Origin of the sequence: Rothia nasimurium (assembly GCF_928381415.1) — a bacterium.
In the GTDB taxonomy this organism is placed as follows: Bacteria; Actinomycetota; Actinomycetes; order Actinomycetales; family Micrococcaceae; genus Rothia; species Rothia nasimurium_H.
The window spans coordinates 229,758-277,901 of the sequence record NZ_CAKMSF010000005.1 but is presented as its reverse complement, the minus strand read 5'-3'; the positions used below and the strand labels follow the sequence as shown (position 1 = coordinate 277,901).

Here is a 48,144-nt window from a genome sequence, read left to right as displayed (position 1 = left end):
TTCGCCACTAATCCACCCAGCAAGCTGGGCTTCATCGTTCGACTTGCATGTGTTAAGCACGCCGCCAGCGTTCGTCCTGAGCCAGAATCAAACTCTCCGTTGAAAAAATGAAGTAGTTGATGATCCTAGTCTCTGATTGTTAGCGAACCATTCACCACGGGGTGGTGTGGTTCGAGCTGACGAATCTGAAACCATATGATTATCAAATTCTGTAAGAAACCGTTGGTTTCTCACATGTTGTATAAATATTTGGTATCAGTTCAATTTCCGCACTACCTGGTGTTCCTTGTGAACACTAGTGTGTAGTGTGGATGATAAGAATGTTATTTATAACATTGGTACGCTATTGAGTTTTCAAGCAACAAACCGCATTCTCAACCCTAGCCAGATGCTGGCCGGTGTTTCGTATCGGTCATTCTCAAGTTTTTGTGTTACCCGTTTGGGCAACTCGTCTAGTCTATCGCGTTTCTTTTCTGTGTGTCAACTCGGTGTTCCGTGTTGTGTCTCACAGTGGCTTGTGGCTGGTTTGTTACTTCACAACCTGACTCGTATGAGTCCTGGTGATCAGCTGCCTGCTTGGGCCTGAATTCGCTATGTGACTAGGTGTTTTGTCGCTTGGTGGGTTTCCCCTGTGCCGTGGCGACTCGTAATACTTTACGCAGGTTTTCCAGAGCGCGCAACCCAAAAGTGCCACCACAGGAGCCTTTTTGCCTAAGAACCCCCACCCGCAACAGGTAAAACACCTAGTCAAAGCTAAACTAAGCACCGTAAAAATATTTTTAAAGTTTTTTTGAAGGTCTTCAGAAGGCTTGATTTTAGGGATTTTTTGTGAGCCAGACCCTTATTCCAGCTCACATAAGTTTCTTATCTTTGTGCGGGGGGCGGCCGGCTCACGCTTGCTGCCGACCCTCTCGCTGGTTCGCTGACGCTCACAAGCGATTCACGCCAGCCCCGGTGCCAGCAGCTTCGCTGTGAGCCTGCCGCCAGCCCCCCCCTAAGACTAGATAAACAAAAAGTGCTCCCCCGCTATCGCGGGAGAGCACTTCGTTCTTATAAGAGCTTAGGCAGCTCGACGGCGGGATACCTCGTAGAGGGAGATTCCTACTGCCATGGAGGCGTTGAGTGATTCCATAGCTGAGCTAATGGGAATCGAAACGATTTGGTCGCAGTTCTCGGTGACCAGTCGTGACAATCCCTTACCTTCTGAACCAACAACAATCATGAGCGGTTCAGAGGCCAGTTCGAGGTTGGGCAGGTCTACGTCGCCGCCGCCGTCCAAACCGACAACGAAGATGCCGGCGTCCTTGGCCTGCTGGATTACGCGGGTGAGGTTGGTTGCCTTAGCAACGGGGATGCGGGCAGCTGCACCGGATGAGGTTTTCCAGGCTGAGGCGGTCATGGCTGCCGAGCGGCGCTCGGGGATGATGACGCCGTTACCCGAGAAGGCTGAGACGGAGCGGATGATGGCGCCCAGGTTGCGGGGGTCGGTGATGCCGTCCAGGGCAACGAAGAGGGGCGGGGTGTCCATCTGCTTGTCGTACCAGAGATCCATGGTGTCGAGCACCAGGTTGCCGGCGTCCGGGTACTTATAGGGCGGAATCTGCAGGGCAACACCCTGGTGGACAGCGTGGTCGGTGAGACGGTCCAGCTCGTTACGGCCAATTTCGAGCATGGGCAGGCCCTGCTTGTTGGCCTCGGTCATGATGTCGCGGACGCGGTCGTCAACCTCGATGCGGGACATGATGAAGAGGGTCTTGGCAGGAATCTCGGTCTGCAGTGCCTCAAGTACGGAGTTACGACCGGTGACCAGCTCATCGGAGGCACGCTTGCCGCCCAGGCGGGGCTGACGGGACCGCAGGGTGTTCGTTGCCTTACGGTTTTCGGCGGCCTTCTTCATCTTGTAGGCCTTGTGGTAGACGCGGTCTTCGGCCTTAGGGGTGTTGCCGCGGCCTTCGAGGGCCTTACGGCCGTGGCCACCGGTGCCCTTGGTGGGGCCCTTCTTCTTATTGGTTGCGCCGGGGCGTGAGCCTGCCTTCGCCATAAATCTCGTCCTTTGATAGATGTCTATGAATTGTTTTCTAGCTTACCGACCCCCTGCCCCCTATGGGGCGAGAGATGGAGCACGGTAGCGGGAGGGCTATGAGGCCTAGAGGGACCAGGTGGAGCCGGATGCGCCGTCTTTGACGGTGATACCGGCGGCGGCCAGGGCGTCACGGATTTGGTCGGCGCGGGCCCAGTCTTTAGCCTCACGGGCTTCGGCACGCTGGGTCAGCATGGTCTGAATCAGAGAGTCGAGCGCTGCATGTTCGCCGGGTTCGTTGGCGGCAGCCCCTGCCTGGCTGAAGGACATGAGCTCAACTAGCCCCAGCACCTTGGCCATAGCGTAGACCTGCTCGGCGGCGTCCTGGGCGGATTCACCGGCAGCCAGGGCTGCGTTACCGGCACGGACGCCCGCGTGCAGGGCGGCCAGGGCCTTGGGGATGTTGAGGTCATCGTCCATGGCCTCGGCGAAAGCCTCGGGTACCACGGCGTCTTCACGATGATAGTCGCGGGTTGCGGCCAAGAAGGCTTCAACGCGTTCAACGGCCACACGAGCCTCTTCGAGGGAGGTGGGGTGGTAGTCGAGTACGGAGCGGTAGTGGGCCTGACCCAGGTAGTAGCGGACGACCAGGGGGCGGGCGGCTTCGAGCATCTGGGCGGGGGTGATGATGTTGCCAATGGATTTGGACATCTTCTCGCCCTCGTAGTTAACCAGGCCGTTGTGCATCCAGAAGTTAGCGAAGCCGTAGCCTGCTGCCTGGGACTGGGCCATCTCGTTTTCGTGGTGGGGGAAGCGCAGATCGAGGCCGCCACCGTGAATATCGAAGGTCTCGCCCAGGTACTTGCCGGCCATGGCCGAGCATTCCAGGTGCCAGCCGGGGCGGCCCTTACCCCAGGGGGAATCCCAGGAGGCGGTAACGGGCTCACCCTCCTTGTAGGCCTTCCACAGGGCAAAGTCGCGGGGGTCGCGCTTGCCGCGGGGGTCGGCGTCCGGAGCGTCCTGCATATCGTCAATCTTCTGGCGGGTCAGGGCACCGTAGTTCTCCCAGGAGCGCACGTCGAAGTAGACGTCGCCGCAGCCGTCGGTCGCCGGGTAGGCGTGACCGCGGTCGATGAGGCGCTGGATGAGGGCGAACATCTCAGGAATGTGCCCGGTTGCGCGCGGCTCGTAGGTGGGCGGTGCGATGTTGAGGGAGGCGTAAGCGGCCCCGAAGACCCGCTCGAAGCGGTAGGCCAGGGCCCACCATTCCTCGGCCGGGTGCTCACCGGTGAAATCGGGCTCGAAAGAGGCAGCCGAGTTCACCAGAATCTTGTCGTCGATGTCGGTGACGTTACGAACCGTGGTGACCTTGTAGCCGCGGTAGGTCAGCCAGCGGGAGAGCTGGTCAAAGACCAGGCCCGAGCGCACGTGCCCGATGTGGGGAGCCCCCTGCACGGTGGCACCACAGTAGTAGATACGGGCCTCGCCGGGGTGAACCGGGGTGAAGTCACGGACGCTTGCTGTTGCTGAATCATAAAAACGTAGAGTCACGCCTAACAGTTTACCGTGCGCTGTAGAACCGGTGCGAGGACGCTAGCTGCGTGGTTAATGAGCAGGGAGAAATGGCCGTCGCGCGGTAGTTCGTGAATTTGGGCTCCCAGGCGGAGCCCTAAGTTGCGGGCACGGGCGGGTTTGACGGCCATGTCGCGCCCGGCGACCCAGAGGTGCACCGGGGTTTTGACGGTGGTTTCTGAGAAGCCCCAGTCGTCCTGAATCGCGTATTCGTCTTGCACCCCGCCTTTGATGGAGAACTGCAGGGCGTAATCGTGGGAGACCGCCATGCGGTAGGCAGCGGTGTGGCCCTGCACGTCTCGGCCCAGGGCTGAAGCTAGGGTCGAGGCGGACGCCAGCGGGCGACTGACGGCGCGGGCGGTCAGGTCAATCAGGGGTTTGGGGAACCAGGAGAGGGTCAGGTGTGACATGTGGACGCGCAGCGGAGTGAGGTTAAGGCCCAGTCGGCTTTCCCAGAGGGGGTGGTGGGTGAAGGGGGCCAGTAAGATGAGCTGGTCTATCTTCTCGGGGTGCAGGGCAGCTAGGCTCATAGCGTGGGGCCCGCCGCCGGAAAAGCCCATCACGCTGAAACGGTCAAGCTCTAGATGGTCGATGATGGCTGCGACGTCCCGCTCTACCCAGGTGCCCACCAGCCGGTGGGGTACGGCGTCCGATGCTCCCAGCCCCGGGCGGTCCGGGGCGATAATGCGGATACCCAGCTCTCTGGCTGCCTCATCGAGGAAGAGGGCCTCATAGCCGGTACCGGGAGTGCCGTGGCAGTAGATGACGGTAGCTGTGGGTGCTTCTGTCTGCCCAAATTCGTGCCAGGCGATGACGCGTCCCCCGTCCTGGCTTAGCAGGTGAGGGCGGGGTTCAAGGGGGTCGGCGTTCACAGGTACTTCTTTACAGCTTGGGGTGGTGTTAACAGGGACAGGCTTATTGTAGCGCTGACTGCCCCCGCCTCTGAGCGCGCCCGACGCTGGGCCTTGGCTCAAGCGTCCTTACGGTATACCAGGGCAACAGCGCTAGCTGCCACGCCCTCGCCGCGGCCGGTCAGGCCCAGCCCGTCGGTGGTCGTGGCGGTGACCGTCACCGGGGCACCGGCGGCCTCAGACAGGACGCGGTTGGCCTCGTCCCGGCGCGGGGAGAACTTGGGCTTGTTGCCGATCAGCTGCACCGCAATGTTGCCAATCTCAAACCCGGCAGCGCGCACAATGGCAGCAGCTTCAGAGAGGATCCGCACACCGGAAGCACCTGCCATATCGGGCCGATCCACCCCAAAATTGGAGCCTAGATCGCCGGTGCCGCTGGCCGAGAAGAGGGCGTCGGCAGCAGCGTGGGCGACCACGTCGCCGTCCGAGTGGCCTGAGAGCCCGCGCTGGCCCGGCCAGTGCAAACCTGCCACCCACAGTTCGGTGCCTTCTTCACCAAAAGCGTGCACATCAGTGCCGGTACCGATACGGGGGATCATGATTCTCTCTTTTCGTCGTAGAGGGCTGTAGCTAGGGTCAGGTCAAGGGGGGTTGTAATCTTGAAGGCTTCGGCGGCTCCCTCGACTGTCGCAACCGGTAGCCCCAGGGTTTCAGCCAGCATGGCATCGTCAGTGATGCTTTCGGCAACCTCGGGGGCCAGGGAGGCTACATCGCGGTGGGCCTGCACAAGGGTAGCCAGGTCAAAGCCCTGGGGGGTCTGCACAGCCCGCAGCTGCGCCCGGGCCGGGGTGCCGCTCACGTACCCGGCAGCATCCACCGTCTTAATGGTGTCAACCACGGGCAGCGCCGGAATTACAGCCTTCTCCCCCGCCTCAAGGGCGGCCGCCACCCGGTGATAGACGCTAGCGGGGGTGAAACAGCGGGCGGCATCGTGCACAAGGACGCCGGTGGGCAGCTGCTCGGGAGCACCCGGCAGGGGGGCTGCGTCCGCAATCGCGGCCAGGGCGGCCGTCACCGATTCGGCGCGCGTTGCGCCGCCGGGCACCGCCAGGGCACCGTACCGGGCACAGACTTGCCGTAGCTCAACGTCCTGTGGGGGCACCGTCACCACCAGCCGAGCTACCACGCCCGACGCTAGGGCACCGGTCAGTGCCCATTCCAGCAGGGTGCGCCCAGCAACCTGCACCGCAGCTTTGGGCACACCTGCGCCCAGGCGCGAACCGGAACCGGCGGCCACAATAACGACAGCGAGCACCGAACCACCAGAAGTGGTTGCGGTGCCCGCTGTATCAGAAAAATCTAGAGTGCTCACAGCTAGTGAGCATACCCGAAAGTTTAGACGCCCTCGAGAATCTTATCGAGTTCAACCTCGGCAGCTTCTTCGTCGATGTCCTTAGCCAGGGCAACCTCAGACGACAGAATCTGACGGGCCTTAGCCAGCATACGCTTCTCACCGGCAGACAGGCCACGGTCGTTCTCGCGGCGCCACAGGTCACGGACGACCTCGGCAACCTTCAGCACATCGCCAGATGCCAGCTTCTCAACGTTAGCCTTGTAGCGGCGGGACCAGTTTGCTGCTTCTTCGGTATCGGTAGCCTGAAGTACGTCAATGACTTCCTGCAGACCGCGCTCGTCAACGACGTCGCGCACGCCCACCATATCGACGTTCTCAGCGGGAACCTCAATAACCAGGTCACCGTTAGCGACCTTGAGTTTCAGGTACATCTTCTCTTCGCCACGAATCTTGCGCATCTTGATTTCTTCAATCGTTGCGGCACCGTGGTGAGGGTAAACGACTGTTTCGCCAACCTCAAAAACCATATGGATAAACCCCTTTCAGCCTACCTATTCTACCATGCAACGAAAGACAGCACCCTTAAAGTCTCAAAATAGGCCCGGCGCTCTCAGCGAACCTGTGCACTTCATTTACGCCCTTTTGCCTCGTTGATACAGACGTATCGTCGTTAAACCAGATAGAATGTGACCTGAACAGACCAAAAATTCCGTACCTCGGCGCGGAGCACACACACTTTCTCTGCCCCTCGGCAGACCACGACCCTACACAAGGAGCTAGAGCTGTGAAGAACACCGCTTCTTTGACCGTCAAGCGCGCCAGCGCCCTCGTCGCCATCGCTGGTGCCCTGCTGGCCACCACCGGTTGCACCTACACCAACCAGCCCGCCACCACCATCGTCTACTCCGCCTCCGACGGCCAGATGGCTAACCTGCTAGGCGAGAACAACCAGCAGGACATCCAGCTCCGCAACATCATGGTCATCGCAGCCGATGAGGCCTCACAGGGCCGCGTGCTGGGCACCATTCTGAACCAGACCGAGGAAGACGCCACCGTTACCCTGGCCTTCCCCACCGAAACTCTCACCGTTGAGGTTCCCGCTGGCCAGGAAGTCCGCCTGGAAAACGACGAGAACGAACTTCTTCTGGCTGAGGCCGGCGCTAACCCCGGTCTGCTGCTGAAGGACGTCGAAGTCTCCTCCAACGTCACCTCCAGCACCACTACCTTCAACGTTCCGGTTCTTGACGCCGCCCTGGAAGAGTACGCCCCCTACCTGCCCACCGCAGCGGCTACTCCCAGCGCTACCGAAACCGCTAGCAGCAACGGCTAATACCTTCTAGCCCAAAGCAGTGGGGCCGGGACTCAGCTACTTGAGTCCCGGCCCCACCTTTTTACTCTCTAGAGCGCCTGTTTAGCTGATGGGTGGTGAGAAACCCACGTCCGTCAGGGCGTGGATGAATCACCACAAAGGGTTCCCCGGCCCACGAGGCACCTGCCCCTGCTGCTGCACATAGACCCTCACCTTCTCCAAAGGCGCCCCGCCCGTTGAAGCTACAAAATACGACGGTGACCAAAAATGTTCACCCCATAAAGCCCGCTGCACTTCCTCAAACCCAGCAGCTCGCACCCGCTTAGCAGTGTTGGTCTTAATAGCCCCAATCAGGGTAGATAGAGAAACCTTGGGTGGGTATGTAATCAGCAGATGGGCGTGGTCTTGATCTGTATTGAACTCATCTACCACAACATCGAAGCGGTGGCAGACTTCCTTGGTGGTCTCTTCAATCAGAGCATGGACACGCTCGGTCATCACTTTTCTGCGGTATTTGGGGGTCAGGACAATATGAGCATGCAAATCATAGACCACATGCCTACCGCGCCTGTAATCATCTTTATTCACAGTGGTTTTCCTTATTGTAGAGTATATAATTCTAGATAGTATTTTACGGTAGGTTGGAGGTGAACAATGAGTAAGCGAGGATATAAAACGAGGATTTACCCAACCAGCGGGCAAGAACAAGACTTGGCGCGTGTCTTCGGCTGCGTCCGGTTCATCTTCAACCAGTACACCGCCTACCGAGACTACGAGTACGAGAACCAGGTGCTGCAGCGTAAGACCCACTCACAATTACGCTCTATCCTGACCGTCAGTAACAAAAAGACAGCTTTCCCCTGGCTTACACAGGCCCCGGCAGCTGCCTTGCAAGAGTCCTGCGCTCAGGCAAAAGATGCCTACGCTGCAGTGGTGAAAAAACGTGCCGCAGGCAAGAAAGCAAGAACCCCCAGACGCACTCGTAAAGGGGTGCAGTCGTTTCGCCTACCTGGGGCCAACTCCTTCAAAGTCAAGGTTTATGACGCCAAGCATGGGAAGTTCAAGCTCTATATCCCCAAGGTTGGCTGGGTCAAAGGCAAAGCAGGGCGCAATGTAGAGAACGCCACCAGCCTTACCATCAGCAAAGATAGCACCGGCAAATACTGGGCCTCTTTTATCCTCGAAGCCCAGCACCACACTGTCACCCCCGCCCAGGCTGCCAGTATTGACCTGGGGCTTACCCACCTTGCCACTATTACCACTACTAGCGGGCAGCGATACAAGATTGACACCCCACAGTTTTACCAGAAAAACCAGCGCAAACTTACCCGTGCTCAACGCAAGTTTGCTCGCACCAAGAAAGGCTCAAACAACCGTACAAAAGCTGCCATTGCTGTAGCTAAAATCCACCAAAAAATCCGCAACCAGCGCAATGACTACCTGCATCAACTCACCTCTACTATCACCCGTGAAAACCAAACAGTGGCAGTAGAAACACTGAACATTACAGGGCTGTCGCGCACCCGGTTAGGGAAATCAATCAATAACGCTGCCTGGGCAATGCTGGTAAGCATGTTGGAATACAAACTAGCTACCGCCGGTGGAAGGCTTATCAAGATTGATAGGTTCGCCCCTACCACCCAGACCTGCTCTGTTTGCGGGGCCCCAGGTGGGAAGAAAGCCCTGAACATCAGGGCCTGGCAATGTCAGGAATGTGAAACCTGGCTTGACCGTGATTACAATGCGGCGGTTAATATCATGCTCGCGGCAGGGCTTGCCGAGAGCCTAAACGCTTGTGGAGAGGATGTAAGACGTCAGCTTGCTGGCGCTGTCCTTGTGTGAAGCAAGAACCCATCGAGAACTAGCCTGTGGTGGTGATGGCCGGTGATGAACTCGCCTGGTCGGAATCGCGGGTTAGTTGGTAGGAAGCCCCTCCCGTGAGGGAGGGGAGGAAGTCACGGTTCAAACTTGTAGCCCAGGCCGCGCACGGTTACCACATAGCGCGGGGAGGAGGGGTCAGGCTCAACCTTGGAGCGCAGGCGTTTAATGTGCACGTCCAGGGTCTTGGTATCGCCCACATAGTCAGCGCCCCAGACCCGGTCAATCAGCTGGGAGCGCGTCATCACACGCCCGGCGTTACGCAGAAGTATCTCAAGGAGCTCAAACTCCTTGAGGGGCATAGCTACGGTTTCGCCGGATACGGTCACCACGTGGCGCTCAACGTCCATGCGCACCGGGCCGCCCTCAATCGCCCCGGCGTCGTGCTCTTCGGGTTCGCCCTGGCGGCGCAGGACGGCGCGGATGCGGGCGATGAGCTCGCGGGAGGAATAGGGCTTGGTGACGTAGTCGTCAGCACCCAGTTCAAGGCCGAGCACCTTATCGATTTCTGAGTCTTTAGCGGTCAGCATGATGATGGGAACCGCGCTGGTGGCGCGAATCTGCTTACAGACCTCGGTGCCGGACTGGCCGGGGAGCATGATGTCGAGGAGCACCAGGTCTGCACCATTCCGCTCGAACTCAACCACGGCGTCCAGGCCGTTATCGACCACCTGCACCTCAAAGCCCTCACGACCCAGCAAAAAGGCCAGGGGCTCGCTCAGCGACTCTTCGTCCTCAACCACTAAAATACGGGTCACTTACTTTGCTTCCTTCGCAGTTTGAGCCGACCCCGCGGGGCGCGGAGCAGCGTTGGTGTTGTGGTCTGTTATCTGGGTGAGGGATCCCGTCGGCGGGTGCTCCCCCAGCAGGTCTTGTTCGGTTTCTTCATCGACAGTGGGCAGGGCAATCGTGAAGGTCGAGCCGGAGCCGGGCTGGGACCAGAGGGTCACCTCGCCGCCGTGCTGGCCCACAATGTGCTTCACGATGCTCAAGCCCAGGCCGGTTCCCCCGGTTTGGCGGGAACGCGCCGGGTCAACCCGGTAGAACCGCTCAAAGATGCGGTCCTGTTCGTCCTCGGGAATGCCCGGGCCCTGGTCTTTCACAGAAATTCTAACAGTGTCACCCTTCACAGCCATACCGATGCCCACCTTGGTGTTCTCGGGCGAGTAACGAATGGCGTTCTCAATCAGGTTGCGCAGGGCGGTACCCAGCAGCTCGGGGTCACCGTGGACCGGGCGGGGGGCCTTTCCGCCTACCAGAAGTTCAATGTTTTTACCCTCGGCTGTGAGGCGGTTACGGTCAACCGATTCAGCGACCACCTGCTCAACATCGACCAGGGTAGAGTTGAGCACCATATCGGTTGATTGCAGGCGGGAGAGTTCAATGACGTCCTGCACCAGTGCCGCTAACCGCCGGGACTCTTTCTTGAGCTTGCCCGAAAAGTAGAGCACCGACTCGGGATCGTCCGCCGATGACTCGATGGCCTCAGCCATAAGTCCAACCGCCCCCACCGGCGTCTTGAGCTCGTGCGATACGTTGGCAACGAAGTCGGTACGGACGGTCTGCGCGCGGGCGATCTCGGTACGGTCGTCAGCCAGCACCAAGATGTACTCGTCGCCCACCGGGGCCACGCGCAGGTCAATTACCAGGCGGCTCTGGTCGTAAAAGCCACGGGTTAAGATAATTTCTTTTTCGACGATAATGCCCTTGGAGCGCACCGCGTCGATCATCTCTAGCAGCTCGTCAGAGACCACTGTATGCCCGCGCACCAGCCCTAAGGCGTAGGCGCCCGGAGAAGCCTGCACCACCCCGTCCACGGCGTCCACCACCATGTAGGCGCGACCAATGACCGCCAGCACCTCGGCGGCGCCGTCGCTAATGGTCGGCTCTTCAACGTCGGCCCAGCGAGCGCGCTGACGCTCACTCCGTTGTACGGCGAGCATGCTCACCACGCCGATGAGGAGCCCCAGCACAGCGGCAGACAAAGCAATCACAGTAGGGTTCACATCTACCAGCTTAGAGCCTACCGGCCCTACCCCGTGCCCCGCAGACCCCCAAATATCCCGGGGTTCAACTAACGTTTACCCAACCATGTGCTTGTGTTCATGTGACCTTGGCACTCTAAAGGGGTAGCCATGGGCAGGAGTCTGCCCGGCACCCCACACTTCCCCAGATGGAAAGGACGCGCACGTGCGCAAAGTCTTCCAAGCCGAACTACAGCACGTCGGCGAAGAGCTGATTCATATCGCTACCCTGGTCCAGGAGGCTCTCGGCCGCGCTTCGGACGCCTTCTTGCAGGCCGATATTCAAGAAGCCGAAGAGGTTATCACCAACGATGCCCGCATCGACTTCATGCAAAACGAGCTCGATGAGCGCGCTATCGACATTCTGGCTCTGCAGGGCCCGGTAGCCTCCGACCTGCGCATGATTGTTGGCGCCCTACGCATGAGCTCCTCCCTGGAACGCATGGGCGACCTTGCCCGCCACGTCGCCCAGGTTGCCCGCATGCGCTACCCCGAGCACGTCCTGCCCGAGTCCATCGTGCCGGTCTTCCGCGAAATCATTGAGCTTGACCAGAAGATTATCGCCAGCGTCATCAGTCTGCTTGAGACCCGCGAGCTCTCCCATACCCAGGACATCATCAAGAACAAGATGCGCATCAACGAACTCCACGTTGAGGTCTTCAACCGCATGGCAGCCCCCGACTGGGGTCAGAACGCCCAGGTCACTGTCGATGTCACTCTGGCCTCCCGCTACCTGGAGCGCTTTGGCGATCACGGCGTCTCGGTGGCCCGCAAGGTTACCTACTTGGTCACCGGCGATTGGAACGCTGTACCCAGCATCTAGGCTGGTAGGTACCATCTCCGTCAGAAGGTACCACCTAAATCAGAAAAACCCACCTAGTTGGTGGGTTTTTCTGATTTAGGTGGTACCTACCGGGGATTTACTTCTTACCCTGGTTAGCAACAGCCTTGATGGCGTCCTTAGCTGCCTCGGGGTCCAGGTACTCGCCGGGGCCGACGGGCTTGAAGTTTTCGTCCAGCTCGTAGTAGAGGGGGATGCCGGTAGGGATGTTCAGACCGGCGATGTCCTCATCTGAGATACCTTCAAGGTTCTTGACCAGGGCGCGCAGGGAGTTACCGTGGGCAGCAACCAGAACGGTCTTGCCAGCCTTCAGGTCTTCCTTGATGTCTGATTCCCAGTAGGGCAGCATGCGCTCGAGGACGTCCTTGAGGCACTCGGTGCGGGGAGCGTTCTCGATGTCTGCGTAGCGGGGGTCGTTAGCCTGTGAGAACTCGTCGTTGTCGTCGAGGGCCGGAGGCGGAACGTCGTAGGAGCGACGCCAGGTCATGAACTGCTCTTCACCGTAGGTTTCGAGGGTCTGAGTCTTGTCCTTGCCCTGGAGCGCACCGTAGTGACGCTCGTTCAGGCGCCAGTTGCGCTTGACGGGGATCCAGTGGCGGTCAGCGGCATCGAGAGCCAGGTTGGCGGTGTTGATGGCGCGGCGCTGCAGGGAGGTGTGGACGACATCGGGGAGGATGCCGCGTTCCTTCAGCAGTTCGCCACCGCGGGTGGCTTCGGCGCGACCCTTCTCGGTCAGGGCAACGTCTACCCAGCCGGTGAAGAGGTTCTTTTCATTCCATTCTGATTGCCCGTGACGGAGCAGTACCAATTTGTAAGTCATACTCCCTATTATCCCACTCCCAACCCCCAAAGCAAAGATAAACCCACACATATTCACGGAAAACCCGGTCTTTTCCGGGGGTTTCTTCGTGAATATGTGTGGGTTTTTCAGACCTTAACGCAAGCTACGGCTAGCGGCGGCGCACCGCGACAGCGGGGCGGACGTCCGCGAGGAAGACGCCCACGGCGGTGGCGGCAATGAGCTGCATGAAGACAGACCCGCCACCGACGGCCAGAGACTGCCAGACCATCAGTACAGAGAAAGCAGCCGAGGCAGCAGTTACGCCAACCCAGAAGCCCTTGGTGCGTTTGAAGGCGCTCTGGTAGGCGTAGCTTGAAGCGCGGGCGGCCTCAACCAGGGCGAAGATCGACAGGGCGGCAACTACCAGGGCCAGGGCAAGGCCCACGTAGTAGGTGACCAGCATAATCAGGGCAATGGGGGTCATGGCGTCCGTTCGTTACTTGAGGTTTTCTAGGGCCGCAGCCAGGTCGTTGTAGAGGTCATCGACGTTCTCGATGCCTACCGACAGGCGCAGCAGCGACTCGGGGATTGAGTGGGGCTCCGAACCGTGGCGGCGGCGGCGTTCAATCAGTGATTCTACGCCACCGAGACTGGTAGCGGGCGTCCAGATGTTCAGGGCCTGCACTACGCGGTCGGTTTCTTCGGCGGTGGCGTCCAGGGTGATGGAGAGGATTGAGCCGAAGGTGCGCATCTGTGCGGACGCCCGTTCGAAGCCGGGGTCGGTGGGTAGGCCGGGGTAGCGCACGGCCTTGACCGCGGGGTGGGTCTGCAGGCGCTGGGCCAGTTCGAGGGCGTTAGCGGCGGCGCGTTCAAGGCGGACGCCCAGGGTGCGGACGCCGCGCAGGCCCAGCCAGGCCTCGAAGGGCCCGGCGATAGCGCCGTTGGTGGTGCGGTGGGCCTGCATGGCTTCGCGCAGGGTCGGGTTAGAGGTGACGGTGATGCCCAGCAGCACATCGGAGTGACCGGCGATGGACTTGGTGGCGGAGTGGACGACCACGTCGGCCCCCAGGGCCAGGGGGTTCTGGCCCAGCGGGGTGGCGAAGGTGTTGTCAACAGCAGAGACGATACCCAGGCGCTGAGTTGCCGCGAGGATAGCGGGCAGGTCGGCGACCTCCATCATGGGGTTGGTGGGGGACTCCATCCACAGCAGTACCTTGGGGGCAGCGTAGTTGATGTTCTCGGGGGTGGTACCGGCAGTAGCGGCGGCCTTTTCGAGTTCGGCAATGACGGACTCGGTGTTTTCAATGTCGAGACGGACCACGGTGGTGATACCGCGAGCTTCGAGGCGCTTAGCCATAGACACAGATGCCATGTAGGTGTGCTCGGGCAGCAGAATGATAGAACCTACGGGCACCAGATCCTGCACCGCGGCAACGGCTGCCATGCCGGAGGCAAAGACCAGGCCGGGCAGCTCTGCCCCTTCAAGGTCAGCGACGACCTCTTCGATGCCGTCCCAGCTCTGGTTGGAGAAACGGGCGTAGGTGTTGAGGTCTGAGGGGCCTGTCTGGCGGAAGGTGGACGACATGGCAATCGGCGGGTTCACGGGAGCCAGGTCGTCGTGGGCGGGGCGGCCGCCGGCCACCAGGCGGGTTTCGGGTGAGAGGTTCTGTTCAGTCATAGATTCAACGATACGCGCTTGTGCTGGGAGGGGGCTAGGATTTGGACGCCTTGGTAGGCTTATACCCGTGACCCACGCACTTATCTACACCCCAGAAGCCGACCCGGGCGTCCGAACCCTCCCGGCGGACGCGAGCAGCGCGGCCCGCCCCTACCTCGGCACCTTCATCGCCTTCGAAGGCGGGGACGGCTCGGGCAAAACCACCCAGATTAAACTCCTGGCCGAAGCCCTCACCCAGCGAGGCTACTCGGTGCTGGTCACCCGCGAACCCGGCGGAACCGACATCGGGGAGAAACTCCGCGCGCTAGTTCTTGAGCACGGCAACGGCGAGATTGACCCCCACACCGAGGCCCTGATTTTTGCTGCCTCCCGCGCAGCCCACGCCCACCAGAAGATTCGCCCCGCCCTTGAAGCCGGGCAGGTGGTACTCTGCGACCGCTACATCGACTCATCAGCCGCCTATCAAGGGGCCGGGCGGGGTCTGGGCATCGACACCGTGGTCGATCTCAGCCGCTGGGCAACCTCTAACCTGCTGCCCGACACCACCATTCTGCTCGATGTGCCCCTGGCCGAAGGACGCTCCCGCGCAGGTGCCCGGGGAGCTGCCGACCGCATGGAATCAGCGGACGACACCTTCCATCGCACCTTGCACGCCACCTTCCAGCAGCTAGCCGAGGCCAGCCCCGAGCGGTACGCCCGCATCGACGGAGCCCGCCCCATTGAGGACGTCCACGCTGACGTGCTGGCAGCGGCCCTGAGGAGTATCGCATGAGCGTCTTTGATGCCCTCACCGGCCAGCTCGACGTGCGCGCCCAGCTCACCCGCGCCGCTGCCGAAGAGAAACCAACCCACGCCTGGCTCTTCACCGGCCCGCCCGGGGCAGGGCGCTCCGACGCGGCCCTAGCCTTCGCCGCTGCCCTGCTCTGCGACCAGCCCGACCCGGCCGCCCGGGGCTGCGGGCACTGCCGCTCCTGCTCCACGGTGCTCAATGGCTCCCACGCAGACTTCCTGCACTTCGCCACCGAAAAAACCACCATCACCATCGACGAAGCCCGTGACTTCGTGGTCAAGGCCCAGGACCGCCCAGTGGTCGGGCGCTGGCGCGTCATGCTCATTGAGGACGCCGACCGCATGCCCGAGCGCACCTCCAACGTGCTGCTCAAAGCCATCGAGGAGCCCCCGACCTACACTATCTGGCTGCTCACTGCCCCCTCGCCCGCCGACGTCCTGGTTACCATTCGCTCCCGCTGCCGCCCGGTCAAGCTACGCCTGCCCTCGGTGGCGGACGTCGCCGCCCGGCTTCTTGCCGACGCGCAGGCCCGCGGGGAGAACCTAGAACCCCAGCAGGCAGATTTCGTCGCCCGCCTAGCCCAGGGCAACCTGGAGGTCGCCCACAAGCTAGCTACCGACCCCGAAGCCCGCAAACGCCGCAGCACCGTGGTGCAGATGCCCATTACCCTGCGCTCCATCGCCGCCGCCATGGAAGCGGCCGACGACCTCATCACCATCGCCGAGGCAGAAGCCGAAGCCGATGCTGAGGTCCGCAATGAGGCGGAACGCTCCGCCCTGCTCACCGCCCTGGGCTACGAGGACGGCGAAAAGCTCTCCCCCACCCACCGCGCCCAAGTACGCCAGCTTGAAGAAGATCAGAAACGCCGCGCCAAGCGCATTCAGACCGACACCCTCGACCGTTTTCTAGCCGACATTCAAACTGTCTTCCGCGATGTGCTGACCGTGCAGCTCTCCACCGGGGCAGAGATTATCAACGCCCACCTGGCCGACGATATCTACGCCTATGCCGAGCGCACCGCTCCAGAGCACACCCTGGCTCATCTGGACACGGTAGCCACCACCCGCCGCCGCATCCGCACCAACGCCGGGGCACGTCTGGCTTTTGAGGCCATGATGACCAGCTTCATCGCCTAGCCCCCCTGCCCTTCCTCTGTCAGAAAGCACCCCTATGGCCCAGTCCGCTCCCCGCCCGCTCGCCCATCTAGGGCCCCTCCAGCAGCTACGCGCAGGCAAGCTTGCCCTGCGCCTGCCCCTGCTTGTGGTCGGGCTGGTGGGGTTCGGGGCCTCCTGTGCCCTGCTCATCAAGGCAGGATTAGGCGCCCTGGGCTGGGACGTGCTCACCCTGGGCCTGATGGAAATCACCGGGCTCAGCTACGGGGTGCTGACCATTGCTACCTCTTTTGTGGTGCTGCTCTTCTGGCTGCCCCTCAAGGAAATGCCGGGCCTCGGCACCCTGGCTAACGCTGTTTTGGTGGGACTCTCAGCTGATATAGCTATGGATCTGATTCCCGATCCCACCGGGGTTCTCGCTCAGTGGGTCTATCTGGCGGTTGGCATTCTGGCCTTTTCCTTTTTTGACGCCCTCTACCTGGGGGCCCAATTCGGCTCCGGCCCGCGCGACGGTCTGATGACCGGGCTGGTGAGGGTTACCGGCCGGCCCGTCTGGCTAGTGCGCACCGTGCTTGAGGTGACCGTGGTGGCAGCCGGTATCGCCATGGGCGGCCACTTCGGTGTGGGTACCCTGCTCATCGCCTTTACCGTGGGGCCCCTCATCGGCTGGTTCCTGCCCTACGTGACGGTGCCGCTCACCCCTGGTAAGTAGCCAATCAGCAGAGAATCTACTGCTGCCTCAACGCCAAAATTATAGAAAAATGGGCTGCATCCGCAAGTAGGTTACGGTGCGGGTTCTGGCTACTCGGTGAATGTTATCTTTGAATAAACTGAAGCTGATTAAAGCAACTAGGAGATTTTGCAGTGTCAACTCTGGGTAATTTTTCGCAGGCCACTAATTCACCTACCGCTTTTTCTGTGGGAGTTTACCCGAGTGATTGGTCACTTTTTGATACCGGCGATCCAGCCCCGGGACACCCATTTGAGTGGCATTGTATTTCTGCAATGTGGCGCGATAAGGCGCAGGCACTTGACACAGCTGTTGTCTCTTTCAACACTACGGCATCTATAGCTGGCAAGGGCTACCAGATGCGCTATGTGAACGAGTCCTTGAATGCGGGTGCGCTTTTCACCGGCCATGCTAAAGCCGAACTACTGCGCATGAGCGAGGTCGCGCAGAGGTGGGCTGGCATTATGGCGCGCTTACAGTCACGCGCCCATACAGCCCACCGTATAGCCACGCAAGCCCAGGAGCAGATTGATGAGCTATCAGCCAAAGTTTCTTTTCTCTCTGCCGATATTGATTTTTTGGAGGCAGGCTCTGAAAGGGCGGAGGCTCAGCAGCAGTTACGAAGGGTTAGCGGACAACTGGAGGATGCCCAGGATGTCTTGGAGCAACAGCGTCAGGTGATACGGGAACTAGCCAGTGAGTATAGTGCAGCGGCTGCTACAGCACAGGGTTCCTACCTGCTAACACCTACAGGTGACCTTGTGGCCCGAGTGAGGGGCGCGCGTGGGGCCTTCACCCCTTCCCTCGCGCGGGCCTCTGGTGAAGTTAGCCTATTTGATTTGTCTGCAGAAACCATGCGAAGCAGACCACCGGTTTCAGCCAAAACATTAGCTAATCTAGCTAAAAAGGCTTATGAAAGCCCGGATGCTCTCAAAGAGTACCTGGCTTCTTTGGCTCAGCTTAGTCCTGCTGAGATTGCAGATTACGCGGCAGCTTACCCGGAATTAGCACGTTTACCGGTGGCGGTTTCACACCAGGGCAAGGATAACGCCCTGGTGGTGCGAGACTGGTGGAATGCTGATGGGTTCCAGGAGTTTGGCCTGACGGCTACTCAGCGTGCTGCCCTGGTAACGCATATGCCGGGGTTTGTTGGCAACCTTGAGGGGGTGCGCTACAGCGATAGGGACGCAGCCAACCGGCTGCTACTCGACTTCTATTTGGCTCACCCGGAGCTGACCTCAGAGCACGCTCAGAAGGCTCTGAACAGGGTGCAATGGGCGCTTGAGTACGAGCAAAACGGTGTTCGGCGTAGCCTCATCAATCTTGATCTGAGCCTGATGAATACGGAAACCTACGTGGATCCACGCGGTCAAACCAAGAAGCTCGACCTTGAGGCTACCGATGATGTGCTCATAAGCCTTGCCTACGGTGATTTGGATGAGGCTGATGCGGTGACGATTCTGAACCCGGGCATGCTCAATCACACCTACGCCAGCTTGGATCCCGATGGTGGTGATATGGCGCGTATGGGCCAGAGCATCTACCAGGATCAAAAAATAGCCTATAAACGCCATCCATCGCAGGTTGAACATGCGATTATCCTCAATCTCAACTATGTGACCCCTCAGGGGTTGGATGTGCTGAGCATGGGAGACGCCCGCCGGGCTGCTGAACGTAACGCCAATTCTGTGGATGCTCTCAACGTTCTGGGCAACTCTTTCTCCCTTGAGGAGCAGAACCGCAAGGTGTACTTGTGGAATCATTCCTACGGTTCCACCACCGCCGGGGAGACAATCCACAAGGTGCAGACTCCTGTTCAGGCTTACTATAATGTGGGTTCAGCGGGGTGGGTTAGATACTATGATGCTGCTCTGTTTGAGCACCTGGCTAAAGACGATCAGGGCCGGCCGCAGATGTACAGTGCCCTAGCCGATGCTGATTGGGTTGCCCAGCTTGGTATCAACTCCAGCTTACGTTTGGATCCCCGCACTTTCGAAAATAGTTTTGAGGTCTCAGCTGAGGTTTCTGCTGATGGTGAGGGCATGGCGGTGCAGGGCCACGATGTTCATCCCAAGGGTGGCGTGGGCTATAACACCCCTGGTTCTACCACCTATAGGGCTGGGATTTATATTACTACCGGGCAGGTTGACGAGATTCCTGCCGGGGATATCCGGTTCACCCCTGATGAACAGCCTTCTGCTCCTCAGCCCCTAGATGTTGATCCAAAAAGGAACGACTAGTGAAAAACCAACTAAGAGCAGCAGCCTCGTTGCTAGTTCTTCTTACCGTATCAGCCTGTTCCACCCATCAAGGAGGCCCCGTGGAAGACTCAGAACGCTACATCCAAGCACCCGTCCAAGACATCATCGACGAATGGATGACCTACCGCAACGGCAGCATCACCGCCAGCGGCAACGCCCCCTACTACTATGACGGGGCAGAAACCTCAGCCGTTGACCCAACCAGCACCGATATGCGCTACGATCTTCCCGGCACTCATTGCTACCTGACCGAAGACGACAACGAATCTGCGTACGCCACCCTCCATGTCTCAACAGCCCTCCAAGAAACTGATCCTGTCAATATTGACCAGGAGCTAGAGAAAGTCGCCAACTACTGGCGTAGCCAAGGCACCACTGACATCGCCTACACCGTCGTGGGAAAACATGAAAAGCAGATCAGCGCTATTACGCCCCTGAGTACCCGTCTGATTTACTCCGTCTACTACAAAGAAGGCCGTCTCATGCAGATGCTGCGGATGGACTCCCTCTGCGCTAAAGAATTCGGAGGCAACAGCCCCAGCTACCTAGGAGACTTCAACGAACGCTTCAACACCACGCCCACACCCACGCCCAGCCAGGAGTAGTTATGTCTTTAGAAATACATTTTGATCAGCTTCAAGAAGCTATTAGTTCATTTGAGGCTGGTAACAGAGCCTTTGCAGAGTCCGCATCGCTACCAGCGGCACAGACCACCCATGGTAAAGATGCCCTAGTAGAGGCACATAGTCTCGCGATGAGCGAGCTTGATACTTTACTCAGCACCGGTACCAACAATTTTGATCAAATACGCTCAGCTACCCAAGCGATTTTTGATGGCTTCAAAGCGGCAGACCAGGCTGGAGCCTAGAAGCACATCCAAGTATTAAGTGGGTCCGCAAGCACTCGTTGGGCTTTCAAAGCCAGCGAAACACAACAGGGGTGCTTTCTAGCCTGGGAGAGATTCGCCCGGCTAGAAAGCACCCCTGTTGGTCTACCTCAACTAACCACAGTCGCTAGTTGCGGAAGCCGTGCACCGGAGAAGGAATACGCCCGCCACGGGCAACAAAGACCTCAGCCGACTCGGGGTGGGCAGGCATGACGGGGGCGCGGCCCAGCAGACCACCAAACTCCACCATCTCGCCAACCTCCAGGCCAATCGCCGGGATAACGCGCACCGCGGTGGTCTTGTGGTTCATGACGCCGATGGCTGCTTCATCGGCAATCATGGCCGAAATCGTGGCGGCAGAAGTATCGCCGGGAATGGCCACCATGTCCAGGCCCACGGAACAAATCGCGGTCATGGCTTCGAGCTTATCCAGGGTAATCTTGCCGGCAGCAGCGGCCTCAATCATGCCGATATCCTCAGAAATCGGAATGAAGGAGCCTGACAGGCCACCCACGTGCGAGCAGGCCATGAGCCCACCCTTCTTCACCGCGTCATTGAGCAGAGCCAGGGCAGCAACAGTGCCGTGGGTACCCACCGATTCCAGGCCCATCTCTTCGAGCACGTGGGCTACCGAGTCGCCCACCTCGGCGGTGGGGGCCAGGGAAAGATCGACGATGCCGAACTCCACGCCCAGGCGCTCAGCGGCCAGGGTGCCCACCAGCTGGCCCATGCGGGTAATCTTGAAGGCCGCCTTCTTAATGGCCTCAGCACAGTCGTCGAAGGACGCCCCGCGCACCTTCTCCAGAGCCCGCTTGACCACACCGGGGCCAGAGACGCCCACCGAGATAACGGTATCGGCCTCCTGCACCCCGTGGAAGGCACCTGCCATGAAGGGGTTGTCAGAGACAGCGTTGGCAAAGACCACCAGCTTGGAGCAGCCAAAGCCGTGGGCCTCAGCAGAGCCCTCAGCGGTCTCGCGAATAACCTCACCCATGGTGCGCACGGCGGTCATATTGATACCGGCACGGGAAGAGCCGATGTTCACTGAAGCACAGACCACGTCGGTTTCGTTGAGGGCACGCGGGATAGAGCGCATGAGCTTCTCATCGGCCGGGGTAGCGCCCTTATCAACCAGGGCGGTGAAGCCACCGATGAAGTTAACGCCCACGGCCTTGGCAGCAGCGTCCAGGGTCTTGGCGAACTCAACGTAGTCCTCGTCGTTTGAGGCACCCGCTACCAGGGCAATCGGGGTCACCGAGATGCGCTTATTGATGATGGGGATACCGAGCTCAGCCTCAATGCCCTCAGCCACCTCAACCAGGCGGGCTGCCCGGGAGGTAATTTTGTCGTAAATCTTCTGGCGGGCCACCGCGCCGTCAGAGTCGGCACAGTCCAGCAGAGAGATGCCCATGGTAACCGTGCGGATATCAAGTTTGTCTTCCTCGATCATCTGCAGGGTCTCAAGAATGTTACCGGAACGGTCGCTAAACATAGTCGGTAACTCCTAGAGGGTGTGCATGGCCTGGAAGATGGCGTCAGACTGAATACGAATCTGCACGCGCTGCTCTTCTTCAACCGGCTTCATAGCCTCTTGCAGGTCGGTAATCGACTGGGCAGAATCGTCAAAGCTCCCCTGCAAAATCATGGTGAAGTAGCCCTGCATGAGGGTCTGGGAGACGTTTTCGATGTTGACCTTGCGCTCGGCGAGCTTGGTGGTCACACCAGCGATGATGCCTTCATGGTCAAGACCGGTGACGGTCAGAATAATTTTCACGAGGTTTCCTTGTGGGGACTTGTAGCCCCGCTCCCCAGGGGTGTGGAGCGGGGCGGGCTTTTTCGTCCCTTCTACTTTACCCAGTTCTTACCCCGACCGTGGCCTAGGCAACAGATAAAGCCGCGCGGCGGCGTCCTTCCGCCTTAGCGCTGGGCTGCGATGTAGAGTTCGCCGGCGCCGGTGACGGTCACCTCGGTGGGCTCGCCCACGTACATAACCGACTGGGTGCCGGTCAGGGTGAAGGTCTTAACCTCGTCGCTGACCACAACGGTGCCGCCCGCGCACAGGGCGGTGGCTACACCGGCCAGGGGAAGGGTGATGGTTTCGCCCTCTTCAACGACCAGGTGGGTGACAGAGAGGCGTTCGTCCCACATGGAGTACTCGGCGGCCTTCTCGCTGGTAGGGGTAGGACGCTGGATAGTAGGTGCGCCCTGGCCCTCACCGAGGATCTTAATGAGTTCTTCCTCATCAATGTGCTTGGGGGTAAGGCCGGCACGCATGACGTTATCTGAGGGGTTCATCAGCTCAATAGCAGTACCCGAGACGTAGGCGTGCACCTGGCCGTCGGGGGTGTAGGCAGAGTCGCCGGGGGCAAGGTAGACCAGGTTCATGACCAGAGCGACCAGCAGGCCGCGGTCGCCGGGGTACTTGCTATCAATCAGGGTTACTAGCTCGGCAACACCGGCGGCGGTTGATTCGCTACCGGGAACTTCACCGTTCTTGGCTACCCAGGTACGCGCGGACGCAACGGTCTGCTCGACAGCTGCCGCGGCGGCGTCCTGCGGCATGCGGATAATGACGGTGAGCAGCTCCTTGGCGGTCTTAGCCGCGCCCAGGGCCCCGGTGAGCCAGGGCAGGGAGAAGTGCTCGGCAATAGCGCGCAGCTCTGCGAACTCGCGCACGCCGGTCAGGATGCGCATGGGCGACAGGGCGATGACGGTTTCGGGCTTAGAGAAGCGATCCTTGTAGTTACGGGCCGGGTCGTCAAGGGCGATGCCGCGGGCGTTCTCGTCCGCAAACCCAGCCTGGGCCTGCTCATCGGTGGGGTGCACCTGAATCGACAGGGGGGATTCAATGGCAAGAATCTTGAAGAGGAAGGGGAAGGTATCGCTGGTGCGCTGCGGGTTGAGGAAGCGGGCAGGCTGCTCGCCCACCAGGGCATCGAGCGGGAAGGCGCCGCCGTCCACGTGAGCTACGGAGGGGGCGGACGCGTGCGCGCCCACCCACAGCTCAGCCTCCGGCTGATCGGTGGGGGCGGGGACGCCGCGCATAAGGGCCAGTGTCTCGTAGGAGCCCCAGGCGTAGTTCTGAATCGGATTATCTAAAGAAAAAAGTTCACCCATAGGCACCATCAAACCATGCTCCAGCCCCGCCCAGAGGCAGTTTATGGTCTAGAAAGCTGGTGTTTATCGCCATAAATCACACAGGAAACCCACCCGAGTACTGTCTAAACAGGTCACAGGGCAATTAGACTTACTCTCGTGAATACTATTGATTTAACCGCATCTTTTAAGGCTTACGATGTTCGCGGCATCGTGGGCGAAACCATCACCGCCGAGACCGTTCGCGCAACCGGCGCAGCTTTCGTAGACGTTCTCGGTCTGGCAGGTCAGGACGTCCTGGTCGGCGCTGACATGCGCCCCTCCGGCCCCGAGTTCATGGCTGCTTTCGCTGAGGGCGCTACCGCCCGCGGCGCTAACGTCATCAACATCGGCCTGATCTCTACCGACGAGCTCTACTTCGCCTGCGGCGTTGAGAACGCTGCCGGTGTCACCTTTACTGCCTCCCACAACCCTGCCGAGTACAACGGCATGAAGATGTCTAAGGCAGGTGCTGTTCCCCTCTCATCAGAGTCCGGTCTCTTCGATATTCGTGACCTGGCCCAGAAGTACCTGAACGAGGGTGAAATTCCCGCCGTTGAGGCTCCCGGTTCTGTTTCTGAAAAGGACGTTCTCAAGGCCTACGCCGAGTACCTGCGTAACCTGGTCGACCTCTCGGGCATCCGCCCCCTCAAGGTTGTTGTGGACGCCGGTAACGGCATGGGCGGTCTGACCACTCCCGCAGTTCTGGGCGACGCTATTCTGCCCGGCCTGCCCCTGGAGATTGTGCCCCTCTACTTCGAGCTGGACGGCACCTTCCCCAACCACCCCGCCAACCCCCTGGAGCCCGCTAACCTGGTTGATCTGCAGAAGGCTGTCGTTGAGCACGGTGCAGATATCGGTCTGGCTTTCGATGGCGACGCCGACCGCTGCTTCGTCATCGATGAGAAGGGCGAGCCCGTCACCCCGTCCGCTATCACCGCCCTGGTGGCTGAGCGCGAGATTGCCCGCGCCAAGGCTGAGGGCAACAACGAGCCCGTCATTATCTACAACCTGATTACCTCCAAGGCTGTACCCGAGCTGGTTGAGAAGCTGGGCGGCCGCGCTATTAAGACCCGCGTGGGCCACTCCTTCATCAAGGCTGTGATGGCCGAAGAGTCCGGCGTCTTTGGTGGCGAGCACTCCGCTCACTACTACTTTAAGGACTTCTTCAACGCCGACACCGGTATGCTGGCCGCCATGCACGTACTGGCTGCCCTGGGCGAGAGCGAGCAGCCCCTCTCTGAGCTGGGTGCTGTCTACTCCCCCTACGTTCCTTCCGGCGAGATCAACTCTGAACTGGAAGACAAGGCCGGTGCTATCGCCCGCGTTGCCGACTTCTTCGGCGACACCGTTGAGGTCTCCGACATGGACGGCACCACCTTCGAGCACAAGACCGAGGGCTGGTGGGCCAATCTGCGCCCCTCCAACACCGAGCCCTTCCTGCGTCTGAACCTTGAGGCCCCTGACGCGGCAACCATGGAGCGCGTGCGCGATACCATCTTGAAGATCGTACGCGAGGGCTAAGCACCCCAAGCACCTCCACTTTGTACCAGCTCCTGCCCACTTTTCAGGCTTAAAGTGAGCAGAGTGCGGTACAAAAGGTAAAAATAAGGACGCCCGCCCCACCTTCTTTGCCACATGGCAAGGAAAGCGGGGCGGGCGTCCTTTGCTAACACAAACAGACGCAGCTAGACCGGGTTAAGGGCTATAGGGGTCATAAAATAAAGAAAGCCCTCACAGGACTCAACCTGCAAGGGACATTTCTCAATAAATATACCGGAGTCTCTTAGATACCAGCAGAACACTGGTGGCTCGGTCTCTGTAGCCCAGACTATCAGAAACTAGACTAAACTGCTATATACCACTAGCTGTACAGATATTGTCGAGAAGATCCTAATCTAATGACTTTTAACTTCGAGGACTACATAGCTTCAGAGCGGTTTGCTCCCTACAGATCTTTTTCTTCATCTCTAGAATCCCAGCGGGCACTTTACTTATGGAACTGTGAGTTATCCCTAGAGATGAGTAAAGCCATAGGGCATGCTGAAATATTCCTAAGAGAGTCTATCGATCAACAGCTCAGACGATGGAACCGTCTCCAGCCTGCAATAAACGGATCTACTCATAATCAAGCAGGTCAGCCCTTACATCATAGTGACCCTCGACGCCGGGCAGCAGGTGGTTCAGAAGAATGGCTAAAACACCCCTCACAGAAGCTGGCCAACCTGCTCCTATCAAAACGAGGGAACAGAATCGTCTCCGAATATGACAGCGCTTATACAAGAGCTCAAAAAGATCTTAATGCTCGGGTCCTTTCTCACCCACGCCACGGTGCACCTATCACTCATGATGATGTTCTTGCGCATATAACGTTAGGCACCTGGAAGCGTCTTTTACCAGATGGGCGCCTTAACACCAGCGCTCCGTTGAAAAGTCATCAGGTTCGCACCAAGCGCTCCCAGCTGGATTTATGGGAACAGGCCCTCTGCAAGGCTTTCCCCTACGAGCCAAACCCCTACGTCGTCTCATATCGGCTAACCCAGATACATATTGCCCGCAACCGAGTTGCCCACCACGAGAGCCTACTCAATACCAACGTACGCGAGATTCATCGCGCAACGGTGAGACTTGTTGCTTCAATCCACCCCGATTTGGGTAGCTGGTTAGCTAACGAATCCCAAGTTATCGAGTGCTGGAAGAACCATCCTTAAATTGATAAGCCCCCTAGACAAGAACTACTGCAACTCATTCTTTACTCTTGAATATATGCGCTACCCTTGAGAGTGATAATCATAGTTATGTGATGTATCACCAATAGGTTAAAGGATTTGGTATGCCTACACGCCCGCATAGTTTCAACACAGCTGTTGAAACCTACATTGAAAAGATCAGTCGTCTAAAGCATGAAATTGAGTTAGACAACCGTGTGAGTCCCGAAGATCAGCTGAAACTCCCTGTTGCGAACTTTCTAGAAAATGCTGGCGAGCTTTTGGGGCAGACGGTCCACACTTCGACAGAGCATCGACAGGTTTCTGGCGATATTGTAGAGGGGGTCAGGCTAGATATAGCCGTTAAGAAAAACAATGGGCCGCTAATAGGGCATGTAGAGCTCAAATCTCCTTCAAAAAGTGCTAACCCACAGAAAAAGATTGGCTGGAGCGCCCACGACAAAACACAGTGGAAAAAGCTGGCCAATCATCCTAACCTGCTCTACTGTAACGGTTTCGAATGGTCACTAATGAGGCAAGGCTCCAATACGCCCTTGGCCCATGTAGATCTAGACCCTTCGAAAACCGGCAATGACGCGCAAGAACAAGCTAATGCTCTCGAAAGTCTACTAAAGCAGTTCCTTCGCTGGACTCCCATCGTGCCCTCAAAGCCGAAAGACCTCGCACAACAGCTAGCTCCTCTTACCGCTTTTCTCAGAGATTCTGTTCTCGATACTCTCGCAGTTGCGACGGAAGGCCGTGGATTACCTGTTCTCTACAAAAACTGGAGCACTAATCTCATGCCAGGAGCTACTCACAAAGAGTTCTCTGATAGCTTCGCTCAAACATTTACCTACGCACTTTTGTTGGCGCGTATTGAGTCAGAGCTGAATAGTGAAGATTTCAGTGTTAATGCTATTAGCGACTCGCTCAGAAAGAATGGCCATAAGCTCATTGCATCAGTTCTCCAGCTGATGAGTCAGGAGTCCTACCGAAAAGATGTTGAGGGGCCTATCACCCTGCTTGAAACCACCATCGGTGTAATCGATAAAAACCAGTTTTCCCGTTCGATAGATCCCTGGCTTTACTTCTACGAAGACTTTCTTGCAGCTTACGACCCTAAAATGCGCAAAGATGCAGGCGTATATTACACCCCTATCGAAGTTGTAAATCTGCAGGTACGCCTTTTAGACGATATTCTGAAAACACGCTTTGGGCGTCATGAAGGTCTAGGGTCAGAAGACGTCAGCATCCTTGACCCTGCTGTTGGCACAGGTGCCTACCCACTTGCGGTTGCAAATCATGTGCTAGCTCATTCAGAAACACCTCAGATTGATGCACGAAGCTTGGGGAGCAGGCTCTACGGGTTTGAGTTACTAATGGGTTCTTATTCAGTTGCTCATTTGCGCCTAACGCAGGCTCTTGAGCAGTACGGAGCTAACCTCGATGAAGGCGCCAATATATACCTAACCAATACGCTCACAGATCCAGGTACCATCTCGGCAGATAACGAGCAGATAGAAATTTGGGAAGTTCTAAACCAGATTAATGAGGAAACCCGAAAAGCCGGAATAGTTAAGAGCGACCGAACCAAGATTCGAGTTATTCTCGGCAACCCTCCCTATGACCGTGGTTCTCGAGAAAAAACTCTCGGTACCGGGTCCGACAATTTTCCTAACATTGTTCTCCAAGAGGTCCGAGGGCGCCAGCCATTATTAGAAGATTTTATTAGTCCTCTTAAAAAAATTGGTGCCGGAGGGCAAGCAAAGAATCTCTATAACAGTTATGTGTATTTTTTCCGGTGGGCTATCTGGAAAGCCTGTGAGCAGCATAGAGATAATGCTGGCGTAGTCTCTTTTATTACTTCTTCCTCTTACCTACGTGGTCCAGGTTTGGCTGGGATGCGTGAATATATGCGTAAAGTGTTCGATGAAATCTGGGTAGTGGATCTTGGAGGTGAGGGACGTGGTGCGCGCCGAGAAGAGAATGTTTTCAGTATTCAAACCCCGGTAGCTATTTTCTTCGGTATTCAGCATGAGAAAACTTCAACCGGCTCAGTAAAAAGGCACTCAGATAGACTCGCGCAAAAAGCGAAAATCCATTATCTAAAAATTAATGGCACTCGTCAGCAGAAACTCAAGCAACTAGCAGAAATCAACGTGCCAGAACATGACACCAAATGGTCTAGCGTGGTTGCAGCTGATTGGAATGCCCGATTTGTTGCAGATAGTACGGAGTCCCTTGAAAAATTTGTCCCCCTAGACTGGGTATTCCCCTGGTCTCATTCTGGAAATAAGGCAGGGCGGCGCTGGGTCATTGCACCAGCTAAATCCGCTCTACAGAATAGATTATCTCTGTTACAAAGATCAGGCACCCAAGGCCAAGAACTATTTGATGAATCTCCATCCGGGAGAAAGTATAAAACTACTTCAAAGTCTGATTTAATACCAGGATCAGTTTCAACTACTCCTATTTATCTTGATGATGCTTTACCTGATATGCAAATCCAGAGATATGGATATAGATCTTTTGACAGACAATATCTAATAGCAGACCACAGGGTAATAGATAGGCCAGGGCCAAGTTGGAACAACTACAGTGGAAGCCAGGTATATTTCTCTACCCTCTCGACGACCCCTTTGAGTCAGGGCCCTGCACTGACCGTATCGCCGTATGTCCCTGACCTACATTACTTCCGAGGATCTTTTGGAGCAAAAGATATCTATCCTCTCTACCGGTCCAGCACCCAGGACAATCCCAATATCTCAGCTTCTCTCCTTAAGGTACTAAAGGAAAAATATAAACAAGATGTTACTGCTGAAGAAATCGCCCATTATGCCTTCGGAATCATGGGTACAGGTGCTTTTGTAGAGAAGTATTTAGAAGAGCTTACCGAGTCCGCACTCAGAGTTCCTTTCACAGCAAGTTATGAACTCTTCCGTGAGGTAGCTCAGTTTGGTGAACTCCTTATCTTTGAGCAAACGTGGGGCGAACGTTGCGCAGGAGAACTCAACCAATTTGGCCAGCAGGTGCGGCGTCGTTTTACCGGTCAGGCAAAGCTCAAGCATGCAGTAACGCCTTCAAAGTACCCCGAAAACTGGCAGTATGATGCTGAAACCAAAGAACTTGTTGTAGGAGACGGGGTATTTGCTGCCGTACCTGAGAGCGTAATGAAATATAGCGTCTCTGGCATGCCTGTTGTCAGCTCGTGGTTAGGCTACCGTATGAAAAATCCCTCGGGGAAGTCATCCTCCCCGCTAGACAGGGTTCAAGCGACGCAGTGGTCTTTCGATCGCGAACTTTTGGAGCTCCTATGGCAAGTGGAGTTCTTTACCGCCGCAGAAGAAGCTGGTCATTCACTCCTCGATAGAGTTGTCAGTAGCAAGATTATCCCCGTGACTAGCTTTGTAGAACCCACTGCCGATGAGAGAAAAGTACCTTCTCAGAAGAAAATTATTTCTGAGGATACTATTTTTTAGGTGAAGAGCGTTACAAATCGAATAGATTTTTAGGAAAGGACGCCCGCCCCGCTTTCCTGCCATACGGCAAGGAAGGTGGGGCGGGCGTCCTTTTCTATCTACCTTTAGGTCAGCTTAAGCGGCACGGGCCTGGTCGTGCAGCATCCACTGGTCGGGGCCGAAGATTTCGTACTGGATCTGAGTGCCGGGCACACCAGCTTCTACCAGCTGGGAGCGGACGCCCTGCATGAAGCCCAGGGGGCCGCACAGGTAGGCAGAAGCGTTAGCGGACACGTTGAGCTCAGCCACATTGACGCGGCCCTCGAAGTCGCCCTCACCGTCCGCCTCGATGAAGGAGACCAGGCGGCCGTTCTCGAGCATCTCAACGTAGGCGGTCATCTCATCGCGCAGGGGCCAGGTGGTGAAGGAGCGGTCGGCGTGTACAACTACGACCTCGCGCTTGGAGCCGGTTGCTGCCAGCTCGGAGAGGAAGGCAATCATGGGGGTGACGCCGATACCGGCTGAGAAGAGGTAAAGGGGCTGGGACTCGTCGTCGCCGAACCCACCCAGGGTGACGTCACCGTAGGGGTTGGAGACCTCAACGATAGCGCCAACCTGCAGCTCGTGAAGGATGGGGGTCATTTCGCCGGCGGTATCGAGCTTGATGGCGACGCGGCGCTGGTTCTTCTCGGCGGGCAGCAGGGTGAACTGGCGGGCCTGGCGCAGGCCGTCCTTAGCCTTGGTGACGATAGAAACGTACTGGCCGGCAACGGCGTCGGTCATGGCGACGGCGTTGGCGGGCTCGAAGGTAAGGTCGAGCACGTTCTCGCCGGTTTCCTTGCGCTCTACCAGGCGGAAGGGGGCGAACATAACGTCGTTGGCCTGGGAGGCGTAGAGGCCCTTTTCGAGCTTAATGAGGGCGTCGGCCATGAGCCAGTAGACCTCGGTCCAGGCTTCTGCGATTTCGGGGGTCAGAATGTCGCCCAGGTTAGCGGCAATAGCCTCGAAGAGGTACTTGTAGACGGTGGGGTATTCTTCTTCGCGCAGGCCCAGGGAAGCGTGCTTGTGGGCAACGCGGGAGAGTACCTCGTCGGGGTACTTGTCGGGGTTGGCCAGGATGTAGGAGGCAAAGACCGCGATGGAGCCAGCCAGAGCCTTGGGCTGGGTGCCTTCGAGCTGGGATGAGCGGGAGAACATGCCATCGAGCAGGTCGGGGCGGGCAGCGAACATGCGCTGGTAGAAGTCGGGGGTGATGTCGTTGATACGCTCGGCGATCACGGGCAGGGTTGCCTCGATGACGGGGCGGGACTTGGCTGAGAGCACAGCTCCTCCTTGGTGACAGAGTGTTGTTAAACTACCATCAATTTAGCATACTAAATGCTAGTTTTGGGAGAAAAAAGAACCGCCCCCGCGCTCGAAGCACGGAAGCGGCGATGAAATGGCTTATGAGGCAAAGGACGCCTGGGGCAACTTTTTCGTCTGGGCCAGGGGGCCCAGACCCAGCTCCACAAAGACCGGGCCCATCTGCTGTTCGTTGGGCAGTTCAGAAATAACAACGGGGTCAAGCATTTTAAAGAACTCTTCGCGGGCGTTAGCCAGAATTTTTTTCAGGGAACAGGCATGACGCATGGGGCATTCATTCGCGCCGCCCTCGCACTCCACCATGGGAATATCGCCCTCGGAGGCACGAAGTACCTGTCCTACCGTGGCACGGGCACCGGCCTCTGACAGGCGAATACCACCGGTGCGTCCGCGGGTGGACTCTACCAGGCCCATGTTGGCTAAAAAGGCTACTGACTTCGCCACATGGTTGTAAGGAGTACCCACCCCCTCAGCGATTTTCTGGGTAGAGATCTGCTCCCCCTCTAGGCCCGAAAGCAGCATCAGGACGCGCAGTGACACGTCAGAAAATGCGGTAAGACGCACGGGCCTACTCCTTGATTCATCGGCGGGCAGATATATCTTTCTTTCACGGTACCGCTAAAAAGGTTCACGATTCAACCTTCGGTCTCACCACCACTGTCACACCATTACTCCAGCGTCAGCAGATACCGATTGCAAGTGCACTTAGCTGCAAGGAGCTTCACACGGCACACCTGTCCAGTCATTTGTAGCAGTTCGAGCCCCTGTGAGAGTAGTATTGATACTGTAAACACTCGCGGGCACACACCCAGTCATCACACACCAGCTGAAGACAAGGGCCAGGCTGACCGCATCCACCGTCTCTTCACCTGTCGCTCCCCCGTAGCGGGCCGGTGCAGAACTAGACATAAGGAATTATCTTGTCACAGCTTGATACCTCCATCCAGGAACTCCTGTCCATTGAAGGCGCAACCGGTGCAGCTCTCGTTGATATCTCCTCCGGTATGGCTCTGGCCTCCGGCGGTTCACCCGGTTTCGACCTGACTGTTGCTGCTGCTGGTAACTCCAACGTAGTACGTGCCAAGCTCAAGACCATGAACGACCTGGGTCTGAACGGCAACATCGAAGACATCATGATTACCCTGTCTTCTCAGTACCACCTGATCAACGTTCTGAACGCTTCAGAAACCTCAGGCCTCTTCGTCTACCTGGTACTTGATCGCAACACCGCTAACCTGGCTCTGGCTCGTCACAAGCTGAACGCTATCTCAGGTCGCATCTCCCTGTAAGTCACAGGTAGAGGCAGTCTCTCAAGCCTTATAGCTCAAGAACCCCGGCAGGTAGCCTGCCGGGGTTCTTTGTAGCGTTAGGACGCCGGTGGGCGGCTAGACCAGGTCTTCGCCCAGGGCCTCGCCCATGAGGGTGTCTTCGGTCGCTGCCTTGTTCTGCTGGATTGAGACCAGCTCGCCCGAACGCATCACGGCGATGCGGTTGCAGAGGCCAATGAGCTCAGACATGTCTGAACCGATCAGGATGATAGAGGTACCCTTCTCGGTCAGCTCGGTCAGCATCTTGTAAATCTCGCTCTTGGCGCTTACGTCGATGCCGCGGGTGGGGTGGTTGAGAATCAGAATCTCGCAGTCGGTGGTCATCCAGCGTGCCAGGGCGACCTTCTGCTGGTCACCGCCCGAGAGCTTGCCAACTTCGCCCTGAATGTTAGTGGTCTTGATGCGCAGCTTCTGGATCTGCTCAGCTACCTCGCGCAGGGCGGAAACCTCGTGCAGGAAGCCTTCGGGGCTTTCCTTGAGGCCGGCGTTTTCCATCAGGGTCTTAGCGATGGAGCGTTCGTTGGCCAGGCCCAGCTCGTCGTCATTATCTGACAGGTAGCCGATGCCGTGGGCAACCGAGTCCTCGGGGGAGCTGATGGTGGCGTCCTCGCCGTTAATCTTGAGGGTGCCAAACTTGGCGGTCTCGTCCACGCCCACCAGAGCCGCTGCGACCTCGTTGATACCTGAGCGTCGCAGGCCGGTCAGGCCGAAGATTTCACCGCGGTCTACCGAGAAGGTGACGTTGTTGAGAGAGCCCTTGGCGCTGGTCAGGTTCTCAATCACCAGTTTGGCGTCCTCACCAGCGAACTCGTCGGGGCGTCCACCCATCTCGATTTCGCGGTTGAACATCTTAAAGGCGATTTCTTCTGCGGTCATCGTACCGGGGTTAATTTCGGTGTTGATGGTGCCCTCAGACAGGATGACGGCGCGGTTGGCCAGGGAGCGGATTTCGTCGATGCGGTGGGTGATGTAAATGACCGCGCGGCCTTCGGCGGCCAACTTACGGGTCACCTCGTGCAGCTGGTAAATCTCGTAGTCGTTGAAGGTGGCGGCGACTTCGTCCATGAGCACCAGGCGGGTGTTCTCGGCTTCCATGCGCACGACCTCAACCAGGGCCTGCTCAGCGCGGACCAGGTCGCCCATCTTAGCGCGGGGGTCTACCGCCAGGCCGATTTCTGAAATGAGTTCCTGGGCGCGAGCAACCTGGGCTTCTTCCTCTTCATCAGCGTGCTCGGTGGAGCGAAAGATCGCCTGAGCGACGGTGAGTTCGGGGTCTACCTTGAACTTCTGACGAATAGAGCCAACGCCGGCTTCAAGAGCTTCTTCAGGGGTGTGGGGAGCGTACTTTTCGCCGCCCAGGGTGATGGTGCCACCGCCGGGACGGTCCCAGCCGCCCAGAATCGACAGGAAGGTTGACTTTCCTGCACCGTTTTCGCCGAGAAGACCTACGATCTCACCGGCAGCTACCTCCAGATTCACACCCTTGAGGGCGCGAAGGTGCTCGTGGTTCTTGGTGAGGTTCTTGACACTCAGCAGATTTCCCACTCTTGTTTTTTCCTTCCGACAGATGCGAGGAGTAGGCCCTAAGCCGCACAAAAGCTCTGTGGTAAGTCGGTGGCTAGTCGATGAGCTTTCTGGGGGAGGCGCAGCGGGGCTACACAGTATTCAGCCATTCTTAAGCATTCTACAGAATATTAAGCCCGCTTTACGTCCACTCTTTGGGGTCATTCCGCTGTCCCCACCATAGGTTAAGGAGGCGACCTGTATAAAAGATTTTATACAGGTCACCTCCTTAACCGTGTCGCTCTATTTACTTTCGCTTGCAAGGACGCTGACAACAGCGCACTACATCAGTGAAAGGACGGCATACCTTAGTTCAGCTCAGCAGCTAAAGCATCTCGCTGGGCGTGAATTTCAGCGGGCACCTTATCGCCAAGGAAAGCTAGCCACTCGTCAATACCGGGCAGCTCTTCTGCCCACTCGTCTTTGTTGACGGCCAGGGCGGCAGTAAGTTCTGCATCGCTAATATCAAGACCGGTTAGATCGAGGTCATTCTTACCGGGCACGACGCCAAGGAAGGTCTCTTCACCGGCAGCTTTGCCATCCAGTCGATCGAAAATCCACTTGACCACGCGAGAGTTTTCACCGAAACCGGGCCAGGCGAAGCCCCCATCGGGGGTACGGCGGAACCAGTTGACGTAGTAAATCTTGGGCATATTCTCTTCACCGTGCTTCTTGCCCAGGTCAATCCAGTGCTGGATGTAGTCACCGGCGTTGTAGCCGATGAAGGGCAGCATGGCCATGGGGTCGCGGCGAACCACACCAACAGCACCCTTGGCGGCAGCGGTGGTCTCGGATGAGAGGGTCACGCCTCGGAAGACACCCTGCTCCCAGCTGGAGGCTTCAGCCACCAGGGGCACGGTGGTCTTGCGGCGGCCACCGAAGATGATGGCTGAGAGGGGCACACCGTCCGGTGCGTAGTACTCTTCAGCCAGCATGTCCGCCTGGGAGATGGGGGTGCAGAAGCGGGAGTTGGGGTGGGCAGCAGGACGGCCAGATTCGGGGGTCCAATCATTGCCCTGCCAGTCGATGAGGTGCTCCGGTACCTCATCGGTCTTACCCTCCCACCAGACGGAGTTATCGTCAGTGAGGGCCACGTTCGTGAAGATGGTGTTGCCCTTAGCAATAGCGCGCATGGCATTGGGGTTGGTGGACCAGCCGGTACCCGGGGCTACACCGAAGAGGCCTGCCTCGGGGTTGACCACGAAGGGCTTGCCGTCGCGGAATTCAATCCAGGCGATGTCGTCGCCGACCATTTCGGCCTTCCAGCCGTCAATAGTGGGGTCCATCATGGCAAAGTTGGTCTTGCCACAGGCTGAGGGGAAAGCTGCCGAGATGTACTTGCTCTCTCCCTCGGGGTTGGTCATCTTGAGGACCAGCATGTGCTCGGCCATCCAGCCCTCGTCGTGACCGATGGCTGAGGCGATACGCAGGGCGTAGCACTTCTTGCCCAGCAGGGCGTTGCCGCCGTAACCGGAACCGAAAGACCAGATTTCGCGGTCCTCGGGGAACTGAACAATGTACTTTTCAGGGTTGCAGGGCCAGGGGACGTCCGCCTGCCCGGCGGCAAGGGGGGCACCCACGGAGTGCAGGGCCTTGACGAAGAAGGCCTCGGTCTCGGTCATCTTCTTCAGCACATCAGCACCAATGGTTGCCATGATGCGCATGGAGGTCACCACGTAGGCTGAGTCGGTGATTTCAACACCGAACTTGGGGTTGGTGGCATCGAGTGAGCCCATGACGAAAGGAATGACGTACATGGTGCGGCCGCGCATAGACCCGGTAAAGAGCTCGGTCAGGGTAGCCTTCATCTCGGCGGGGTCACGCCAGTTGTTGGTGGGGCCAGCCCCCTCTTCGGTGGCTGAGCAGATAAAGGTGCGCTCTTCTACACGAGCTACGTCGTCGGGGTCTGAGAAGGCAACGTAGGAGTTCGGGAACTCATGGTCGCTGAGCTTGCGGAAGGTACCGGCTTCTACCAATTCGCCTGCCAGGCGGTCGTATTCTTCCTGGGAGCCGTCGGCCCAGTAGATACGATCAGGCTGGGTCATCTGGGCAATATCAGCAACCCACTGCAGCAGCTCTGCGTGAGTGGTGGGTGCCTGTGCGGTTACGTTGTCGATTGAAATGTCAGTCATCTGACGCTTCCCCTTATAAATCGTTGACCTGAAACACTCCACTGTGCCTCAGGTAAATATGCGCCGCTCCCCTAACTACCTGCCTACAGGCCGATAGAAACAGAAAAACGCGCCACCCATATCAATGAATAAACGCGTCGCGCGGTGCACTTTCACTTCATCGTGTGTTTCCAGGGTACATAGCTCGCCCCGGTTTGTCCTCATTGGTATGTAAATATTTCGTTACAGTCCTCTTGACCTGTGGTCTGGCCAACAGAATGCGGGCCCGGGTAAACTTTTTCAACTTTCTTCACCCCCTCTTTTTCCGCGTATTTACGCGGTTTTCACCCCAGATTCACCCCTTTTGAGAGCAGGGTCACGCATTTTCGATTTGCACAGCAACGCAAACCTGCGTAATGTATTACCTGTTGCCGCGACGGGCCGAGAAAGCCGGTCAACGCATGATGCGCCTGTAGCTCAACGGATAGAGCATCTGACTACGGATCAGAAGGTTGGGGGTTCGAATCCCTTCGGGCGCACCACCGATAAAAACCGGCCTCCTTCGGGAGGCCGGTTTTTTGTTACCCATACCAACCCTTCTCTCAGCTTCACACCCGGTACCCAGCAAACAGCAGGCGTCCGCCCACCGTAGTTTTAACCACAAAAAGCGGGGATAGGCGCACCTGCCCCCATAAAATAGGGACAGACCCTAGACCCGCAGCCTCACAGCTGCCCAGCACACGGAGAACACATTGAGCGTAAACATCACGGTCACTGACGAAAACGGCACCACCAAGGACGTCACCTGGGAACCCCACCAGACCATGCTTGAGGCCGTCCTCGCAGCAGGCTTCCCCGTGCTGGCAACCTGCGGTGGCAACGCCTCCTGCGCCACCTGCCACGCCTTCATCGACCCCGAGCACATCGAAGCAACCCTGCCCCGCGAAGAGGCAGAAGAAGACCTGCTCGACATGATTGACGACATCGCCAACGAGTGCTCCCGCCTGAGCTGCCAGACCGAATACACCGAGGGAATGGACGGGGCAAGCGTCACCCTACAGCCCGGAATGTAGGCTGCATGAAAGCACGTATCCCCCTTCTCCCCCTCGCAGCACTTGGCCTGCTCACGGTACTCACCGCCTGCGGTAGCGCCACTACCGGCACCACCACCGCAGAAAGCACCGTGAGCAGCCCGGCTGCTACGACCTCGTCCGCGCAGGCGTCCCCCTCGCCCACCGGATCGGCTACCAGCGCCGAGCCTTCTGCAGCGGCAACCACCCGCCAGCCCACCGTGCAAGAGGTCACCCCGGCCCCCAGTACCTCCGCTGACCCGGAACCGGTGCCCACCGGCACCGTTATCACCGTAGAGCCCACCGCGAGCGCCCAGAACCCTGCCGCGAGCGGTAGCCAGTTCGCCAGCTCGGCAGCTGGTGTTGCTGTTTGTGATTACGACCAGCTCTATATTGAGGCCGCGGTGGCTCAGGGCGGTGGTGCAGCGGGTTCGCGCTATATCACCCTGACCTTTACCAATACCGGGGATGCCAACTGCACCATGAGCGGCTACCCCGCTGTGCACTACGTTAATGCGGCCGGCCAGCAGGTGGGGGCGGCAGCTGCGAATGCTACCGAGTGGTCGTCTTCGGGTGGCGTGATTGCTCCCGGCGATTCTCTGACCGCTACCCTGCGTGAGACCCGGGCCCAGCTCTACGGGGATGCCTGCCAGAGCGTTTCTGCTGCGGGCTACTCGGTGCAGGCTCCTGGCTCCTCCCAGGCCCTGGTGCTGAACTTTGCGGCGGAAGCCTGCTCTAACACCTCTGTCGCCCAGCTTTCGGTGGGCGCGGTGGGGGCTACCCCCTAGCCAAGCGGCGGGCATCTGTGCTCTCAAGGCCGGGTGCACCGGGCTACCTTCCAGGTTGCCCGGTGTGCCCGGCCCGTTTGTTTTTAAGGGGATAATGGGGGCTATGGCAGAACCCGTTACCTCCCGTGCCCTGAGTTTTTTCTCGGCCCCCACCCGTCGCTGGTTTGAGGGGGCTTTTTCTGCTCCCACGGCTGCCCAGGCGGGGGCCTGGGAGGCGATTTCGGCGGGTCACCATGCCCTGATTGTGGCACCGACGGGGTCGGGTAAAACCCTCTCGGCCTTTCTGTGGGCGCTTGACCGCCTTCACTTTGAGAATCACGAGGGCGGGGGCACCCGCGTCCTCTATATTTCCCCTCTCAAGGCCCTGGGTGTGGATGTTGAGCGCAACCTGCGCGCTCCCCTGATTGGTATTGCCCAGACCGCCCGGCAGCTGGGGGTAGAGCCGCCGCAGGTGCGGGTGGGTGTGCGCAGCGGTGATACCCCGGCTAAGGAACGCCGCCAGCTGATTTCTAACCCGCCGGATATTCTGATTACCACCCCCGAGTCCCTCTTTTTGATGCTGACCTCTAAGGCCCGCTCGACCCTGACCAAGGTGCATACGGTCATTATCGATGAGGTGCACGCGGTTGCCGGTACCAAGCGTGGTGCTCACCTGGCGGTGACCCTTGAACGCCTGGACCAGATTCTTGAGACCCCGGCCCAGCGCGTGGGGCTGTCGGCTACCGTGGAGCCAGTTGAAACCGTCGCCCGCTTTTTGGGTGGTAGTGTGCCGGTGCAGATTGTGCGCCCGCCCTCGGCCAAGGAGTGGGAGCTGACCCTTTCGGTGCCGGTGCCCGATATGACGGCCCTGGGCGGCCCCAACGCCTACGGCGAGGGGGATAACTCCTTCAAGCAGGACAGTAGCCCCCGGCCAACCCCAGCGCCCGCCGGGTCAGGTGCCTACCTGGATAAGCTCACCGAGCGTACCCGCTCCCAGGTTCGCTCCCTGGACGCCACCGAGTTCGAGGGCCGAGCTTTCGACGACGGGGCCGTGCAGGCCGATACCCTGGCGGACGCCGGTACCCGGCCGGAAGTCTCTGTGCGGCTGGCGGAGTCCCTGCCTCAGGGGGTAACGGTGGCTGAGGCCCTGGGTATCCGCCCGGTAGCGGGACCGGCTCTGGGCTCCCAGCCTGATGAGCCTTCCTCTGACTACTTTGACCAGCCCCTGCCTGCACGGGCAAGTGCCGAGCAGGCCCTGTGGGATGCTGTGGGTGTTTTCCCCGGTGAGGAAACAGAATCTGCTCCCCATGCACAGAACCGAACCCAGCCTGACCTCACCATCGAGGAGGTGCAGGTGGCGGCGTCCGCCCCGGGCTCCGGCGCCGGGGGCGAAACCCCGAACCTCAACGGCTACCAGGCCTCCATCTGGCCGCACGTGGAAGAGCGCATTGTGGACCTGGTGGAGGCCAATCGCTCCACCATTGTCTTTGCCAACTCGCGCGGGCTAGCGGAGAAGCTGACGGCCCGGCTGAATGAGATTTACCTGGGTCGTCTTGAGGCCCGCGGGGAGCTGGGTGAGGTGACTGCGAGCGCAGCCACCGGAGCCCGCACCTACGCGACTACCGGCGGGGAGCCGAAGGCCCTGGCCGATGTGCTGGCTGAGGCCCTGGCCAAGGACGCCCCTACCCGGCTGGAAGCTGACGATGAGCGCCTGCCGGGGGCGGGTGCGTCCTTCCCCCTTTCAACCCAGCCCCCTGCCCAGGTGATGGGGGGCTCGGCGACGGCTGCCGGGGCTCCGCCGGTGCTGGCACGGGCCCACCACGGGTCGGTCTCCAAGGACCAGCGCACCCTGATTGAGGAGGCCCTAAAGTCGGGGCAGCTGCGGTGCGTGGTGGCCACAAGCTCCCTGGAACTGGGTATTGATATGGGCCATGTGGACCTGGTGATTCAGGTGGAGGCCCCGCACTCGGTGGCCTCTGGCCTGCAGCGGGTGGGCCGTGCTGGCCACCAGGTGGGAGAGGTGTCACGCGGCTACCTCTACCCCAAGCACCGGGGCGACCTGCTGAACGCCACAGTGACCGTGCAGCGCATGCTGGCCGGGCAGATTGAGCCCCTGGCTATTCCCGCTAACCCCCTGGATATTTTGGCCCAGCAAACCGTAGCCGCCTGTGCCCTGGGGCCGATTAGCGTGGAGGCCTGGTTTGAGGCCCTGCGGGCAACGGCCCCCTTTGCCACCCTGCCACGGGCGGCCTTTGAGGCAACCCTGGATCTGCTGGCCGGTAAGTACCCCTCGGACGAGTTTGCCGAACTGCGCCCCCGCATTGTCTGGGACCGGGACGCCGGGACGATTGAGGGCCGGCCCGGTTCCCAGCGCCTGGCGGTGACCTCCGGCGGTACGATCCCTGACCGCGGCCTCTTCCCGGTCTTCATTGCAGGGGCTGAGGATTCCAAGGCTCCCAAGAGGGTGGGTGAGCTGGATGAGGAGATGGTCTATGAGTCCCGGGCCGGGGACGTCATTGCCTTAGGGGCCTCGTCCTGGCGGATTGAGGATATCTCCCACGACCGGGTGACAGTGACCCCTGCACCGGGTATCCCCGGGCGCCTGCCCTTCTGGCATGGGGATTCGCCGGGCCGTCCCGTCGATTTGGGGCGGGCTCTGGGGGCCTTTACCCGGGAGCTGGCCCTTGAGAACAGTAAGGACGCCGGTGCCGCCCACGCCCGCCTGCGCGGCCTTGGCCTGGATCAGTGGGCCGCCGATAACCTGCTGGCCTACGTGGCGGAGCAGGCAGAGGCGACCGGTCAGGTGCCCAGCGAGAAGCACCTGCTGGTTGAGCGCTTCCGTGATGAGCTGGGGGATTGGCGTCTGATTCTGCATTCGCCCTTAGGTATGCCCGTTCACTCCCCCTGGGCCCTGGCCGTCGGCGCCCGGGCCGAGGAACGCTACGGGGTCAATGCCTCAGCTATGGCCGCTGACGACGGCATCGTGCTGCGCATCCCCGCCATGGAGGCCGAGCCGCCCGGGGCTGACCTCTTCATCTTTGACCCGGCCGAGCTCGAAGACATCGTGACCGAGCGGGTGGGTAACTCTGCCCTCTTTGCTTCCCGCTTCCGCGAGAACGCCGCCCGCGCCCTGCTGCTACCCCGCAAGGACCCGGGCCGCCGCACTCCCCTGTGGCAGCAGCGCCAGCGCTCCGCCCAGCTCCTGGATGTGGCCCGCAAGTACCCCACCTTCCCCCTGCTGCTGGAAACCGCCCGCGAGTGCCTGCAGGACGTCTACGACCTACCGGCCCTCACCGCCCTGCACAAGGATCTTGAGGCCAAAAAGGTACGCATCAGCGAGGTGGAGACCGAAACCCCCTCCCCCTTCGCCCGCACCCTGCTCTTTGGCTACGTGGCCCAGTTCCTCTACGACGGGGATTCCCCTCTGGCCGAGCGCCGCGCCGCTGCCCTGGCCCTGGACCCTGCCCTGCTAGCCGAGCTGCTCGGCAAGGACGAGCTGCGCGAACTGCTCGATGTTGAGGTCATCCGCTCCACCGAGGCCCGACTCCAGCGCACCGCTGCGGGCTACCGCCTGCGCGGGGTCGAGGGAGCCGCCGACCTGCTGCGCCTGCTCGGCCCCCTGACCGCCGCCGAGGCAGCCCAGCGCCTGCGGGTGCTCCTGGACCAGGGAACCGGTGAGGACGCCAGCGCCCCGACTGCCGAGGCCGAGACAGGTAAGCCGGGTGAGCGCGTCCTGACCGAAGCCGAAGCCACCGATCACCTTGAGGCCCTGGTGAAAGCCGGTCGGGCCCTGCGCTTCCGCCTGCATGGGCGGGAACTCTACGCCGCCATTGAGGACGCCGCCCGCCTGCGAGACGCCCTGGGCGTACCCCTGCCGATTGGGGTTCCCCTGGCCTTCTTGGAGCCGGTCGACTCTCCCCTGCTTGACCTAGTGGCCCGCTACGCCCGCACCCACGCCCCCTTCACCGCAGCCCAGGCCGCTGCAGCCCTTTCCTTGGGCGTCTCGGTGGTCGATACCGCCCTGCGCACCCTGGCAGCAGACCGGCGGGTTATCTCCGGTGAGTTCCTGCCCGAAGAGCTCCGCGCTGAGCTGGCCGCCGCCCGTACCGGCTCTACCGACCCCGCCTACCTAGCCGGAACTGAGTGGGTGGACGCCTCCGTCCTGCGCACCCTGCGCTCCCGCTCCCTGGCAGCCCTGCGCGCCGACGTCGAACCCGTTACCCCCGGCACCTATGCCCGCTTCCTGCCGCCCTGGCAGCATGTGGGCTCCTGGCAGGTCACCGAAACCACCGCCGCACCCGGCACCTTCGGGGCACCGGCCCAGCCCATCAGCGTCCGCCGGGACGAAAGCGCCATGCTCAGCGGCTACGACGGCCTACTCACCGTGATCGACCAGATCGCCGGGGTGCGGGTGCCCGCCTCAGCCCTCGAACCGCTCATTCTTAGGGCCCGTATCAGCGACTACACCCCCGCCCTGCTCGACTCCGCTATGAGCGCCGGGGACGTCCTCTGGACGGGCGCCGGCCAGCTCGCCGGGGACGACGGCTGGGTCGCTCTACACCTGGGTGAGAGCGCAGCCCTGACCCTGCCCGATGAGGTAGAACGCACCGAGGCGCTCGCCGCCCTGGGAGCCCTCGAAAACACCCTCTATGAGCTACTGACCGGCGGGCTCTTCTTCAGCCAGATTCAGACCCAGCTCGCCGCCCTGGCCACCTCGCTGGGCAATACGCCCCCGAGTGCCCAGGAGATTTCAACCGCCCTCTGGAACCTGGTCTGGGCCGGGCTGGTCACCGGCGATACCTTCGCCCCGGTTCGGGCCCTGATCTCGGGCGGGGCTTCGGCCCACAAGGTGGCTGCCCCCGTCCCCCGGGCCCGCTCCGTGGGAATGCGACGCGGGGCCTCCCGCCTCTCGGCTTCCCGTCTGGGGGTGGGCGTAGGCCGGGTCCCTGCGGTATCAGCCCAGGTCGCCCCCATCGATGGCGGACGCTGGGCCCGTATCGAGGCCGAACCGCTCGACGCCACCGTGGCAGCTGCCGCCCGCGCCGAACTGCTCATGGACCGCTACGGGGTGCTCACCCGCGGGGCCGTGGCCGTTGAGGACACCCCCGGCGGCTTCGCCGGGGTCTACCGGGTGCTGTCTGCCGCCGAAGAAAAGGGGCTGGCCCGCCGCGGCTACTTCATAGAGGGCCTGGGCGCCGCCCAGTTCTCGACCTCCTCCACCGTCGATAGGCTCCGAGCGGCGGACGACACCACCGCCGCAGACGAGGAGGGACAGGACGCCGCACCCGGCGCGTCCGCCTACACCCCGGTGCGCCGCACCCGCCACTCGGTCACCCTGCTCGCTGCCACCGACCCGGCTAACCCCTACGGGGCCGCCCTACCCTGGCCCACCCCCGTGGCCTGGGACAGCAACCGCACCCCCATCAAGCACAAGCCAGGGCGCAAGGCCGGGGCTGTCGTCATCCTGGTCGACGGGGAGCTCACCCTCTACCTGGAACGCGGAGGCAAAACCCTGCTGCCCTTTACCGACCGAGCCGACCGGGTGGAGGCGTCCGCGCCCCTGATTGGCCAGCTGGTGCGCGCCGGGGTTGCCGACAAAATCGTCATCGAAACCGCGGGCGGGGTGGATGTGCTCAGCTCCCCTGAGCCGCTACTACCTACCCCCGACCAACCGGACGCAGCAGCAGAGGGCGGCGAGCACCCCGTCCTCACCCTGCGCCGGGCCCTGCTGGCCGCAGGTTTCTACGCCACCCCACGCGGCCTGCGTATGCGGAAGGACTATTCCTAAAAACAGCAGAACCTCCCTTGCGTGGGGCAAGGGAGGTTCTGAGTGGCTAGCGGTCTCTCATTGATTAGGCGGTGAGGTTGTACTCCACGCCCTCGTAGCCAGCGCGGAAGGCGCGGACGCTGCGGGTAAGGTGCACGTAGAAAGCACCGAGAGACATCACAAGCATCATGACCATAACAACCATGAGTGCGGTAAAGAGCAGATTCATTGTTCTGACCTCCATCTAGGGGACAGGCGGCTGGGAGACCGCCTAAGGAGTCAGGGCCTACTCTAGCAACATCGCATGAGCCTGCCCTTTGTATTAAGTTAGTGCTGGGCCATAAACTTCAACGGTGAAGCATGACGTGAAACGACTATACACCCTTTCAGCAGGTGGCACGCAAGTTTTGCAGCAATTCTGGTCTACACTGTGAGCAGAGGGGCGCGCAGGGCGTCATAGATAAGTCATATTAGACAGGTCACATTTTGATAACACGGAGGGGTGCTTAGCAGTGCCTGAAGGCGATACCGTATGGCGGCAGGCCCGCTCTCTCCACCGCGCCCTTGCCGGTAGAACAGCCCACACTACAGATTTCCGCTACCCCCAGGTTGCCGACATCAATCTGGCGGGTCAGCCCATTCACGGGGCCCTCGCCCGGGGTAAGCATATTCTGCTGCGTATCGGTGAGATGACCGTGCACTCTCACCTGAAGATGGACGGCATCTGGCACCTCTATGGGCTAGATGCGGACGGTGCACGGGAGAAGTGGCGGCGCCCGGCTGATCAGGTGCGGGCTCTGATTCAGGCTAATGCAAGGCTTGATAGCGACGGGCAGGTAGTGCCCGGCAGCCACCCGGTCGAAGCCGTGGGCTTTACCCTGGGACTACTTGAGGTTTTCCCCACCAGCCAGGAGGCTGACCGCCTATCCTACCTGGGCCCCGATCTGCTCGGCCCCGACTGGTCGGTTGAGCAGGCGGTAGCTAACCTAGCTGCCCGACCGGAGCGCCCCTTAGGGGTAGCCCTGCTCGACCAGAAGAACCTGGCCGGTATCGGCACCATCTACCGGGCTGAGACCTGCTTTCTCGCGGGTCTTGACCCGCGCACCCCGGTGGGGGCGGTGCCCGATATCGCTGCCGTGGTCTCCATTGCCCGCCTGCTGCTGGATACTAACCGCGGGCGTCCGCACCGGGTCACCCACACCAGCGCCGAGCCGCTCTGGTGCTACGGGCGTGCCCAGCGCCCCTGCTACCGTTGCGGGGAAACCATCGTCAAGGAAGACCTCTCAGAAACCGGCACCGGCGCCGACCGCTACACAGCGGGCCACCTGTACGCCCGTGAGGAAGACACCGACCGCATCAGTTTCCGCTGCCCCGGCTGCCAGGAGCTACTGAGCTAAGTTTCCGCGCCCCAAGAGTAGACTACTCACCATGAGCACCACCACATTCACCCCCACCTACGCCCCCGATACCGACCTACAAGAAGCGCTAGCTGCCCGCTTTCTGCGCTACTCGGTGATTTCTAGCCAGTCGGACGCCTCAGCGTCGGTCGTGCCCACCAGCCAGGGCCAGTGGGAGCTGGCCCACCTACTCAAGGACGAACTCACGGCAGCCGGTGCCCACAACGTGCACCTGAGCGACACCTGCGTGCTGACCGCCCGTATTCCCTCCACCCTGCCCGCGGACACTAAAGCCCCCGCCATCGGCTTCTGCACCCACCTCGATACGGTTGACGTCAACCTCTCCCCCGATGTTCATGCCCGCGTCGTCGATTACACCGGAGGGGATATATGCCTGAACACCGACCTCGACATCTGGCTACGCGAGGCCGAGCACCCCGAAATCACCCGCTACACCGGCCAGCGCATCATCGTCACCGACGGCACCAGCGTGCTGGGAGCGGACGACAAGGCCGGGGTCGCCTCGGTCATGGAGGCAGCCGTGCGGCTCTTAGCTGCGGACGCGGACGCCGCCGGGCAGGCAGGTACCCAGGGGCAGGGAGGCGGGGCGGGTGCGTCCGCCCATCCCGATATCTATCTCTCCTTTGTGCCGGATGAAGAAATCGGCCTGCTGGGCGTGCGCACCATGGACCTGGCGCGTTTCCCCGTGGATTATGCCTACACCCTGGACTGCTGCGAACTGGGTGAGCTGGTTGAGGCTACCTTCAACGCCGGGCATGCCCGCCTGCACGTTGAGGGCGTGACCGCCCACCCCATGAACTCCAAGGGCAACCTGGTCAACCCGATTCTGGTGGCCCACGACTTTATCGCGGCCCTCGACCGCACCCAGACCCCCGAGCACACCGAGGGGCGAGAGGGCTACCTCTGGGTCAACGGGATAGCGGGCAACCAGGCCACCGCTAGCGTCGATATCAGCATCCGCGACCATGACCGGGCCGGCTACGAAGCCAAAAAGGACTTCCTGCGCGACCTAGCTGAGCGGACGGCAGAAGCCAACCCGCGGGCGTCCGTCACGCTGGATATCTCAGATATCTACAGCAACCTTGAGGACGCCAAAACCAGCACCAACGCTGTGGCGGCCGAGCGCCTGCGTGCAGCCTTTGCCCGGCTGGGTATCGAGCCCATCAACCTGGCCATGCGCGGGGGTACCGACGGCTCCTACCTCTCCACCCAGGGAATCTACACCCCCAACTTCTTCACCGGGGCGCACAACTTCCACTCCAACTGCGAGTTCCTGCCCCTGCCCGCCTTTGAGGCCAGCTACCGGATGGTGTGGGAACTGATGGCGGGCTCCTTTTAGCCGCCCTTGACGCACAATACAAAGCAGATAAACTGGTTTTATCTTAAGGATGACAGCAAACAAGGCGGGGCAACCCCGGTAGCCGCTTACTACCAGAGTCGCCCCTTGCTGTAGGACCTATCGAATGAACGGTTCGATAGCTTCCAAAAGCTTTGCTACAGCTCCGATGAGTATTGCAGTAGCGACGATTCTGACTGCAATCTTGTCGGGGCTGTTTTTCTTAGCCTTGCTTTTAGCCACAGCCATTACCTCCTCTCTGGTCTCACGCTCGCGGAGATTTTCTTAAGGATGGATGTACCGCGTGGAGTCCACGAGAGAGGCAGTTCAACTCTATCAAGCAGGCCTTGGGGTCTACCTGCGATAATAGAGCCCATGCGCCGAATCAACCGCCACCTTTCCCCCAAGCCCCTGCCCCAGCGCAAGGGGATTGACGCCGTCTCTTTTGTGCTGCCCGACGCGGGCAACCCCGAGAACGACACCCTGGGCGCAAGCACGGTGTTGGACTACCTGGTTGCCCGCTTCTACCCCCACGAGCGCTCCCTCTTTACCTCCCGCTTTGAGCGCGATGAGGTGAAGGACGCCGACGGTCAGGCGGTTGCCCCCGATGCGCCTTTGACGGGGCAAAAGATCTGGTACTACCGGGAACTGGGGGTTGAAAAGCCCGTGCCCTTTGACATGCCGGTGCTCTACGAGGACGAGTGGGTTTTGGCCATTGATAAGCCCCATTTTCTGCCCACGACCCCGAACGGCTCCTTTGTCGCGCATACTGCTCTGACCCAGCTGCGGGTTCGGGAGAACAACCCCGATTTGATTCCGATTCACCGCCTGGATAGGGCAACCGCCGGGGTGGTTCTTTTTGCCAAGACGCCCGAGGCCCGGGCCCCCTTTCAAACCATGTTCCAGCGGCGCGAACCCACCAAGACCTACGAAGCAGTGGCGGCCCCCATCGCTGGGCTGGGAGAGGGCGAAAGTCTGACGGTGCGCTCGCGCATTGATAACCAGCACGGGGCTATGCAGGTAGCCCATACCGGTGTTGAGCTCCTGCCCGGTGACACCGGCCCCCTGCCGGTAGAGACCAAGGCTGAGCGGCGCGAGCGCCGCCGCTTGGGGGCGTCCTTTGAGGGGCTCAATGCTCAGTCGCGTATTACCTGCCTAGAGGTCTTTGAGCTGGCGGACGGCGTCCTGCCCGCTGTATCTGAAGCCAACCCGGCCCTGCCCCTGCCGCAGGCGGGCACACCCCTGGCTCACTATCTTTTGGAGCCGCATACCGGCAAGACCCACCAGCTGCGGGTGCACCTGGCGGCGGCAGGGGCGCCGATTGTGGGGGATGTGGTCTACCCGGCCGTCCTGCCCATCGCCGAGGACGAGCCAGCCCTCCCCCTCCAGCTACTGGCCAGGTCGCTTACTTTCCCCCACCCCTTCACCGGGCAGACCGTGACGGTGCGAAGTGGGCGGAGGCTAGGCCTCGTCGAGCAGGTTCCGGCTACGGGCGAAGTCAGACCATTGCTCTGAGGCAGGTAGTGCTATGAGGTCACGGCTGCTCATTACCACGAGGGTGGCGCAGAAGCAGGTGATCGTAAAGAAAATCGCAGTAGCGGAAGGGCCAGCTAGGCCCAGGCCCCATCCAGCAAGCGCCGGGGCCAAGGAAGCAAGGCCGACAGCCACGAAACCAATGAGGGACTGAACCCGCCCCAAGATGTCGTTGGGAGTAATGAGGGTTAAAAAGCCCAAAAGGCCGGCATTGAGGGTAGGTATGACGAGGACGGCGAGAGCTAACGTGAAAGCTACCCAGCCGATTCCGGGGAGCCAGGGAAGCAGTCCCAGACAGATGGTAAAGGTTAGGAAACCGACGATAAGGACGCGCCCGGTGGGGAGTTTCTGAACAAGATAGCCTGCGCAAAGAGCTCCGACCATCATGGAGGCTGAGACCGTAGCCATCAAAGCACCTAGAGCGACGGGGCTTGTTCCGGTTTGGGTGTAGCTGAGGGTGAGGGTCATGAGGGTCCCGCTAATGCTGAAGTTCAGCAGGCA

41 protein-coding genes, 1 tRNA gene and 1 rRNA gene (1 of these 43 cut by a window edge) are annotated in these 48,144 nt (G+C 59.8%); 20 read left to right on the top strand and 23 right to left on the bottom strand.

Going from position 1 to position 48,144, the window contains the following annotated elements:
- From L7A20_RS07680 to L7A20_RS07650, 7 genes are all read right to left on the bottom strand, one after another.
- Positions 1–103 (bottom strand): 16S ribosomal RNA (locus L7A20_RS07680); the annotation flags it as partial.
- A 957-nt stretch (positions 104–1,060) separates the two neighbouring features.
- Positions 1,061–2,041, bottom strand: a complete 981-nt coding sequence (rlmB, locus tag L7A20_RS07675) for a 23S rRNA (guanosine(2251)-2'-O)-methyltransferase RlmB (protein ID WP_237222992.1) — start codon at positions 2,039–2,041, stop codon at positions 1,061–1,063.
- A gap of 105 nt (positions 2,042–2,146) precedes the next feature.
- On the bottom strand, positions 2,147–3,571 hold the full coding sequence (gene cysS, locus L7A20_RS07670) for a cysteine--tRNA ligase (protein WP_237222991.1): 1,425 nt from the start codon (positions 3,569–3,571) through the stop codon (positions 2,147–2,149).
- Between the two features lie 2 nt (positions 3,572–3,573).
- Positions 3,574–4,464, bottom strand: a complete 891-nt coding sequence (locus tag L7A20_RS07665) for an alpha/beta fold hydrolase (RefSeq protein ID WP_237222990.1) — start codon at positions 4,462–4,464, stop codon at positions 3,574–3,576.
- Between the two features lie 98 nt (positions 4,465–4,562).
- Positions 4,563–5,042 carry a 2-C-methyl-D-erythritol 2,4-cyclodiphosphate synthase gene (gene ispF / locus L7A20_RS07660; RefSeq protein ID WP_237207080.1) on the bottom strand — a complete coding sequence of 160 codons (480 nt, stop codon included), beginning with the start codon at positions 5,040–5,042 and terminating at the stop codon, positions 4,563–4,565.
- Positions 5,039–5,815: a 2-C-methyl-D-erythritol 4-phosphate cytidylyltransferase gene (ispD, locus tag L7A20_RS07655; protein WP_237222989.1), complete on the bottom strand. Its 777-nt coding sequence runs from the start codon at positions 5,813–5,815 to the stop codon at positions 5,039–5,041. Before ispD ends, ispF begins: the two co-directional genes overlap by 4 nt.
- A gap of 23 nt (positions 5,816–5,838) precedes the next feature.
- Positions 5,839–6,324, bottom strand: a complete 486-nt coding sequence (locus L7A20_RS07650; protein ID WP_185173529.1) for a CarD family transcriptional regulator — start codon at positions 6,322–6,324, stop codon at positions 5,839–5,841.
- 257 nt (positions 6,325–6,581) lie between these two features.
- Between L7A20_RS07650 and L7A20_RS07645 the strand changes: the two genes are divergently transcribed.
- Positions 6,582–7,127 carry a hypothetical protein gene (locus L7A20_RS07645; RefSeq protein WP_237197654.1) on the top strand — a complete coding sequence of 182 codons (546 nt, stop codon included), beginning with the start codon at positions 6,582–6,584 and terminating at the stop codon, positions 7,125–7,127.
- A 129-nt stretch (positions 7,128–7,256) separates the two neighbouring features.
- On the opposite strand, the gene tnpA is transcribed toward L7A20_RS07645, so the two are convergent.
- On the bottom strand, positions 7,257–7,694 hold the full coding sequence (gene tnpA / locus L7A20_RS07640) for an IS200/IS605 family transposase (protein WP_237197652.1): 438 nt from the start codon (positions 7,692–7,694) through the stop codon (positions 7,257–7,259).
- 66 nt (positions 7,695–7,760) lie between these two features.
- On the opposite strand from tnpA, the gene L7A20_RS07635 reads away from it, so the two are divergent.
- Complete coding sequence (locus tag L7A20_RS07635) at positions 7,761–8,948, top strand: RNA-guided endonuclease InsQ/TnpB family protein (RefSeq protein WP_237197650.1); 1,188 nt, start codon at positions 7,761–7,763, stop codon at positions 8,946–8,948.
- A 113-nt stretch (positions 8,949–9,061) separates the two neighbouring features.
- On the opposite strand, the gene L7A20_RS07630 is transcribed toward L7A20_RS07635, so the two are convergent.
- Together L7A20_RS07630 and L7A20_RS07625 are read right to left on the bottom strand one after the other, a co-directional pair.
- On the bottom strand, positions 9,062–9,742 hold the full coding sequence (locus L7A20_RS07630) for a response regulator transcription factor (RefSeq protein WP_237197648.1): 681 nt from the start codon (positions 9,740–9,742) through the stop codon (positions 9,062–9,064).
- The gene (locus L7A20_RS07625) at positions 9,743–10,990 is read right to left on the bottom strand and encodes a sensor histidine kinase (RefSeq protein ID WP_237222988.1); all 1,248 of its coding nucleotides are present in this window, start codon (positions 10,988–10,990) and stop codon (positions 9,743–9,745) included.
- A gap of 184 nt (positions 10,991–11,174) precedes the next feature.
- On the opposite strand from L7A20_RS07625, the gene phoU reads away from it, so the two are divergent.
- Positions 11,175–11,831 (top strand): phosphate signaling complex protein PhoU, encoded by a 657-nt coding sequence (phoU, locus tag L7A20_RS07620; protein ID WP_237186984.1) that lies wholly within the window; start codon positions 11,175–11,177, stop codon positions 11,829–11,831.
- A gap of 97 nt (positions 11,832–11,928) precedes the next feature.
- On the opposite strand, the gene L7A20_RS07615 is transcribed toward phoU, so the two are convergent.
- From L7A20_RS07615 to L7A20_RS07605, 3 genes are all read right to left on the bottom strand, one after another.
- Entirely contained in the window at positions 11,929–12,669 is a 741-nt protein-coding gene (locus tag L7A20_RS07615; protein WP_135013359.1) for a phosphoglyceromutase, read from the bottom strand.
- 130 nt (positions 12,670–12,799) lie between these two features.
- Positions 12,800–13,114, bottom strand: a complete 315-nt coding sequence (locus L7A20_RS07610) for a DUF2516 family protein (RefSeq protein WP_237222987.1) — start codon at positions 13,112–13,114, stop codon at positions 12,800–12,802.
- A 12-nt stretch (positions 13,115–13,126) separates the two neighbouring features.
- Positions 13,127–14,308: a trans-sulfuration enzyme family protein gene (locus L7A20_RS07605; RefSeq protein ID WP_237199830.1), complete on the bottom strand. Its 1,182-nt coding sequence runs from the start codon at positions 14,306–14,308 to the stop codon at positions 13,127–13,129.
- 67 nt (positions 14,309–14,375) lie between these two features.
- On the opposite strand from L7A20_RS07605, the gene tmk reads away from it, so the two are divergent.
- The 6 genes from tmk (at position 14,376) to L7A20_RS07575 (ending at position 20,069) form a co-directional block, all read left to right on the top strand.
- Positions 14,376–15,080, top strand: a complete 705-nt coding sequence (gene tmk, locus L7A20_RS07600) for a dTMP kinase (RefSeq protein WP_237222986.1) — start codon at positions 14,376–14,378, stop codon at positions 15,078–15,080.
- Positions 15,077–16,234, top strand: coding sequence for a DNA polymerase III subunit delta' (locus L7A20_RS07595; protein WP_237222985.1), 1,158 nt, complete (start codon positions 15,077–15,079; stop codon positions 16,232–16,234). Before tmk ends, L7A20_RS07595 begins: the two co-directional genes overlap by 4 nt.
- Before the next feature lie 34 nt (positions 16,235–16,268).
- On the top strand, positions 16,269–16,922 hold the full coding sequence (locus L7A20_RS07590) for a YczE/YyaS/YitT family protein (protein WP_237197634.1): 654 nt from the start codon (positions 16,269–16,271) through the stop codon (positions 16,920–16,922).
- Positions 16,923–17,074: 152 nt separating this feature from the next.
- The gene (locus L7A20_RS07585) at positions 17,075–19,180 is read left to right on the top strand and encodes an alpha/beta hydrolase (RefSeq protein ID WP_237197632.1); all 2,106 of its coding nucleotides are present in this window, start codon (positions 17,075–17,077) and stop codon (positions 19,178–19,180) included.
- 80 nt (positions 19,181–19,260) lie between these two features.
- Positions 19,261–19,806 (top strand): hypothetical protein, encoded by a 546-nt coding sequence (locus tag L7A20_RS07580; protein WP_237197630.1) that lies wholly within the window; start codon positions 19,261–19,263, stop codon positions 19,804–19,806.
- Between the two features lie 2 nt (positions 19,807–19,808).
- Entirely contained in the window at positions 19,809–20,069 is a 261-nt protein-coding gene (locus L7A20_RS07575; RefSeq protein WP_237197629.1) for a hypothetical protein, read from the top strand.
- Positions 20,070–20,214: 145 nt separating this feature from the next.
- On the opposite strand, the gene L7A20_RS07570 is transcribed toward L7A20_RS07575, so the two are convergent.
- The 3 genes from L7A20_RS07570 to manA all read right to left on the bottom strand — a co-directional run bounded on the left by L7A20_RS07570 (position 20,215) and on the right by manA (position 23,204).
- Positions 20,215–21,579: a PFL family protein gene (locus L7A20_RS07570; RefSeq protein ID WP_237207071.1), complete on the bottom strand. Its 1,365-nt coding sequence runs from the start codon at positions 21,577–21,579 to the stop codon at positions 20,215–20,217.
- A 12-nt stretch (positions 21,580–21,591) separates the two neighbouring features.
- Positions 21,592–21,861 carry an ACT domain-containing protein gene (locus L7A20_RS07565; protein WP_237222984.1) on the bottom strand — a complete coding sequence of 90 codons (270 nt, stop codon included), beginning with the start codon at positions 21,859–21,861 and terminating at the stop codon, positions 21,592–21,594.
- Positions 21,862–22,004: 143 nt separating this feature from the next.
- The gene (gene manA, locus L7A20_RS07560; RefSeq protein WP_237207070.1) at positions 22,005–23,204 is read right to left on the bottom strand and encodes a mannose-6-phosphate isomerase, class I; all 1,200 of its coding nucleotides are present in this window, start codon (positions 23,202–23,204) and stop codon (positions 22,005–22,007) included.
- A 138-nt stretch (positions 23,205–23,342) separates the two neighbouring features.
- On the opposite strand from manA, the gene L7A20_RS07555 reads away from it, so the two are divergent.
- From L7A20_RS07555 to L7A20_RS07545, 3 genes are all read left to right on the top strand, one after another.
- Positions 23,343–24,746 (top strand): phosphomannomutase/phosphoglucomutase, encoded by a 1,404-nt coding sequence (locus L7A20_RS07555; protein ID WP_237199825.1) that lies wholly within the window; start codon positions 23,343–23,345, stop codon positions 24,744–24,746.
- 902 nt (positions 24,747–25,648) lie between these two features.
- Positions 25,649–25,933 (top strand): hypothetical protein, encoded by a 285-nt coding sequence (locus L7A20_RS12040; protein ID WP_336603462.1) that lies wholly within the window; start codon positions 25,649–25,651, stop codon positions 25,931–25,933.
- 122 nt (positions 25,934–26,055) lie between these two features.
- A complete protein-coding gene (locus L7A20_RS07545) occupies positions 26,056–29,409 on the top strand; it encodes a type ISP restriction/modification enzyme (protein ID WP_237222983.1) in 3,354 nt (1,117 codons plus the stop codon).
- Positions 29,410–29,523: 114 nt separating this feature from the next.
- On the opposite strand, the gene L7A20_RS07540 is transcribed toward L7A20_RS07545, so the two are convergent.
- Positions 29,524–30,711, bottom strand: coding sequence for a globin domain-containing protein (locus tag L7A20_RS07540; protein ID WP_237222982.1), 1,188 nt, complete (start codon positions 30,709–30,711; stop codon positions 29,524–29,526).
- Positions 30,712–30,831: 120 nt separating this feature from the next.
- Positions 30,832–31,314: an RrF2 family transcriptional regulator gene (locus tag L7A20_RS07535; protein ID WP_237198763.1), complete on the bottom strand. Its 483-nt coding sequence runs from the start codon at positions 31,312–31,314 to the stop codon at positions 30,832–30,834.
- A gap of 356 nt (positions 31,315–31,670) precedes the next feature.
- On the opposite strand from L7A20_RS07535, the gene L7A20_RS07530 reads away from it, so the two are divergent.
- The gene (locus tag L7A20_RS07530) at positions 31,671–32,039 is read left to right on the top strand and encodes a hypothetical protein (protein ID WP_135013333.1); all 369 of its coding nucleotides are present in this window, start codon (positions 31,671–31,673) and stop codon (positions 32,037–32,039) included.
- Positions 32,040–32,135: 96 nt separating this feature from the next.
- Here L7A20_RS07530 and L7A20_RS07525 read toward each other — a convergent pair whose 3' ends face one another.
- Positions 32,136–33,623, bottom strand: a complete 1,488-nt coding sequence (locus L7A20_RS07525; protein WP_237222981.1) for a sugar ABC transporter ATP-binding protein — start codon at positions 33,621–33,623, stop codon at positions 32,136–32,138.
- A gap of 326 nt (positions 33,624–33,949) precedes the next feature.
- The gene (locus tag L7A20_RS07520; RefSeq protein WP_237222980.1) at positions 33,950–35,773 is read right to left on the bottom strand and encodes a phosphoenolpyruvate carboxykinase (GTP); all 1,824 of its coding nucleotides are present in this window, start codon (positions 35,771–35,773) and stop codon (positions 33,950–33,952) included.
- A 445-nt stretch (positions 35,774–36,218) separates the two neighbouring features.
- Here L7A20_RS07520 and L7A20_RS07515 point away from each other — a divergent pair.
- The 4 genes from L7A20_RS07515 (at position 36,219) to L7A20_RS07500 (ending at position 43,377) form a co-directional block, all read left to right on the top strand.
- Positions 36,219–36,294: transfer RNA gene (locus L7A20_RS07515), tRNA-Arg, on the top strand.
- Between the two features lie 210 nt (positions 36,295–36,504).
- A complete protein-coding gene (locus L7A20_RS07510) occupies positions 36,505–36,825 on the top strand; it encodes a 2Fe-2S iron-sulfur cluster-binding protein (RefSeq protein ID WP_135013785.1) in 321 nt (106 codons plus the stop codon).
- A gap of 5 nt (positions 36,826–36,830) precedes the next feature.
- Positions 36,831–37,610: a DUF4232 domain-containing protein gene (locus L7A20_RS07505; RefSeq protein ID WP_237222979.1), complete on the top strand. Its 780-nt coding sequence runs from the start codon at positions 36,831–36,833 to the stop codon at positions 37,608–37,610.
- A 103-nt stretch (positions 37,611–37,713) separates the two neighbouring features.
- The gene (locus L7A20_RS07500) at positions 37,714–43,377 is read left to right on the top strand and encodes a DEAD/DEAH box helicase (RefSeq protein WP_237222978.1); all 5,664 of its coding nucleotides are present in this window, start codon (positions 37,714–37,716) and stop codon (positions 43,375–43,377) included.
- 64 nt (positions 43,378–43,441) lie between these two features.
- On the opposite strand, the gene L7A20_RS07495 is transcribed toward L7A20_RS07500, so the two are convergent.
- Complete coding sequence (locus L7A20_RS07495; protein WP_167752381.1) at positions 43,442–43,585, bottom strand: hypothetical protein; 144 nt, start codon at positions 43,583–43,585, stop codon at positions 43,442–43,444.
- Positions 43,586–43,868: 283 nt separating this feature from the next.
- Here L7A20_RS07495 and L7A20_RS07490 point away from each other — a divergent pair, with 283 nt between their 5' ends.
- Positions 43,869–44,753 (top strand): DNA-formamidopyrimidine glycosylase family protein, encoded by an 885-nt coding sequence (locus L7A20_RS07490; protein WP_237222977.1) that lies wholly within the window; start codon positions 43,869–43,871, stop codon positions 44,751–44,753.
- A 31-nt stretch (positions 44,754–44,784) separates the two neighbouring features.
- Positions 44,785–46,113 (top strand): peptidase T, encoded by a 1,329-nt coding sequence (locus L7A20_RS07485; RefSeq protein ID WP_237222976.1) that lies wholly within the window; start codon positions 44,785–44,787, stop codon positions 46,111–46,113.
- Positions 46,114–46,230: 117 nt separating this feature from the next.
- Here L7A20_RS07485 and L7A20_RS11995 read toward each other — a convergent pair whose 3' ends face one another.
- Positions 46,231–46,353, bottom strand: a complete 123-nt coding sequence (locus tag L7A20_RS11995) for a hypothetical protein (RefSeq protein ID WP_272878483.1) — start codon at positions 46,351–46,353, stop codon at positions 46,231–46,233.
- 132 nt (positions 46,354–46,485) lie between these two features.
- Between L7A20_RS11995 and L7A20_RS07480 the strand changes: the two genes are divergently transcribed.
- The gene (locus tag L7A20_RS07480; protein WP_237222975.1) at positions 46,486–47,625 is read left to right on the top strand and encodes a pseudouridine synthase; all 1,140 of its coding nucleotides are present in this window, start codon (positions 46,486–46,488) and stop codon (positions 47,623–47,625) included.
- Here L7A20_RS07480 and L7A20_RS07475 read toward each other — a convergent pair.
- Positions 47,572–48,144, bottom strand: partial view of an MFS transporter gene (locus L7A20_RS07475; protein ID WP_237222974.1) — the 3' portion only. It continues 699 nt past the right edge of the window; 573 of the gene's 1,272 nt are visible here — the last part of the coding sequence; the start codon falls outside the window, past its right edge — the gene reads right to left on this strand; it ends in the stop codon at positions 47,572–47,574. The genes L7A20_RS07480 and L7A20_RS07475 overlap by 54 nt on opposite strands.

Coding starts and splice junctions, on each gene's coding strand:
- L7A20_RS07495 (WP_167752381.1), bottom strand. CDS start 43,585: ATGAATCTGCTCTTTACCGCACTCATGGTTGTTATGGTCATGATGCTT.
- L7A20_RS07635 (WP_237197650.1), top strand. CDS start 7,761: ATGAGTAAGCGAGGATATAAAACGAGGATTTACCCAACCAGCGGGCAA.
- L7A20_RS07610 (WP_237222987.1), bottom strand. CDS start 13,114: ATGACCCCCATTGCCCTGATTATGCTGGTCACCTACTACGTGGGCCTT.
- L7A20_RS07485 (WP_237222976.1), top strand. CDS start 44,785: ATGAGCACCACCACATTCACCCCCACCTACGCCCCCGATACCGACCTA.
- rlmB (WP_237222992.1), bottom strand. CDS start 2,041: ATGGCGAAGGCAGGCTCACGCCCCGGCGCAACCAATAAGAAGAAGGGC.
- L7A20_RS07500 (WP_237222978.1), top strand. CDS start 37,714: ATGGCAGAACCCGTTACCTCCCGTGCCCTGAGTTTTTTCTCGGCCCCC.
- L7A20_RS07545 (WP_237222983.1), top strand. CDS start 26,056: ATGCCTACACGCCCGCATAGTTTCAACACAGCTGTTGAAACCTACATT.
- manA (WP_237207070.1), bottom strand. CDS start 23,204: ATGGGTGAACTTTTTTCTTTAGATAATCCGATTCAGAACTACGCCTGG.
- L7A20_RS07570 (WP_237207071.1), bottom strand. CDS start 21,579: ATGTTTAGCGACCGTTCCGGTAACATTCTTGAGACCCTGCAGATGATC.
- L7A20_RS07595 (WP_237222985.1), top strand. CDS start 15,077: ATGAGCGTCTTTGATGCCCTCACCGGCCAGCTCGACGTGCGCGCCCAG.
- L7A20_RS07590 (WP_237197634.1), top strand. CDS start 16,269: ATGGCCCAGTCCGCTCCCCGCCCGCTCGCCCATCTAGGGCCCCTCCAG.
- L7A20_RS07605 (WP_237199830.1), bottom strand. CDS start 14,308: ATGACTGAACAGAACCTCTCACCCGAAACCCGCCTGGTGGCCGGCGGC.
- L7A20_RS07505 (WP_237222979.1), top strand. CDS start 36,831: ATGAAAGCACGTATCCCCCTTCTCCCCCTCGCAGCACTTGGCCTGCTC.
- ispF (WP_237207080.1), bottom strand. CDS start 5,042: ATGATCCCCCGTATCGGTACCGGCACTGATGTGCACGCTTTTGGTGAA.
- L7A20_RS07615 (WP_135013359.1), bottom strand. CDS start 12,669: ATGACTTACAAATTGGTACTGCTCCGTCACGGGCAATCAGAATGGAAT.
- L7A20_RS07520 (WP_237222980.1), bottom strand. CDS start 35,773: ATGACTGACATTTCAATCGACAACGTAACCGCACAGGCACCCACCACT.
- L7A20_RS07480 (WP_237222975.1), top strand. CDS start 46,486: ATGCGCCGAATCAACCGCCACCTTTCCCCCAAGCCCCTGCCCCAGCGC.
- L7A20_RS07650 (WP_185173529.1), bottom strand. CDS start 6,324: ATGGTTTTTGAGGTTGGCGAAACAGTCGTTTACCCTCACCACGGTGCC.
- L7A20_RS07575 (WP_237197629.1), top strand. CDS start 19,809: ATGTCTTTAGAAATACATTTTGATCAGCTTCAAGAAGCTATTAGTTCA.